Source organism: Nevskia sp., assembly GCF_051860985.1.
Classification (GTDB): domain Bacteria; phylum Pseudomonadota; class Gammaproteobacteria; order Nevskiales; family Nevskiaceae; genus Nevskia.
Genome location: NZ_JBIMKV010000004.1, coordinates 1 through 56,719 on the forward strand (window position 1 = coordinate 1; position 56,719 = coordinate 56,719).

At 69.2% G+C, this 56,719-nt stretch carries 49 protein-coding genes and 1 pseudogene (1 of these 50 cut by a window edge); 29 read left to right on the forward strand and 21 right to left on the reverse strand.

Annotated features, from left to right (window positions below; translation table 11 throughout):
• Positions 1–166 precede the first annotated feature (166 nt).
• Positions 167–1,168, forward strand: a pseudogene (locus ACTIGJ_RS04985) (FAD-dependent monooxygenase); the annotation flags it as partial.
• A gap of 142 nt (positions 1,169–1,310) precedes the next feature.
• The gene (locus tag ACTIGJ_RS04990) at positions 1,311–3,431 is read left to right on the forward strand and encodes a DUF1302 domain-containing protein (protein WP_439639184.1); all 2,121 of its coding nucleotides are present in this window, start codon (positions 1,311–1,313) and stop codon (positions 3,429–3,431) included.
• A 170-nt stretch (positions 3,432–3,601) separates the two neighbouring features.
• On the opposite strand, the gene ACTIGJ_RS04995 is transcribed toward ACTIGJ_RS04990, so the two are convergent.
• Positions 3,602–7,180 (reverse strand): choice-of-anchor D domain-containing protein, encoded by a 3,579-nt coding sequence (locus ACTIGJ_RS04995; RefSeq protein WP_439639185.1) that lies wholly within the window; start codon positions 7,178–7,180, stop codon positions 3,602–3,604.
• A gap of 424 nt (positions 7,181–7,604) precedes the next feature.
• Here ACTIGJ_RS04995 and ACTIGJ_RS05000 point away from each other — a divergent pair, with 424 nt between their 5' ends.
• On the forward strand, positions 7,605–8,123 hold the full coding sequence (locus tag ACTIGJ_RS05000; protein ID WP_439639186.1) for a M23 family metallopeptidase: 519 nt from the start codon (positions 7,605–7,607) through the stop codon (positions 8,121–8,123).
• 113 nt (positions 8,124–8,236) lie between these two features.
• Here ACTIGJ_RS05000 and ACTIGJ_RS05005 read toward each other — a convergent pair whose 3' ends face one another.
• The 8 genes from ACTIGJ_RS05005 to ACTIGJ_RS05040 form a co-directional block, all read right to left on the reverse strand.
• The gene (locus tag ACTIGJ_RS05005) at positions 8,237–9,058 is read right to left on the reverse strand and encodes an alpha/beta fold hydrolase (protein WP_439639187.1); all 822 of its coding nucleotides are present in this window, start codon (positions 9,056–9,058) and stop codon (positions 8,237–8,239) included.
• 103 nt (positions 9,059–9,161) lie between these two features.
• The gene (locus tag ACTIGJ_RS05010; protein WP_439639418.1) at positions 9,162–10,604 is read right to left on the reverse strand and encodes an alginate export family protein; all 1,443 of its coding nucleotides are present in this window, start codon (positions 10,602–10,604) and stop codon (positions 9,162–9,164) included.
• Between the two features lie 5 nt (positions 10,605–10,609).
• Positions 10,610–11,008, reverse strand: coding sequence for a DoxX family protein (locus ACTIGJ_RS05015; protein ID WP_439639188.1), 399 nt, complete (start codon positions 11,006–11,008; stop codon positions 10,610–10,612).
• Positions 11,005–11,712 (reverse strand): YoaK family protein, encoded by a 708-nt coding sequence (locus ACTIGJ_RS05020; protein ID WP_439639189.1) that lies wholly within the window; start codon positions 11,710–11,712, stop codon positions 11,005–11,007. The genes ACTIGJ_RS05015 and ACTIGJ_RS05020 overlap by 4 nt, the downstream gene beginning before the upstream one ends.
• A gap of 2 nt (positions 11,713–11,714) precedes the next feature.
• A complete protein-coding gene (locus tag ACTIGJ_RS05025) occupies positions 11,715–13,571 on the reverse strand; it encodes an amidohydrolase (protein ID WP_439639190.1) in 1,857 nt (618 codons plus the stop codon).
• A gap of 107 nt (positions 13,572–13,678) precedes the next feature.
• Complete coding sequence (locus ACTIGJ_RS05030; RefSeq protein ID WP_439639191.1) at positions 13,679–13,948, reverse strand: XapX domain-containing protein; 270 nt, start codon at positions 13,946–13,948, stop codon at positions 13,679–13,681.
• Between the two features lie 95 nt (positions 13,949–14,043).
• Positions 14,044–14,748, reverse strand: a complete 705-nt coding sequence (locus tag ACTIGJ_RS05035) for a hydrolase (RefSeq protein WP_439639192.1) — start codon at positions 14,746–14,748, stop codon at positions 14,044–14,046.
• Between the two features lie 76 nt (positions 14,749–14,824).
• Positions 14,825–15,547: a pirin family protein gene (locus tag ACTIGJ_RS05040; protein WP_439639193.1), complete on the reverse strand. Its 723-nt coding sequence runs from the start codon at positions 15,545–15,547 to the stop codon at positions 14,825–14,827.
• A gap of 103 nt (positions 15,548–15,650) precedes the next feature.
• Here ACTIGJ_RS05040 and ACTIGJ_RS05045 point away from each other — a divergent pair, with 103 nt between their 5' ends.
• Positions 15,651–16,547, forward strand: coding sequence for a LysR family transcriptional regulator (locus tag ACTIGJ_RS05045; protein ID WP_439639194.1), 897 nt, complete (start codon positions 15,651–15,653; stop codon positions 16,545–16,547).
• A gap of 24 nt (positions 16,548–16,571) precedes the next feature.
• On the opposite strand, the gene ACTIGJ_RS05050 is transcribed toward ACTIGJ_RS05045, so the two are convergent.
• Positions 16,572–17,483 (reverse strand): PaaX family transcriptional regulator, encoded by a 912-nt coding sequence (locus ACTIGJ_RS05050; protein ID WP_439639195.1) that lies wholly within the window; start codon positions 17,481–17,483, stop codon positions 16,572–16,574.
• 136 nt (positions 17,484–17,619) lie between these two features.
• On the opposite strand from ACTIGJ_RS05050, the gene paaA reads away from it, so the two are divergent.
• The 14 genes from paaA (at position 17,620) to pcaF (ending at position 31,486) form a co-directional block, all read left to right on the forward strand.
• A complete protein-coding gene (gene paaA, locus ACTIGJ_RS05055; protein ID WP_439639196.1) occupies positions 17,620–18,606 on the forward strand; it encodes a 1,2-phenylacetyl-CoA epoxidase subunit PaaA in 987 nt (328 codons plus the stop codon).
• A gap of 10 nt (positions 18,607–18,616) precedes the next feature.
• Positions 18,617–18,901 (forward strand): 1,2-phenylacetyl-CoA epoxidase subunit PaaB, encoded by a 285-nt coding sequence (gene paaB / locus ACTIGJ_RS05060; RefSeq protein ID WP_439639197.1) that lies wholly within the window; start codon positions 18,617–18,619, stop codon positions 18,899–18,901.
• A complete protein-coding gene (gene paaC / locus ACTIGJ_RS05065; protein WP_439639198.1) occupies positions 18,898–19,668 on the forward strand; it encodes a 1,2-phenylacetyl-CoA epoxidase subunit PaaC in 771 nt (256 codons plus the stop codon). The genes paaB and paaC overlap by 4 nt, the downstream gene beginning before the upstream one ends.
• A 13-nt stretch (positions 19,669–19,681) precedes the next feature.
• Positions 19,682–20,206, forward strand: coding sequence for a 1,2-phenylacetyl-CoA epoxidase subunit PaaD (gene paaD, locus ACTIGJ_RS05070; RefSeq protein WP_439639199.1), 525 nt, complete (start codon positions 19,682–19,684; stop codon positions 20,204–20,206).
• Between the two features lie 37 nt (positions 20,207–20,243).
• Positions 20,244–21,320, forward strand: coding sequence for a 1,2-phenylacetyl-CoA epoxidase subunit PaaE (gene paaE, locus ACTIGJ_RS05075; RefSeq protein WP_439639200.1), 1,077 nt, complete (start codon positions 20,244–20,246; stop codon positions 21,318–21,320).
• Between the two features lie 4 nt (positions 21,321–21,324).
• Positions 21,325–22,116, forward strand: coding sequence for an enoyl-CoA hydratase-related protein (locus ACTIGJ_RS05080; RefSeq protein ID WP_439639201.1), 792 nt, complete (start codon positions 21,325–21,327; stop codon positions 22,114–22,116).
• 40 nt (positions 22,117–22,156) lie between these two features.
• Positions 22,157–24,193: a phenylacetic acid degradation bifunctional protein PaaZ gene (paaZ, locus tag ACTIGJ_RS05085; protein WP_439639202.1), complete on the forward strand. Its 2,037-nt coding sequence runs from the start codon at positions 22,157–22,159 to the stop codon at positions 24,191–24,193.
• Positions 24,194–24,240: 47 nt separating this feature from the next.
• Positions 24,241–25,032, forward strand: a complete 792-nt coding sequence (paaG, locus tag ACTIGJ_RS05090; protein ID WP_439639203.1) for a 2-(1,2-epoxy-1,2-dihydrophenyl)acetyl-CoA isomerase PaaG — start codon at positions 24,241–24,243, stop codon at positions 25,030–25,032.
• Between the two features lie 5 nt (positions 25,033–25,037).
• Entirely contained in the window at positions 25,038–26,273 is a 1,236-nt protein-coding gene (locus ACTIGJ_RS05095) for an acyl-CoA dehydrogenase family protein (RefSeq protein ID WP_439639204.1), read from the forward strand.
• Positions 26,270–27,808, forward strand: a complete 1,539-nt coding sequence (locus ACTIGJ_RS05100) for a 3-hydroxyacyl-CoA dehydrogenase (RefSeq protein WP_439639205.1) — start codon at positions 26,270–26,272, stop codon at positions 27,806–27,808. The genes ACTIGJ_RS05095 and ACTIGJ_RS05100 overlap by 4 nt, the downstream gene beginning before the upstream one ends.
• Before the next feature lie 13 nt (positions 27,809–27,821).
• Positions 27,822–28,289 (forward strand): acyl-CoA thioesterase, encoded by a 468-nt coding sequence (locus tag ACTIGJ_RS05105; RefSeq protein ID WP_439639206.1) that lies wholly within the window; start codon positions 27,822–27,824, stop codon positions 28,287–28,289.
• Positions 28,290–28,296: 7 nt separating this feature from the next.
• Positions 28,297–28,749 carry a hydroxyphenylacetyl-CoA thioesterase PaaI gene (paaI, locus tag ACTIGJ_RS05110; RefSeq protein ID WP_439639207.1) on the forward strand — a complete coding sequence of 151 codons (453 nt, stop codon included), beginning with the start codon at positions 28,297–28,299 and terminating at the stop codon, positions 28,747–28,749.
• Between the two features lie 151 nt (positions 28,750–28,900).
• Entirely contained in the window at positions 28,901–30,235 is a 1,335-nt protein-coding gene (gene paaK / locus ACTIGJ_RS05115; protein WP_439639208.1) for a phenylacetate--CoA ligase PaaK, read from the forward strand.
• Positions 30,236–30,280: 45 nt separating this feature from the next.
• Positions 30,281–31,486 carry a 3-oxoadipyl-CoA thiolase gene (gene pcaF / locus ACTIGJ_RS05120; RefSeq protein WP_439639209.1) on the forward strand — a complete coding sequence of 402 codons (1,206 nt, stop codon included), beginning with the start codon at positions 30,281–30,283 and terminating at the stop codon, positions 31,484–31,486.
• 7 nt (positions 31,487–31,493) lie between these two features.
• On the opposite strand, the gene ACTIGJ_RS05125 is transcribed toward pcaF, so the two are convergent.
• On the reverse strand, positions 31,494–34,259 hold the full coding sequence (locus ACTIGJ_RS05125; RefSeq protein ID WP_439639210.1) for a LuxR C-terminal-related transcriptional regulator: 2,766 nt from the start codon (positions 34,257–34,259) through the stop codon (positions 31,494–31,496).
• Positions 34,260–34,456: 197 nt separating this feature from the next.
• Between ACTIGJ_RS05125 and ACTIGJ_RS05130 the strand changes: the two genes are divergently transcribed.
• Positions 34,457–35,641, forward strand: coding sequence for an alkane 1-monooxygenase (locus ACTIGJ_RS05130; RefSeq protein WP_439639211.1), 1,185 nt, complete (start codon positions 34,457–34,459; stop codon positions 35,639–35,641).
• A gap of 2 nt (positions 35,642–35,643) precedes the next feature.
• Positions 35,644–35,823 (forward strand): rubredoxin, encoded by a 180-nt coding sequence (locus tag ACTIGJ_RS05135; protein ID WP_439639212.1) that lies wholly within the window; start codon positions 35,644–35,646, stop codon positions 35,821–35,823.
• Positions 35,824–35,835: 12 nt separating this feature from the next.
• Here ACTIGJ_RS05135 and ACTIGJ_RS05140 read toward each other — a convergent pair whose 3' ends face one another.
• Together ACTIGJ_RS05140 and ACTIGJ_RS05145 are read right to left on the reverse strand one after the other, a co-directional pair.
• Entirely contained in the window at positions 35,836–36,717 is an 882-nt protein-coding gene (locus ACTIGJ_RS05140) for a LysR family transcriptional regulator (protein ID WP_439639213.1), read from the reverse strand.
• Positions 36,718–36,732: 15 nt separating this feature from the next.
• Positions 36,733–38,115: a DUF1329 domain-containing protein gene (locus tag ACTIGJ_RS05145; RefSeq protein ID WP_439639214.1), complete on the reverse strand. Its 1,383-nt coding sequence runs from the start codon at positions 38,113–38,115 to the stop codon at positions 36,733–36,735.
• Positions 38,116–38,390: 275 nt separating this feature from the next.
• Here ACTIGJ_RS05145 and styA point away from each other — a divergent pair, with 275 nt between their 5' ends.
• The 5 genes from styA (at position 38,391) to ACTIGJ_RS05170 (ending at position 43,515) form a co-directional block, all read left to right on the forward strand.
• On the forward strand, positions 38,391–39,656 hold the full coding sequence (gene styA / locus ACTIGJ_RS05150; protein WP_439639215.1) for a styrene monooxygenase subunit StyA: 1,266 nt from the start codon (positions 38,391–38,393) through the stop codon (positions 39,654–39,656).
• Positions 39,653–40,183, forward strand: coding sequence for a styrene monooxygenase NADH-dependent flavin reductase subunit StyB (gene styB, locus ACTIGJ_RS05155; RefSeq protein ID WP_439639216.1), 531 nt, complete (start codon positions 39,653–39,655; stop codon positions 40,181–40,183). Before styA ends, styB begins: the two co-directional genes overlap by 4 nt.
• A 143-nt stretch (positions 40,184–40,326) precedes the next feature.
• Positions 40,327–40,800 (forward strand): styrene-oxide isomerase StyC, encoded by a 474-nt coding sequence (styC, locus tag ACTIGJ_RS05160; protein ID WP_439639217.1) that lies wholly within the window; start codon positions 40,327–40,329, stop codon positions 40,798–40,800.
• A 148-nt stretch (positions 40,801–40,948) separates the two neighbouring features.
• Complete coding sequence (locus ACTIGJ_RS05165; protein ID WP_439639218.1) at positions 40,949–41,956, forward strand: helix-turn-helix domain-containing protein; 1,008 nt, start codon at positions 40,949–40,951, stop codon at positions 41,954–41,956.
• Between the two features lie 164 nt (positions 41,957–42,120).
• Positions 42,121–43,515: an NAD(P)/FAD-dependent oxidoreductase gene (locus ACTIGJ_RS05170; protein ID WP_439639219.1), complete on the forward strand. Its 1,395-nt coding sequence runs from the start codon at positions 42,121–42,123 to the stop codon at positions 43,513–43,515.
• Positions 43,516–43,567: 52 nt separating this feature from the next.
• Here the strand turns inward: ACTIGJ_RS05170 and ACTIGJ_RS05175 are convergent, their stop codons facing one another.
• Positions 43,568–44,500, reverse strand: a complete 933-nt coding sequence (locus ACTIGJ_RS05175; RefSeq protein WP_439639220.1) for a phospholipase A — start codon at positions 44,498–44,500, stop codon at positions 43,568–43,570.
• Positions 44,501–44,580: 80 nt separating this feature from the next.
• On the opposite strand from ACTIGJ_RS05175, the gene ACTIGJ_RS05180 reads away from it, so the two are divergent.
• Positions 44,581–46,395 (forward strand): monovalent cation:proton antiporter-2 (CPA2) family protein, encoded by a 1,815-nt coding sequence (locus ACTIGJ_RS05180; protein WP_439639221.1) that lies wholly within the window; start codon positions 44,581–44,583, stop codon positions 46,393–46,395.
• Positions 46,396–46,447: 52 nt separating this feature from the next.
• Here the strand turns inward: ACTIGJ_RS05180 and ACTIGJ_RS05185 are convergent, their stop codons facing one another.
• On the reverse strand, positions 46,448–47,518 hold the full coding sequence (locus tag ACTIGJ_RS05185; RefSeq protein WP_439639222.1) for a diguanylate cyclase domain-containing protein: 1,071 nt from the start codon (positions 47,516–47,518) through the stop codon (positions 46,448–46,450).
• Between the two features lie 168 nt (positions 47,519–47,686).
• Here ACTIGJ_RS05185 and ACTIGJ_RS05190 point away from each other — a divergent pair, with 168 nt between their 5' ends.
• Positions 47,687–48,991, forward strand: coding sequence for an adenylate/guanylate cyclase domain-containing protein (locus tag ACTIGJ_RS05190; protein ID WP_439639223.1), 1,305 nt, complete (start codon positions 47,687–47,689; stop codon positions 48,989–48,991).
• A gap of 6 nt (positions 48,992–48,997) precedes the next feature.
• Here ACTIGJ_RS05190 and ACTIGJ_RS05195 read toward each other — a convergent pair whose 3' ends face one another.
• From ACTIGJ_RS05195 to ACTIGJ_RS05220, 6 genes are read right to left on the reverse strand one after another with little or no spacing between them, the layout of a single operon-like run.
• The gene (locus ACTIGJ_RS05195) at positions 48,998–49,963 is read right to left on the reverse strand and encodes an isoaspartyl peptidase/L-asparaginase family protein (protein ID WP_439639224.1); all 966 of its coding nucleotides are present in this window, start codon (positions 49,961–49,963) and stop codon (positions 48,998–49,000) included.
• Positions 49,960–50,373 (reverse strand): DUF1428 domain-containing protein, encoded by a 414-nt coding sequence (locus ACTIGJ_RS05200; protein ID WP_439639225.1) that lies wholly within the window; start codon positions 50,371–50,373, stop codon positions 49,960–49,962. Before ACTIGJ_RS05200 ends, ACTIGJ_RS05195 begins: the two co-directional genes overlap by 4 nt.
• Positions 50,374–50,376: 3 nt before the next feature.
• A complete protein-coding gene (locus ACTIGJ_RS05205) occupies positions 50,377–50,910 on the reverse strand; it encodes an MOSC domain-containing protein (protein WP_439639226.1) in 534 nt (177 codons plus the stop codon).
• Between the two features lie 10 nt (positions 50,911–50,920).
• A complete protein-coding gene (locus ACTIGJ_RS05210; protein ID WP_439639227.1) occupies positions 50,921–52,318 on the reverse strand; it encodes an FAD-binding oxidoreductase in 1,398 nt (465 codons plus the stop codon).
• Positions 52,308–52,646 carry a YraN family protein gene (locus tag ACTIGJ_RS05215; RefSeq protein ID WP_439639419.1) on the reverse strand — a complete coding sequence of 113 codons (339 nt, stop codon included), beginning with the start codon at positions 52,644–52,646 and terminating at the stop codon, positions 52,308–52,310. The genes ACTIGJ_RS05210 and ACTIGJ_RS05215 overlap by 11 nt, the downstream gene beginning before the upstream one ends.
• A gap of 5 nt (positions 52,647–52,651) precedes the next feature.
• The gene (locus ACTIGJ_RS05220; protein WP_439639228.1) at positions 52,652–54,649 is read right to left on the reverse strand and encodes a penicillin-binding protein activator; all 1,998 of its coding nucleotides are present in this window, start codon (positions 54,647–54,649) and stop codon (positions 52,652–52,654) included.
• 51 nt (positions 54,650–54,700) lie between these two features.
• Between ACTIGJ_RS05220 and rsmI the strand changes: the two genes are divergently transcribed.
• Both rsmI and ACTIGJ_RS05230 read left to right on the forward strand, forming a co-directional pair.
• Positions 54,701–55,588 carry a 16S rRNA (cytidine(1402)-2'-O)-methyltransferase gene (gene rsmI / locus ACTIGJ_RS05225; RefSeq protein ID WP_439639229.1) on the forward strand — a complete coding sequence of 296 codons (888 nt, stop codon included), beginning with the start codon at positions 54,701–54,703 and terminating at the stop codon, positions 55,586–55,588.
• 5 nt (positions 55,589–55,593) lie between these two features.
• On the forward strand, positions 55,594–56,719 hold the 5' portion of the coding sequence (locus ACTIGJ_RS05230) for an MFS transporter (protein ID WP_439639230.1). 155 nt of this gene lie beyond the right edge of the window; the window shows 1,126 of its 1,281 coding nt (coding positions 1–1,126); the start codon lies at positions 55,594–55,596; its stop codon lies off the right edge, out of view.

Genomic DNA, 56,719 nt, shown 5'->3' on the forward strand with positions numbered 1-56,719 from the left:
CTATTCACAAACCCAAGAGCTCGCCATCGCGGCGTGACTCAATCGAAATGGCCTCCGGGAAAACCGGGGCGGTTCAGGCCTTCAAGGCCAGCAGGCTAGGTCGAACACCCTGGTCAATTTTCGGTCGGCGAAACCCTCGTTAACTGGTCAACTTTCAGTCGGCGGCAACATCCCCGGTCATTTCGATCACATCGAATTCATCTGCGACTCACGCCGGCCGACGCCGCATATGGTCGCGCCCGGTGGGCGCATCCGCTGGGAGTTCATGCTGCAGCCGGGCGAGACCCGCGAGCAGATGGAAAAGGACGAGACCATCGCCACGCTGCTGGCGCCCTGGGCCCGAGCTGGCGAGCTGAAGATCGAGCGCAAGGCGGTGTACCGCTTCCATGCGCGCTCGTGCGAACGCTACAGCGTCGGCCGGGTATTCCTCGTTGGCGATGCCGCGCATATCACGCCGCCCTTCGTCGGACAGGGCCTCGTTGCCGGCCTGCGCGATGCCGCCAATCTCGCCTGGAAGCTGGCGGCGGTGACGCAGCAGCAGGCCGCCCCGGAGATTCTCGACTCCTACGATCGCGAGCGTCGGCCACACGCCACGAAGATGATCCGCCTCGCCAAGCTGATGGGGCATCTGGTGATGCCGCGCAACCGGGCGGCGGCCATCCTCATTCACGGGACCATGGCGCTGTTGCGCAAGCTGCCGATGGTTCGCGCCTTCCTCGATGAACTCGGCGTCAAGCCGAAGAACGAATTCCCACGAGGCTTGTTCGTGGAGGGTCGGGTGCAGATGCGCCGTGGCGCCCAACTCCCGCAGGGGCTGGTCCGCGGGCCGTCCGGCGACATCGTGCTCAGTGACGACGCACTCGGTGACGGGCTGTGTCTGGTCGGTTTCGGGCGGGACCCGCACGCGATGCTGTCGCCGGAGATCCTCGCTGCCTGGTCGGAGCGCCACGGCAAGGTCGTCCACTTCTGCCCGCGCGGGGACCGGCTGCACCGCGAGCAGGGCGCGTTCGAGGATCTCGACAATCGACTCGTGCCGGGTGCTGCCCCCTACGGATGGTGTGCCGTCGTACGGCCTGATCGGACCGTTCTGCATGACGGCCCTGTCGTTGAAGCAGATCGCGTCGTCCGCGAGTCGCTGGCGCTGATCGCCAGAGCCCGCAGGCAATGAATCATCTCATCGCGCTGCACGGCGAGCTTCGGCCCGAGCTGCGGCGTGGCGGGCGTGCTGGCCCGGTTGTCGGCGGTCGCTGAGGCCATTCACCTGAGCCCGCGCGGGGCCTGAAGCCGCGTCATCGCTGGAGGAGATCTCAATGTCGATCAAGGCAGGGGCGCGGCTGCGCCCGGGGAAACGGCTGCTTCGCACTTCGACGGTGCTCACGGCACTGCTGACCGTTGCAGTGCCCGCGCATGCGGTGGAGTTCGAATGGAGCGAGTTGAAAGGCAGCGTGAAGACCACGGTTACGGCGGCGACCGGCGTTCGCGTCGAAGGCCAGGACGCATCGCTGCTTGGCAAGCTCAACGTGCCCGGTCAGCAGACGCTGTGCCAGGCCGACGATTGCCTGTCGCTGTCGGGTGATCCGGCACCGAACCAGCGGCTGATCGATGCCCGCGGCGCCTATTCCGGCCACGCCTTCGACGACGGCAACATGAACTACCGGCGCGGGGACCCGATCTACGGCCTGACCAAGTTCAATACCGCGCTGACCGCGAACTGGAATGACTGGCTGGTCAAGGTGAGCTACATCGGCTTTTTCGATGCGGTCAACGACCACTTTCAGGAAACCCACAACAGCACGCTGCTGCAGCCTGCGCGCACCCGGCGCAGCGATGAGATCAACGACCGGGTCGGCCTGCGTGGCGAGTTCCGGGAAGCCTTCATCCAGTATCGAAGCGAGCTGCTCGAACATGGGGTATCGGTGTCGATCGGCGCCCAGCGTCTGCGCTGGGGCGAGTCGAACCTGCATCCGCTGAACACGCTGGATGTCATCAATCCGCAGGACGCCGTACTCGGACGCCAGCCGGGTCTCGCGGTCAACGAACTGGCCGTGCCGACGAATCTCGCGCTGGTCTCCGTCGATCTGATCGAAAACCTCAGCGCGACCGCGTTCTACCAGCTGCGCTGGAATCGCACCCGGCCCGAGCCTCAGGGCACCTATTTCTCGTCGAATGACGTGATCGGCGGCAGCTACATCGAGGCCGCCCCGGGCCAGTTCGCGGAAGATCCGGACGGTCTTTACGAGGCGCCGTTTCCGGTATCACTGCTGACCTCGTCGACACGGCGCGTGCCTGTCAGCGAGCAGTCGGGCCGCCATCACGGCCAGTTCGGCGTCCAGCTGAACGGCTTCGCGGAGGACCTGCTGGGCGGGACGCAGTACGGTCTCTACTTCGCCCGCTACAACAGCCGGCTGCCGTACTTTTCGGTGATCGAATCGCAGCAGTCGTGCATGCGGCGCGCGGCGGTGCCGGGCAATTTCGCAGCGGCGACGCTGGCCTGCAGCAATGCGACAGGCATCTTCAACGGCCGGCTTCAAGCTGCGCCCGGCCTGAGCACCGAGCCGATCCCGGTCGATACCGAACGCGCCGTGCTCGACTATCCCAGCCATATCGTGATGATCGGCGCCAGCTTCAACGCGACGGTCGGCGGTTGGGCGCTGTCGGGCGAATACGCATTTCGGCCCAACCTGCCAGCCCAGCTGGCGGTCAGCGACGTGCTGTTTGCCGGTGCCCAGCAGGCCTTTCCGATCCAGGACACACCGGTACTGGCCAGTGCCTTGCCGGGGCTCCTCGGCACCACGATTCCCGGCGCCCGCACCTTCATCCCGGATTACATCTCGACGCATCGGGGACGAACCCTCGCCAACGGCAACGAGTTCCAGCCTGGCGAATTCGTGCGCGGCTGGGAACGGCTCAAGGTCGGTCAGCTGGTGGTCAATGCGCTGAAGACCCTGCCTGGACAACTGGGGGCCGATGAAATCACCTTCCTCGTCGAGGCGGGATTCACGCATGTGATCGGCATGCCGAAAGACCTCTACTTCCAGGGCACCGCCGAAGGCACACATCCCGGGCCGGGCGCCGATGGGACGGGACCCGGACCGCAGACCACGCTGCGTCTGAACCCGACGCAGCAGACACGCGGATTTGCCGGCAGCTTTGCCTGGGGCCTGCGTGGCTTCGCGCAGATGACCTACAACAATGTCTTCGACGCCGGGGTGATCGTGAAGCCGACGGTGATCTGGTTCGAGGACATCCAGGGCATCGCGCCGTTTCCGATGCAGAACTATGTTGCCGGCAACCGGATGGCGCAGATTGGCGCGCAGATCTTCTTCACGCAGAACATCGAAGGCACGCTGTTCTATCAGTACTTCGACGGCGCGGATAACGCGTTGCGCGACCGTGACAACGTCCAAGTCAGCATCGCCTACTCGTTCTGATACGGACGCTTGAACCGCTGTCTCCTCACTCGATGCCGATGTGCGTCGGCCTGGTGGCTGCGGTAGCGGCCGGCGGTTCGGCATCGACCAGCAAAAAGCCCCCGGCATCACAAGACGCCGGGGGCTTTGAAGTTTTCGGCAGCCGTGCCGCGCTGCCGTGATCGAGTGGCTTAGAAGCCGGTACCGGTGAGGGACACCTCGGTGGCGGTGTTGCTGACACTGGTCAGGATCGACACGCTGCCGGGGCGGGTGCCGGTGGCTTTCGGCTTGAAGCTGCCGGTGACCTGGCAGGACTTGCCGGCATCGAGGAAACGCGGGCAGTTGTGGCTGCCGCTGTAATCACCGCTGACCCGGATGCTGCGGATCTCCAGCGGGCCGGAGCCGGTGCTGGTGATCACCAGCGTCTGCTCGCGGCTCGCGGCACCCACCTTGACCCGGCCGAAGTCGAAGCGGCTGACATTGGTCTTCATCGCCGGCTTCAGCCCCTTGCCGGTGCCGGACAGGCTGATGCGGTCCGGGCTGGTGACGGCATTGCTGACGATCCGGGTTTCGCCGGTGCGGGTGCCGACGGCCTTCGGCGAGAACACGATCGAGATCGTGCAGCGTGACCCCGGTGCCACCGTGCTGCCGCAAGTGGTGGTGTGGCGGAAATCGCCGGTGGTGACGATGCTGCTGATGGAAAGCGGCGCGGTGCCGGTGTTGGACAGCGTCACCACTTCCGGCTCGCTGGTGGTTTCGACCCCGATGTCGCGGAAGCGCAGCAGGTAGCCGGTGCCGAAGTCCAGATCGTTCATGTCCAGCGACAGCGTCGGACCGCCTTCGACCACGGCAGCTTCGACAGCCAAGGTCAGCGACACGGTTTCGGCGGCGTCGAAGCGGTCACTGCCAGCCTGGCTGGCGGTGACCGTGCAGCTGCCGACGGCGTTGGCCGTCACCGTGCTGCCGGCCACTGTGCAGACACTCGGCGTGGTGCTGGCAAACGTCACCGCATTGCCGGACGCACCGCCGGAAGCCGACAGGTTGCCGCTCTGGCCGACCTTCAGGCTCGACGGCGTCACCGCAAAGCCGCTGATCAGCTGGGCCGCCTTGGCCACCGGCACGGTCAGCGACACCTCGTCCGCAGCATCGAAATCGCTGTTGCCAGCCTGGCTGGCGATCAGCGCACAGTTGCCGGCCGACAGCCCGGTGACGATTGCCCCGCTGACCGAGCAGACATCGCCGGTGGTAGTGCGGAAGCTCACCGCATTGCCCGACGCACCGCCGGAGGCCGACAGGGTGGTCATGCCGCCGACCTTGATCGACGCCGGATTGGCCGAGAAGCCGCTGATCAGCTGGGCGGCCTTGTTGATGGTGATGCGCAGCGTCTTGGCCGTGGCCGCCTCATAGCTGTCATTGCCGACCTGATTGGCCTGTACGGCGCAGCTGCCGGCCGCCAGCGCGGTGACCATGTTGCCGCTGACGAAGCAGTTTTCGGCGTCGATCACCTGGAACTCCACCGCGTTGCCCGACGGCCCGCCGGTGGCCGACAGCGTGGTCATTTCCCCGACCTTCAGCGGCGACTTCGCCGCCGCGAACGCGGTGATGGTCTGCGCGCCCTTGGCGACCGTGATGCTGACGGATTCGTCGGCGGCGGCCAGATACCGGAACTCGCCGGTATCCCCGGTGCCGGCCAGCGTCGCCTTGACCGTGCAGGTACCGCCCTTCAGGCCGGTGGCGGTCACCGTCGTGGCCATCGGCGCGCCGGCCGTCGGGCTCACCGAGCAGACGTCGGTCGAGGTGCTGGTCAGCTCCGGCTTCACGCCGGAGGTGCTGGAACCGGTCACGGTGCTGCCATCGCCACCGACGGTGATCGTCGTGGGGCTGGCGGTCAGCGTGATCGTCTGGCCCGCGTACGGCGCCGAGCAGGTCGCGGGGCTGCTGCTGCCGCTGTCGCTGCTGCTGGCCGTGCCGGTGCAGCTCCAGCCCCAGGCACCATCGCTGCCGGTGACGGCGCTGGCGGTGCCTGTTTCGCACAGCGAACAGCTCGTCGGCGCCGTGGCGGTGGCCTCGCCATCGGCGGTGCCGCAAGCGCCTTCGACCGGCGGTACGACCACGCCGCCCTCATAGGCGCCGAGGTCGATGGTGCTGGCCTGAACGCGGTCGCGCCCGTCGAGATCCTTGGGCTGGGTCGTGGCGGTGTTGTCGCCGACGTCGAGCGCAGGGCTGCCGGTTTGCAGGCGGTAGTTGCCCACAACGTTGGGGACCGCGGTGCAGAGCGGGGCATCGACAAACTGGGGGTCGGCATCGGTCAGGTTGTTGCTGCCATCCACGCCGCACGCCGAGTTCCAGGTGTCGCCGAGTTTGCAGCCCTGGATCAGCGAGTGGGCGAAGCTGGGGTTGGGCAGCACGCTGGTGTCCGACGACACCTTCACGTCGTCGCCGGTGTTGCCCCAGATGATGGTGTTGCGGTAGGTGCCACAGCTTTCGCCCGTGCCGGTGCAACTCAGGCCGCCGACGGCCGTGTTGGCCTTGCCGTTGCTGGCGATCGTGAGATTGGTGGCGGTGGGATTGCCGCCTTCCACCACCAGGCCGGTGCCGCCGTTGCCGTGAATGAGCACGTTGCTGAGGCTGGACGTGCCGTCCAAAAGGTGCAGCCCGGTGCCGGCATTGCCACGGATCACCAGGTTGCGCAGCGTGGGTGAGCCGTACGGGGGGGCGCTGCCCACCACCTTCACCGCCGATTCGGTGGCGCCTTCGATGTGGAAGCCATCAAACACCGAGTACTGACCGTGCGACGTGAACGTGAGCACCGAGGCGGCATCCCCGGCATCGACGACGCCGTTGTCGTTCAAATCGCCGCTCAGCACGGTGACGTTGTTCTTCAGGTCGCGGGCGGCGAGCGTGACGGGGAGCAATTGGTCAGTTTGGCCACCCACGCCCGCAAAGTCGGCCGGAAAGCCGCCATAGAACAGTGCAAGTCCAAAGTTACCAAGGAAGCTGGCGGCTACCTTGTAGGTGCCGGCTGCCACAAGATATGCATTTGCAGTATTGGCCCTGCCAACAGGCCCATGAGTTCTGCTACCGCTCTGCCCGAGTACGGATTGCAAAGTGCAGGGATTCGTAGGAGGGCAATTTGTTCCCGAGGTATTGGTCGCGGTTGCAGATACAAATTGAAACTTCAAGTTAGAGGTGCCGCCCTGCGCCATCGCCGACGACGAGGCCGCCAGCAGCACCGCCGCCGTGATCAGGCGCAGCAAGGGATTGGTTTTGAGATTCATGGATTCGCTCGCGGGTTCGTCAACGGCGGGTTCAAAGGCAGACGGTTGGGCGGATGGCCAGTGGGAGCGCCACCGGACCCACGCAAAGCCCGGATGCCATCTGCGCTTCTGGTACTTCTCGGCTCCCCACCAAGCAGCGGCCGCAGCTTTCGACGGTCGATGGGCATGGCGGCGCAGATGTGCCGTCACGCTCGCAGCTGGCGTCCGTGTCACGGGCCCGGCGGCAGCTTCGGGGACGGTATCGGCGCCGCCCCGCGCGCGGGTATCCGTGGCGGTGATGCGGGTGCTGCTGCTCCAGTGTCGGGTGTTCCGTGTCATGGCCCGTGTCTCTTCCTCTCGGTGGCCCTGATCGCCAATGCCTGTGGGTCGTCCGCACGGTCTGCCGGCCGTTGCGGGCCTGTCGCGATGTGCCGTGTTCCCTATCAAGACGGGATTCGCCGCCGAAATCGGCCACGCCCCATCAAAAAGTTTGCGGAGCGTACGGATGTTCACGGCGATTGCCGCGTGGTTAGGGGGTCCTAGTTCCGCATGCGCAAGCCCGCGCCGGAAGCGGCATTTCGGCCGTCCGGGCGGGTTCGGGAAAAGCAGGAAGCCAGCGGCGCATGGGCCGCTGGCCGGGTGGGGCAGGCCGGGTATCAGCGTCCTGGTGCGTCCGGCAGGCGACCCGGCGCGATGTCAGCGACCGGCTTTCGTTCGGCAGGTGCTGAGGAGACAGCCTTGTGCGAGCGCAATCCAGAAGCTTTGAGCAGGTCTGCCTGACGGCGCGGCGCGCGGTGTCGTGGCGCCTTGCGATTGGTGTGCTGCTGATCGCCGCCTGTCAGGCATCGGCGGCCGTCAGCAGCCTGCGCCAGTCCGCGACGCCAACGGCGGAGACCGTGGTCACCGCCAAGCGGCGACCCTGCCTCGGCGCAGGGCCGTGCTGTTCGCAGTGCCGCCGGCTCCGAAGCCGGTGCAGTCGCTGGTGGTCGAGAGGCCGCGCGAACGGCCGATGACAGCGCTGGAGTACGTCGCCTCGCTGCGCTCGCCGTTGAGCCAGCTGCACATCAGCTCGCGATTTGGCACCCGCATGCATCCGGTCAAGAAGAAGGAAGGCTTCCATTACGGCGTCGACTACGTGGCGGCCATCGGCACGCCGGTGCGGGCGGCGCAGGATGGCGTGGTCACTGCGCTCGGCAATCGCCCGTTCTATGGCAACCAGGTACGCATCGATCACGGCCACGGCGTGCAGGCGGTGTATGGCCATCTGCTGAAGTTCATGCCCGGGCTCAAGGCAGGCTCGATCGTCCGGGCCGGCACCCTGATCGGCTTCGTCGGCGCCACCGGCCGCGCCACCGGCGCGCACCTGCATTTCGAAGTGCTGGCCAACGGCAAGCCGGTCGACCCGCTGCGGCTCACCATGGCCTTCGCGCCCGACTACCTGCTGACCATGCGCTGATCGCGCGGCCACTGGCGGCGAACGGGTAGCCGCGCCACCGCGTCTTGCGGAGCGCGCCGCACCGGGCGCCGGCGTGACCTCGGCCACGTCAGCGCCCGGCCGCGTTTGCGGACTCAGCCCCGGATGAACGCCAGCAGGTCGGCGTTCAGGCGGTCGGCGTGGGTGGTGGCCAGGCCGTGCGATGCGCCTTCGTAGACCTTCAGCGTGGCCTTGGGCACCAGCCTGGCGGCCATCAGGGCCGAGGTGGCGATCGGCACGATCTGGTCGTCATCGCCGTGGATGATCAGCGTCGGCACGTCAATCTTCTTCAGGTCCTCGGTGTAGTCCACTTCCGAAAACTCCCGGATGCAGTCGTACTGGCCCTTGATGCCGCCCTGCATGCCCTGCAGCCAGAACGCGTCGCGCACCGCTTCCGACACCTTCGCGCCCGGCCGGTTGTAGCCGTAGAACGGCATCGTCAGGTCCTTGAAGAACTGCGCGCGGTTGTCGACCACGCCCTTGCGGATGTCGTCGAACACCTGCATCGGCACGCCGTCGGGATTGCCGGCGGTCTTCAGCATCAGCGGCGGCACCGCGCCGATCAGCACAGCCTTGGCGATCCGGCGGCTGCCGTGCCGGCCAATGGTGTGCGCCACTTCGCCGCCGCCGGTGGAATGGCCGACCAGCACCGCCTGCTGCAGGTCCAGCGTGTCGAGCAGGGTCGCTAGATCGTCGGCATAGGTGTCCATGTCGTTGCCCTGCCAGGTCTGGTCGGAGCGGCCATGGCTGCGCCGGTCATGGGCGATCACCCGGTAGCCGTGCTGGCCGAGGAACAGCATCTGCGCGTCCCAGGCGTCGCCGCTCAGCGGCCAGCCGTGGCTGAACACGATGGGCTGGCCGCTGCCCCAGTCCTTGTAAAAGATCTGGGTACCGTCTCGGGTCTTGATGAAGCTCATGGGGTATCTCCTGGGCATTGCGCTGTGGGTCGGATCAGGTGGCTGCGGGCTGCGGCCGGAACTTCGGGGACAACGACGGAATCGGGTCGGGCATCGCGGCGGCTCACCAGGTGAAGCTGGCCCAGCTGCCGAGGAAATCAACGTCTCGTCCGCCGGCGGCCTGCACGGCGTCGCTGGCGAACAGGTGCACGTAGGACAGCGTCCACACCCAGTGGCGGCCGGCCTTCCAGTTCAGCGCCGCCTCGGCGCTGGTGCCGATCTGCCGCGAGCCGCTGCGGGCGGCCGGCAGCAGCAGATCGCCGGCCGGCCCGTAGACACCGTCCCGGGTGGTGGCGCGCCACAGCAGGTCGACGGCCAAGGTCGCGGTCAGCGCCGTCGTCGGTGCCAGCTGCAGCGACGGATGCAGATCGGCGATGTTGGTCGGGCGGATCAGCGCGGCATCGTTGAAATAGCCGGCCTTGAAGTACAGCGGGTTGAAGCTGCCGAGCCGCCCGCCCGGGCCGCGCCGGTCGCCGCTGGCGTAGTCGGCCTTGAGGCCGAGGCGGGGCTGCCACGGCAGGCGGGCGAAGCGGTAGCCGGTGTCGGTGGCCAGGGTCCAGGCCAGGATGTCCTGATCGCCGAAACGGCCGAACTGCAGGATCGGCTCCCAGTCGTACTGCCAGCCGCCGTGGCTGCCGGACAGCCGCGCGCCAAGGCTGTGGCGCTGCTCGGCCGCGCGGCCTCGGGCGTAGCGGCGCTGCTCGTCGTCCGTGCCGAGGTAGTAGAGATCCAGCGTCGCCGGCAGCCGCCAGCCGGTCGGGAACGATGCATACAGGCCCCAGAGATTGCGGCCGTCGTTCTGGCCGTCGAGCGCGCGCCGCGACTCCTGCGCCGGCCGCAGCAGGAAGCCGTACAGGCGGGCGCTGGCGTCGGCGGCGATCAGCTGCAGGCCATCAAACTTGTACGGCACGTTCGGCGCGGCACGGGTCGCCACCAGCCGGCCGGCACCGAGGTTGAGGCCGAAGCGGCCGGCTCGGGCGATCAGCCAGCGGCCTTCCGGCGCGGTATCGCCGGCCCGGTAGTCGACGAAGGCCTGCTGCAGGTCCAGCGGGTTCTGGTTGATCGGCGAGGCCTCGTCGCGATCGCCGAACTGCAACGCCGACAGCGCCTGCGCAAACAGCCGCAGCCGGTCGAGGTGCAGATCGGCGTGCACGGCGATGCGCTGCAGCAGGTAGGCCGGATCGGGCCGGCCGTCACCGGTGCCGAAATCGGCGTTGTCGAAGCGCTCGTAGCGCAGCCGCAGCTCGCCGCCGAAGCTCAAGTAGCGCGCCGGATCGGCCGCATCCAGCGCGATGTACTTGGCCGGGTCAGCCCAGTCGCGGCGCTGTGCCGGATCGGCCAGCTGGTCGTAGCGCTCGTTGAAGCGCAGCAGCGTGTACGGCGGCGGATGCGGGTCCGGCGCGGCGGCATTGGTGTATTCCGACAGCACCGAGGTCGCCGGATCAACCGCCGCCGCGTCGCCAGCGGCGCCAGCCAGGACCAGCAGGGCGGCAAGCCGGCGGCGCATGGCCTTCACGCCCGGCCGTGGCCGGCGCGCGCCGGTGCGGCCAGCAGCGCCACGATCAGGAGGCCGCCCACCAGCCCGGTGTGTTCGAGAAAGGCGTTGAGGTTGTGGAAGCGCTCGCTGCCGGTCATCGCCCAGAACGGGTGGCCGATCAGCGTCGCCAGCACCGTGAAGCCGGCCAGCAGCAGCGCACCGAGCGTCCGCCAGCGGCCGTGGCCGAACAGCACCAGCACCGAGCCGCCGAGCTGCACGGCGATGGTTGCGGCGGCGAACAGGGCCGGCGGGTTCAGGCCGAAGTGCTGCTGCTCGGCGATGGCGGCGGGGAAGTCCAGCAGCTTGGCGATACCGCTGTAGACGTAGGCCAGGCACAGTCCGGCGCGGGCGACGGCGTAGGCGGCGCGGTTCATGGCGCCGCTCCGGCCGGCCGTGCCAGGCGCGACACCAATGCCAGCGCCAGCATCGGCAGCAGCAGGCCGGTGATGCCGAGCCGGCCGTAGATCACCGCGCCGGCGGCCGCGCCGATCGCGAACGCCAGCACCGGTGGCCACATCTTGCCGATCCGGGCGCGGCTGCTGGCCCGGCTATCGGTGCTGCCGCCACGCAGCAGGTCGACGCTGTCGATCACCACCTGGGTGACGTTGCCGGTCATCACCGTGGTCGGCGACAGGCTGGTGAACACCAGCCGCGAAGCGGCGTTCTGCACGCCCATCGCTGCCACGCCGAGCAGGCCGGCGAACACCGCGCCCGGCGCATTGGCCGCATCGAGCGGCGCGGCCAGCAGCGCCACGCCGACGAAGCCGCCGAGCAGCGCGATCTGCGCCCACAGCACCGGCGACAGCGTCGGCCGCTGCCGGCGTTCGCGATGGCGGACGAAGGCGGTGGTCAGCGCCACGGCGACGATGAACACCGGCAGCGCCAGCAGCTTGGCGATCACGCCGCCGTCGGCGCCGTGCACGAACGAGGCGCCGATCAGCACGAAGTTGCCGGTGACGTGGGCCGTGAACAGGCCGAACAGGGCGATGAAGCCGACGGTGTCGACATAGCCGGCGACGAAGCTCAGCAGCGGTGCGACGGCGCTGGCCCGGGCGATCGGGGAGGAAGGGTCGGTCATGATCAGAATGCCCAGCAGGAGCAGCCGAGCGCGCCCCAGAAGCCGTTCTGGTCGTCGGTCGCAGTGGTATGGGCACGGCCATGGGCATGGCCGTGGACGCCACAGCTCGACGCGCAGCCGCAGCTCGCCTGTGCCAGCGCATGCGTGGCCTGCCGATCGGGCTTGTAGTAGCGGCTGCCGAAGTTGACCGGCGACCAGTCCGGCATCGCCGGCGGCAGGTCCGGCGCCAGCGGCCGGAACTCGTCATCGGCATGGACCGGCTTGCCGCCGACCACGGTCAGCACCGACACCAGGTTGCGGATCTCGCCTTCCGGCACGCTGAAGTAGTCGGCCGACAGCAGCGCTAAATCTGCCAGCTGGCCGACCTTGATCTGGCCCTTGGCACCGTCCTCGCTGGAGAACCAGGCATTGGCCTGGGTGTACAGCCGCAGCGCCGTTTCGCGATCGAGGAGGTTGGCCGGCGGATACATCCGCGTGCCGCCGACCGTCTTGCCGGTGGTCAGCCACCACAGCACGTTCCAGGGATCGTAGCTGGCGACGCGGGTGGCATCGGTGCCGGCGCCGACCTGGACGCCCATCTCCAGCATCCGCTTGAACGGCGGCGTGCGTTCGACGGCCTTGGCGCCGTAGCGCTCGATGAAATATTCGCCCTGGTACGACATCCGGTGCTGGATCGCCACGCCGCCACCGAGCCGGGCGATGCGATCCAGGTTGCGGTCGCTGACCGTTTCGGCGTGGTCGAAGAACCAGTGCAGGCCGTTGAACGGGATGTCGGCGTTGACCTTCTCGAACACGTCCAATGCGCGGCCAATCGATTCGTCATAAGTGGCATGCAGGCGGAACGGCCAACGGTTGCCGACCAGCACGCGGACCACCGCTTCGAGATCGTTCTCCATGCCGGCCGGCAGCTCCGGGCGCGGCTGGCGGAAGTCCTCGAAATCGGCCGCCGAGAACACCAGCATCTCGCCGGCACCGTTGTGGCGGTACATCGCATCGCCCTGACCGGGCTTGACCAGCGTCGCCCACTTCTTGAAGTCGGCGACTTCCTCCTTCGGCTTCTGGGTGAACAGGTTGTAGGCGATGCGCAGGGTCAGCTCGCCGGAGGCGTGCAGGTCTTCGATGACCTGGTAATCGTCCGGATAATTCTGGAAGCCGCCGCCGGCATCGACGACGCTGGTGACGCCCAGCCGGTTCAGCTCGCGCATGAAGTGGCGCGTCGAATTCTTCTGGTATTCGGGCGGCAGCTTCGGGCCCTTGGCGAGCGCCGAATACAGCAGCAGCGCGTTCGGCTCGGCCAGCAGCAGGCCGGTCGGCTCGCCGCGATGATCCTTGACGATCCAGCCACCCGGCGGGTTCGGCGTGTCGCGGCTGTAGCCGGCGGCGCGCAGCGCGGCGGCGTTGAGCAGCGCCCGGTCGTAGAGATGCAGGATGAACACCGGCGTGTCGGGCGCGGCGGCGTTCAGCTCATCGAGCGTCGGCAGGCGGCGCTCGGCGAACTGCCATTCGCTGAAGCCGCCGACCACCCGGATCCACTGCGGTGCCGGCGTGCGCGCCACCTGCTCGCGCAGCATCCGCATCGCATCGGCCAGCGACGGCACGCCGTCCCAGCGCAGTTCCAGGTTGTAGTTCAGGCCGCCGCGGATGACGTGGATGTGCGAATCGATCAGGCCGGGAATCAGCCGGCGCTTGCCGGCGTCGATGACCTGGGTGCCGGCGCCAGCCAGCTTCATCACTTCATCGTTGCTGCCGACGGCGACGAAGCGGCCATCGGCCACCGCCAGCGCCGCAGCCTGCGGATTCTGGCGGTCCAGGGTGGTGATCCGGGCGTTGCGGATGATCAGGCTGGGGCTGTCTTTCATGCGGGATTCTCCGGGCTTCGACTGTGCGGTGGCGGTGCCGAGCCAGGTGCTGGCCGCCCATCCGGCGACCCCCTGCAGGGCACGGCGGCGATCGTGATCGGTGGGGTTCATGTCGGCCGCCGGGAGGCGGCATCGGCTTTCGGCGCCGCCGGCAGTTCGCCGAAGACATGATCCCGGCATTGCTTGCGGACCCAGCTCACCGTCACCGGCTCGCGGGCCAGCACCTGCTTGACCAGCGGCACCGCCTGCTCGCCGAGCAGGATGCCCATCAGGCCGATCAGGGCGATCACCGGCGGCGCCGGCGAGCGGACGTTCATCAGGCCGTAGATCGCGCCGACCAGCAGGCCAGCGCCCAGCGACAGCAGATACATCTTCATGGCGGCATCTCCGGACAGCGGTGTTCGAAACCTCGTCGGTGTTGCCGAACGGCGGCGCCGCAGGCGGCGGCGCGACCGTTCGGCGGCAGGCCGTGTCAGTCGTGGGCGGCCGGCGCCGGCACCTGGTACGGCGCCAGCACGGTCGGCGGCACGCCATGCACCATCGTGTAGGCGTATTCGACGCCGACGCCATAGGCGCCGCTATGGGTCTTCACGATGTCCATCACGGCGTCGTAGGTGTCGCGCTGCGCCCAGTCGCGCTGCCATTCGAGCAGGGTCGACAGCGCCGTCACCGGCTTGGCGCCGGCCTGGTAGACGCGCTTCATCGCGTTGTCGTGCGCCAGCAGGCTGACGTCGCCGCAGCAGTCTTCGGCGACATAGACCTCGTAGCCGTCGTGGATCGCCTGGATGGTTGGCAGCGCGACGCAGGTTTCGGTCCACAGGCCGGTCAGCACGATCTTCTTGCGGCCGGTCTTCTCGATGGCGGCGACGAAGCCGTCGTCATCCCAGGAATTCATCGACGTGCGTTCGATCGGCTCGACGCCGGGCAGCGCCGCCAGCAGCTGCGGCCAGGTGTTGCCGCTGAACGCCTTGCTTTCGACGGTCGACAGCACCACCGGAATGCCGAACACCTGCGCGGCCTTGGCCAGCAGCACGTTGTTGTTGATGATCGTCTGGCGATCGTGGCTGGATACGCCGAACAGCATCTGCGGCTGCAGATCGATCATGGCGAGGACGCAGTTGTCCGGGGTCAGCAGACCTTTTTCCGAACGCTTGGCGAGAGGGCTTTTGCGGGACATGGCAGGGCTCCGATGAAGTGGGTGATGACGGCGACAGGGCGGTACAGCGGGTGGGGCAACGGTGCGGCGTAAGAGCTCAGTTCGGGCGGGACGGCGCGTCGCCGGGCAGGTCGAAGACCAGCACTTCGGCGTCGCGGCCGTGGTCGAGGCGCAGTTCGCCGGTCGCGGCGAGCTTCAGCGCATCGCCGGTGCCGAGCGCCACGCCGTTGACCTGCAGCGCACCGCGCGCCACATGCACATAGGCGCGGCGGCCGGTGGCCAGTGCCAGCCGTACGCTTTCAGCGCCGTCCAGCAGGCCGGCGTACAGGCGGGCGTCCTGGTGGATCAGCACCGAGCCGTCGGCGGCGTCGGGCGAGGCGATCAGGCGCAGGCGGCCGCGCTTGTCAGCGTCGTCGAAGCGCTTTTCCTCGTAGCTCGGCGCGATGCCGGTCTCGCTCGGCTGGATCCAGATCTGCAGGAAATGCACCGGCTCGGTCTGCGAGGGGTTGAACTCGCTGTGGCGCACACCCGTGCCGGCGCTCATCCGCTGCACGTCGCCGGGGCGGATCACCGAACCGTTGCCCAGCGAATCGCGGTGCGCCAGCTCGCCGGCCAGCACGTAGCTGATGATTTCCATGTCGCGGTGGCCGTGCGTGCCGAAGCCGTTGCCGGGCTGCACGCGGTCTTCGTTGATGACCCGCAGCGGGCCGTATTCGATGTGCTCCGGATCGAAGTAGCTGCCGAACGAAAAGCTGTGATGGGAATCGAGCCAGCCGTGGTTGGCATGGCCGCGGTCGCTGCTGAGGCGGATCTGGTTCATGGCGCGTCTCCAGTGGGTGTGAGGGCACTGTAGGCGTCGTGATTCTGATAAAAAAGCTCGATTATCCGATCCAATCAATCCGCTTAATTGATGAGTCTGCGATATGGCCACGCTCCGAACCTCGCTGGACCAATGGGCCGTGCTGGCCGCCGTGATCGACCAGGGCGGCTACGCGCAGGCGGCCGCCCTGCTCAACAAGAGCCAGCCAGCGGTCAGCTACGCGCTGGCCCGGCTGCAGGAAGCGCTCGACGTGCCGCTGCTGGTCGTCGAAGGCCGCAAGGCGGTGCTGACCGAACACGGCCGGGTGCTGCTGCAGCGTGCCCGACCGCTGTTGCGCGATCTTGAAACCCTGGAACGGCTGGCCGGCAAGCTCAAGCAGGGCTGGGAGCCGGAGCTGCGGCTGGTGGTCGACGTGGCGTTTCCGCGCAGCCTGCTGCTGGCCATCGTCGCCGAGCTGCAGCAGCTGTGTCCGAGCACCCAGATGCAGCTGTCCGACGCCGTGCTGTCCGGCGCCGAGCAGGCCATCGAGGACGCCGCCGCCGACGTGGTGGTCACCAGCCGGGTGCCGCCGGGCTTTCTCGGCAGCTTCCTGATGGACATCCGCTTCATCGCCGTCGCCGCGCCTCGCCATCCGCTGTTCGAGGTCGAAGTGCCGCTGACCACCAGCCACCTGGCCCGCCACGTCCAGGTGGTGGTCCGCGATTCCGGCCAGAAGCGGCCGCGCAACGAAGGCTGGCTGGGGGCCGACCGGCGCTGCACGGTCAGCAGCATCGAGGCCTCGCTGGCGACCGTGAAGGCCGGCCTCGGCTATGCCTGGCTGCCCGAACACCTGTTGGCCGATGCGCTGCGCGAGGGCAGCGCGCAGCCCTTGCCGCTGGCGGTCGGCGGCGAACGCAACATGGAGCTGTACCTGGTCACCGTACGCCCGGAACTGGCCGGGCCGGCGGCGCAGGCGGCGGTGGAGTGCTTCCACCGCCATGTGCCGGTGGCGCGCAAGTAGCGGCGGCCGGCGGCGACCGCCGGGTCAGCGGAAGCGGGCGCCGATGCGCTGGGCGGCGGCGGCCACGTCGACATCGATCTCGCGCCAGCGGCAGACCTCCGACAGGTAGTCGAGCGCCAGCGGGCTGGTGATCGCATACAGGCGCTGGCACAGCTCGAACGCGGCCCGTCCGGGCCAGTCGCCGGGCAGCAGCGCGGCCGGCAGCCGCGGATCGTGCAGCGTGGTGCGGCGGAACGCGTGGATCAGCAGCGTCTGGATCTGGTAGGCCTGCTGCGGGCGCAGCGCCGTGCGGCCGAGCTGCTGGTGCAGCGCGCGGAAGCGGTCGAGGAACCGGCGGTATCGGTCGCGAACCTCGTCCAATGTCCAGAACTGGATCATCGCCGCCGGATCGACGCTGCCGGCCAGCGCCAACGGCCCGGCGGCGCGCAGCACCAGCACCCGGTCGGCGAGGCCGAGGTCGCCAAGCAGCTGCTGCAGCACTTCGGTCTTCGGGTCCGGATGGATCATCACGCCGGCGGTCAGCGGCGCGAAGCCTTCCCATTCCAGCTCGCGGCGCAGGTCGAGGCGGTTCGGCACGCTGTCGGCGCTGCGCGGGATGACCACCAGCGTCCACTGGCCGTCCCAGCCGCTTGCAGCTGGCGTGTAGATGCGCGGGTAGGCCAGCTCGATGCGCCGGCGGCCAAGCGGCGTCAGCGAGTAATGGCTGCGGCGGCCTTCGCGGCGGGTGCTCAGCCAGCCTTCCTCGGTCAGCCGGAAGCAACTGGTGCGGACCAGCCGCTCGCTGAGCCCGAACGGCGCCATCAGCGCGATCAGCTCGCTGAGCCAGACGCCGGTGGTGCCCGGCAGCACGGTGTCGCCAAGCACGGTGACGATCAGCGATTTCGATTTCGGCGCTTCGTCTTGAAGGTACTGCTCGAACCAGGCGTTGATGGTCATGCGGCATTCGGGAGCGGTGCGCCGGCGGTCGGCGTGCGCGGGCACTCTACGGGACCGTAAAAGCGATACAAAATCTTTGTTGACATAAAAATATTCGTATCAAATAATCGCTGCACATTCTCGCGGAAGCCCTGCCATGTACGCCCAGATGGTCGACACCGGTTCGCCCGACGCCCAAGCCCTCGATGCCCGTGAAGCGCGCTTCCAGCAGCGCATCGATGACGGCATCCGCATCGAGCCGCAGGACTGGATGCCGGAGCGCTACCGCAAGACGCTGATCCGCCAGATCAGCCAGCACGCGCATTCGGAAATCGTTGGCCAGCTGCCGGAAGGCAACTGGATCACCCGGGCGCCGAGCCTCAAGCGCAAGGCCATCCTGCTGGCCAAGGTGCAGGACGAGGCCGGCCACGGCCTGTACCTGTATTCGGCGGCGGAAACGCTGGGCATCAGCCGCGACCAGATGGTCGACGACCTGCATGCCGGCCGCGCCAAGTACTCGTCGATCTTCAACTACCCGACCCTGACCTGGGCGGATGTCGGCGCGATCGGCTGGCTGGTCGACGGCGCGGCGATCATGAATCAGATCCCGCTGTGCCGATGCAGCTACGGCCCGTACGCGCGGGCGATGATCCGGGTCTGCAAGGAAGAAGCCTTCCACATGCGCCAGGGCTACGACCTGATGCTGGCGCTGTGCCGCGGCACGCCGGCCCAGAAGGCGATGGCCCAGGACGCGCTCAATCGCTGGTGGTGGCCCTCCTTAATGATGTTCGGCCCGCCCGACGGCGACTCGGTGCACAGCGCCCAGTCGCAGGCCTGGAAGATCAAGCTGTTCACCAACGACGAGCTGCGCCAGAAGATGGTCGACCAGACCGTGCCGCAGGCCGAGCACCTCGGCCTGACGATTCCCGATGCCGATCTCAAGTGGAACGCCGAGCGCGGTCACTACGACTACGGCGCCATCGACTGGGACGAGTTCTATGCCGTGGTCAAGGGCAACGGCCCCTGCAACCGCGAGCGCCTGGAGACCCGCCGCCAGGCCTGGGACGACGGCGAATGGTTCCGCGAGGCGCTGGTCGCGCATGCGGACAAACAGGTGCAGCGCGCCGCCACCAAGGCCGCCTGAGGAACGCACGATGAAGAACGAGTGGCCGCTGTGGGAAGTATTCATCCGCAGCCAGCACGGGCTGGCGCACCGCCACGTCGGCAGCCTGCATGCGCCGGACGCGACGATGGCGATCAACAACGCCCGCGATGTCTACACGCGGCGCAACGAAGGCACCAGCATCTGGGTGGTGAAGTCGGTCGACATCACCGCCAGCAGCCCGGACGACAAGGGCGAGCTGTTTGATCCAGCCCAGAGCAAGGTCTACCGGCACCCGACCTTCTTCCCGATGCCCGACGAGGTCAAAGGCCTGTGACCGCGACCCGCACGGATGCAGCGCGCACCGACTACCTGCTGCGCTTCGGCGACAACGCGCTGATCCTCAGCCAGCGGCTCAGCGAATGGTGCGGCAAGGGCCCGGCGCTGGAAGAGGACATGGCGCTGACCAACACCGCGCTCGACCTGCTCGGCCAGGCGCGGCTGTGGCTGTCGCTCGCCGCCGAGGCGATCGGCGATGGCGCCGACGAGGACACGCTGGCCTACCTGCGCGACGACTGCGGGTTCCGCAACCTGCTGCTGGTCGAGCAGCCGAACGGCGCTTACGCCGACACGCTGGCCCGGCAGTTCCTGTTCGATGCCTGGTCGTCGCTGGCGCTGCGCCGGCTGCTGGCCTCCAGCGATGCCGCGATCGCCGCGATCGCCGAGAAGGCGATCAAGGAAGCCAGCTATCACCTGCGTCGCAGCAGCGATCTGGTGGTGCGTCTCGGCGACGGCACCGAGCGCAGCCATGCGCTGTTGCAGGCCGCGTTCGAGCGCCTCTGGCCCTACCACCACGAGCTGTTCATCGGCGATGCCGTCGACGCTGAAATGACGGCGGCCGGGATCGGCTTCGATCCCGCCAGCCTGCGCGACGAGTGGCTGGCCTATGTCCGCGAGGTGCTGGCTGAGGCGACGCTGCGCCTGCCGAAGGACAGCGGCTGGACGCCCAAGGGCGGCAAGCAGGGTCTGCACGGCGAGCACCTGAGCCGGCTGCTGGCCGAGATGCAGGTGCTGCCGCGCAGCCATCCCGGCGCGCGCTGGTAGGCGGCGGCGCGCGATGAGCACCGCCGTCGCCCTGCCGTCGCTGGCGCAGATCCGGGCCTGGCTGGCCGAGGTGCCGGACCCTGAGATTCCGGTGATCTCGATCACCGATCTCGGCATCGTCCGCGACACCCGCTACGACGGCGAGCAACTGGTGGTCACCGTGACGCCGACCTATTCCGGCTGCCCGGCGACCGAAGTGATCGCCGAGCAGATCCGCGCGGCGCTGGCCGCGCGCGGCCTCGCCGATGCGCGCATCGAAACCCGGCTGTCGCCAGCCTGGACCACCGACTGGCTCAGCGACGAAGGCCGGCGGAAGCTGCGCGACTACGGCATCGCGCCGCCGGTCGGGCGGGCGGCGAACGAACATGCCGTCGACCTGAGCCGGCTGCGCCGCGCGGCGCCGGCCCCGGTCGTCGCCTGTCCGCGCTGCGGCTCGACGCGCACCGAGGTGCTGAGCCCGTCCGGCTCCACGCCGTGCAAGAGCCTGTACCGCTGCACGGCCTGCCGCGAGCCGTTCGACTATTTCAAGTGCCATTGAGCGTGCACGCCACGGCACACCGCAGGAGAGAGGCGGCATGAGCAGGTTCCATCCGTTGAACGTGGCATCGGTGCGCGCGGAAACCCGCGACGCCGTGGTGGTCACCTTCGAGGTGCCACCGGAGCACCGCGCGGCCTACCGCTACGAGGCCGGCCAGCACCTGACCCTGCGCGCCGACATCGGCGGCGAGGAGGTGCGGCGTTCGTACTCGATCTGCTCGGCAGCGCAGGAGCAGACCCTGCGGGTGGCGATCAAGCGCGTCGACGACGGCCTGTTCTCGTCCTGGGCCTTCGAGCAGCTGAAGCCCGGCATCGTGCTCGACGTGATGGAGCCTGCCGGCCATTTCAACGTGCCGCTGGCGCCGCAGCGTGCCCGCCACCACGTCGCCTTCGCGGCCGGCAGCGGCATCACGCCGATCCTGTCGCTGATCAAGACCACGCTGCTGGCCGAGCCGCTGAGCCGCTTCACGCTGGTCTACGGCAACCGCGCGTCGTCAAGCGTGATCTTCAAGGACGAGCTGGCCGACCTGAAGGACCGCTACCTCAGCCGCTTCAACGTGGTGTTCATCCTGAGCCGCGAGCAGCAGGACATCGACCTGTTCAACGGCCGCATCGACGCCGGCAAGTGCGAGGCGCTGCTGCGCAGCTGGGTGAATCCGGCCGACATCGACATCGCCTACATCTGCGGCCCGCAGCTGATGATGGAACAGGTGCGCGACAGCCTGATCGCCAACGGCGTGGCGAAGGCCGACATCAAGCTGGAACTGTTCGGCACCGCGATGAACGGTGCTGCGCGACGCGACCGCCGGCCGGCGATCAAGGGCAGCGCCGGCTGCCAGATCACGGTGATCCACGACGGCCTGAGCCGTCAGTTCACGGCAGCGAAGAACGGCCCGTCGCTGCTCGACGCAGCGCTGGCCAGCGGCATCGAACTGCCGTACGCCTGCAAGGGCGGCGTCTGCGGCACTTGCCGCTGCAAGCGGCTGGATGGCGAGGTGGAACTCGACAACCAGTTCGCGCTGGAAGACTACGAACTGGCGCGCGGCTTCATCCTGAGCTGCCAGAGCTTCCCGGTCAGCGATGCGGTGACGCTCGACTTCGACCAGGAAACCTGAGGCCATGACCCAGCCTGCCGAAGCCGAGCCGCTGCTGCTGCGCGAACGCCACGGCCGCGTGGCGCTGCTGCGCCTGCACCGTCCGCAAGCGATGAACGCGCTGTCGCTGGAACTGCGCGAAGCCTTGCGCGAGGCGCTGGTCGAACTCGATGCCGATGCGCAGGTCGGCGCCATCGTCATCACCGGCAGCGACACCGTGTTCGCCGCCGGTGCGGATGTCCGCGCGCTGCAGCACTGGACGGCGGAGGACGCGCGCGACCATCCGCAGCTGCGTGGCGCCTGGACCCAGATCGGCGCAATGCACAAGCCGGTGATCGCCGCCGTTGCCGGGCTGGCGCTGGGCGCCGGCTGCGAGCTGGCGATGATGTGCGACTTCGCACTGGCCGCCGACAACGCCCAGTTCGGCCAGCCGGAGATCCGCCTCGGCCTGATCCCCGGCTCCGGCGGCACCCAGCGGCTGGTCCGCGCGATCGGCAAGGCCAAGGCGATGGAGATGGTGCTGACCGGACGCACGATCGACGCCGCCGAAGCCGAGCGCGCCGGCCTTGTCGCCCGCGTGCTGCCGCTGGCCGAACTGCTGCCGGAAGCGCTGAAGACCGCCGCGCGCATCGCCGGCTACTCGGCGCCGATCGTCGAGCTGGCGCGTGCCGCCGTGCATGCGGCGCATGAAAGCTTTCTCGACGAAGGGCTGCGCCGCGAGGCCGCGCTGTTCGAGGCCACCTTCGTCACCGAAGACCGGCGCGAGGGCATCGACGCCTTCCTGAGCAAGCGAAAACCCGAATTCAAGCACCGATAAGCCGGCGTCATCAGCGCCGCCGAACACGAGGAGAGACGCGATGAACAAGCTGGAAAGCTATGCCTGCGGCAAGTGGCAGGCCGGTGAGGGTGGTGAGGTGATGCTGAACGCACTGACCGGCGAGCCGGTCGCGCAGGTGTCGAGCCGGGGCGTCAATTTCGCCGCGATGCTGGCTCACGCCCGCAAGGTCGGCGGCCCGGCCTTGCGCAAGCTCACGTTCCACGAGCGGGCGATGAAGCTGAAGGCGCTGGCCAGTTACTTGAGCGAGCACAAGGATCGCTACTATGCGATCTCGGCGAAGACCGGCGCCTCGAAGGTCGACTCGATGATCGACATCGACGGCGGCTTCGGCACGCTGTTCAGCTACGCCAGCAAGGGCCGCCGCGAACTGCCGAACGCGCGCTTCATCGTCGACGGCAGCCCCGAGGTGATGGGCAAGACCGGCAGCTTCGTCGGCCAGCATGTGATGACGCCGCTGCAAGGCGCGGTGCTGCACATCAACGCCTTCAACTTCCCGGTCTGGGGCATGCTGGAAAAGCTCAGCCAGAACCTGCTGGCCGGCGTGCCGGCGATCGTCAAGCCGGCCTCGCAGACGGCCTACCTGACCGAAGCCGTGTTCCGCGACATGATCGCCTCCGGCATCTTTCCGGAAGGCGCGCTGCAGCTGATCTGCGGCTCGGTCGGTGACGCCTTCGAGCATCTGACCGGCCAGGATCTGGTGACCTTCACCGGCTCGGCCTCGACCGGGCAGAAGCTGAAATCGCATCCGGTGATCATCCGCAACAGCGTGCGCTTCACGATGGAAGCGGATTCGCTGAACTGCTCGATCCTCGGCCCGGATGCCGTGCCGGGCACGCCGGAATTCGATCTGTACGTGAAGGAAGTGGTGCGCGAGATGACCACCAAGTGCGGCCAGAAGTGCACGGCGATCCGCCGCGCCTTCGTGCCGCGCACGCAACTCGACGCCGTGGCCGAGGCGCTGAAGGCGCGGCTGGCCAAGGTCGTGGTCGGCGACCCTTCGGTCGACGGCGTGACCATGGGCGCGCTGGCCTCGCTGGCCCAGCGCGATGAAGTGCGCAAGGCGGTCGCGACGCTGCGCACGGTCGCCGAACTGGTAGCCGGCGATCCGGACACCGTCGCGGTCACTGGCGGCGACGCGGCCAAGGGCGCGTTCCTCGGCCCGATCCTGTTGCGCTGCCAGGACCCGCACGGCGCGGCCGTGGTCCACGAGGTCGAAGCCTTCGGCCCGGTGTCGACGCTGATGCCCTACGACGACGTCGACGATGTCATCGCCCTGGCGGCCAAAGGCGAGGGCAGCCTGGTCGGTTCGCTGTTCACCTACGACAACGCCTTCGCCCGCGAGCTGGTACTGGGGGCCGCCAGCCATCACGGGCGGCTGCTGATCGTCAACCGCGACTGCGCCAAGGAATCGACCGGCCACGGCTCGCCGATGCCGGTGCTGGTCCACGGCGGTCCCGGCCGCGCCGGCGGCGGCGAGGAAATGGGCGGCGTCCGCGGTGTCATGCACTACCTGCAGCGCACGGCGCTGCAGGGTTCGCCGGCAACGCTGGCCGCGATCACCGGCCAGTGGCTGCCTGGCAGCCCGCGCCAGGAAGGCGTGCACCCGTTCCGCAAGAACCTCGACGAGCTGCAGCTTGGCGACACCGTCAAGGCCGGCCCGCGCAAGGTCACGCTGGAGGAGATCGAGCACTTCGCCGCCTTCACCGGCGACACCTTCTACGCCCACATGGACGAGGTGGCGGCGGCCGCCAATCCGTTCTTCGGCGGCCGGGTCGCGCACGGCTACTACATCCTGTCGATGTCGGCCGGCCTGTTCGTGCAGCCGGATCCGGGCCCGGTGCTGGCCAACTACGGCCTCGACAACCTGCGCTTCGTCACGCCCGCCAAGCCCGGCGACGAGCTGAGCGTGACCCTGACCTGCAAGGGCAAGAATCCGCGCATCACCGAGCACTACGGCGAGGTGCGCTGGGATACGGTGGTGACCAACCAGGACGGCAAGGTCGTCGCGACCTACGACGTGCTGACCATGGTGGAAAAGGCGCCAGCGGCGGCCTGAGCCGCTGGCGCGACAACGACAACCAGAACACGCGGAGGAGCACGCCCATGCACTACGACCACATCCTGTACAGCCTCGATGCCGGCATCGCCCGGATCACGCTCAATCGTCCGGACCGCCTGAACAGCTTCACCGCCGCGATGCACGGCGAACTGCGCGATGCGATCAGCCGCGTCGCCGCCGATGACCGCGCGCGGGTGCTACTGCTGACCGGCGCCGGCCGCGGCTTCTGCGCCGGCCAGGATCTGTCCGATCGCGCGGTCAGCGCCGATGCCGCGCCGGTCGATCTCGGCCACACGGTGGAAACGCTGTGGGCGCCGCTGGTCTTGAGCCTGCGGCGGCTGCCGAAGCCGGTGGTGGTCGCCGTCAACGGCGTGGCCGCCGGCGCCGGCGCCAACATCGCGCTGGCTGGCGATATCGTCGTCGCGACGCGCTCGGCGAGCTTCATCCAGTCGTTCTGCAAGCTCGGCCTGATCCCGGACACCGGCGGCACCTGGGCGCTGCCGCGCCTGCTCGGCACCGCGCGGGCGATGGGGCTGGCGATGCTCGGCGACAAGCTGAGCGCGAGCCAGGCGGCCGACTGGGGGCTGATCTGGAAGGCGGTCGATGACGACGCCTTCAGCGCCGAGATCGAGGCGCTGCTGCTGCAGCTGTCGACGGCACCGACCTTCGGTCTGGCCAAGACCAAGGAGCTGATCCTCGGCAGCGGAACGCTGAGCCTGGCCGATGCGCTGGAGCGCGAAGCGCAGGCGATGCGCGCCTGCGGCTACAGCGCCGACTACCGGGAAGGCGTCGCCGCGTTCCTGCAGAAGCGCCCGGCCAGCTTCACCGGCCGCTGATCGCCATGGCTTTCGATCTCCGTTTCAGCGACGCGCAGCTGGCGCTGAAGGCGCAGGCGCGTGCCTTCGCGCGCGAGCAGCTGAGCACCGTGGCCGCCAGCAGCCTGTCGCTGCCGAGCCCGGAAGCGCGCTTCGCCGCCACCCGGCCGGTCTACGAAGCTGCGATTCGGGCCGGCTTCCTGCAGCGGCTGATTCCGCAGCCCTTCGGGGGTGGCGGCAGCGGCCTCGTCGACATGGCCATCGTCGCCGAGGAGTTCCATGCCGCCGACGTCAATGTCTCGCTGACGCTGTTCGCCGACCTGCTCGGCCTGATGCCGCTGTTCATCGCCGGCACGCCAGCGCAGCAGCAGCGCTGGATCGCGCCGTTTCTGGCGCGCGATGGCGCGCCGCTGGCCGCGCTGGCCAACAGCGAGCCGGGCGGCAGCGCGAACTACGCGGCGGCGGTTGCCGGTGGCGGCACCCGGACCGCGGCGGTGCGCGATGGCGAGCACTGGCTGATCCACGGCAGCAAGCAGTGGGTGTCGAGCGCCACCGGCTGGGATGGCCGGGGTGCCGATCTGCTCTGCGTCGTCTGCTGCACCGATCCGGCGGCGCCGCCCGAGCAGCGGCTCAGCGTGCTGCTGGTGCCGCGCGCGGCGCTGCAAGCCGGCACCGGGCTGGTCACCGAAAGCATTCCGGACACGGTCGGCCATCGCGCCCACCTGACGCCGCGCTTCCGCCTCGATGGCGTGCGGGTGCCGGCCGATCACGTGGTCGGCGGCGTCGGCGGCGGCAAGGCGCTGGTTGATGCCAGCTTCGCCGGCACGGCGGCGCTGGTCGGCATCATGGCGGTCGGCGTGATGCGCGCAGCCTGGGATTTCGCGCTGCAGTTCGCGCGCAGCGAAACCCGGGGCGGCGCGCTGCCGATCATCGAACACCAGGCGGTCGGCTATGCGCTGGCCGATGCCAAGACCGCGATCGAGGCGGCGCGCAGCCTTGGCTGGCGCGCCTGCGCGGCGGTCGATGCCCAGGCGCCGGATGCGTTGGAGCTGTCGCTGCACGCGAAGATTTTCGGTTCGGAAACGGCGGTGCGGGTGATCACCGAGCTGATGCGGGTGGTCGGCATCGACAGCTACGACCAGTCGCTGCCGCTGGCCGGCCTGCTGCAGGACGCGCTGGCGCTGCCGCTGTTTGACGGCGGCAACATGGGCGTGCGCCGCCGCCAGCTGCACGAACTGCTGCGCGCCGGGAGCGCGACATGAGCGAGGCCTGCGCCGCCCTGCCGGCCAGCGCTGCGGTGGCGGTGATCGGCGCCGGCGCGATGGGCGCCGGCATCGCCCAGGTGGCGGCTCTGGCCGGCCATCCGGTCTGGCTGCACGACCTGCGGCCGGGCGCGGCGGAGACAGCGATCGCCGGCATCCGCGCGCAGATCGACAAGCTGGCCGCCAAGGGCCGGCTGACGCCCGAACGCGCAGCGGCAGCCAGTGCCGCGCTGCGCGCGGCCGGCGCGCTGGACGAGCTGCGCGACGCCAAGCTGGTGGTCGAAGCGATCGTCGAAGACCTCGAGGTCAAGCGGGCGCTGTTCACCGAGCTGGAAGCGCGGCTGGCCGATGACGCGATCCTGGCGACCAATACCTCGTCGATCTCGATCACCGCGATCGGCGCGGCGCTGCAGCGGCCGGAGCGGCTGGTCGGCCTGCATTTCTTCAACCCGGCGCCGCTGATGCCGCTGGTCGAAGTGATCGCCGGCCGCGCCACCGACACGGCGGTGGCCGACACCGTGTTCGCCACCAGTGCCGCGTGGGGCAAGACGCCGGTGCGGGCGCGCTCCACTCCCGGTTTCATCGTCAACCGCGTCGCCCGGCCGTTCTATGCCGAAGGTCTGCGGCTGCTGCAGGAAGGGGTCTGCGATCCGGCGACGCTCGACGCCGTGATGCGCGACGCCGGCGGCTTCCGCATGGGCCCCTGCGAGCTGATGGACCTGATCGGCCACGACGTGAACTACGCGGTCACCCGCAGCGTGTTCGACGCCTACTACGGCGATCCGCGCTTTGCGCCGTCGTTCGTGCAGCTGGAACTGGTGCAGGCCGGCCATCTGGGCCGCAAGAGCGGACGCGGTTTCTACGACTACCGCGACGGCGCGCCGAAGGCCGAAGCCGCCACCGCCGGCCCGCAGCCGCGGCCGTGGCGGATCGCGCTGAATCTGGGCCATCCGGTCGGCGCGGCCTTGGCGAAGCGCATGTACGCCTCGGCGGCGCAGCCGCTGCAGACCTTGAGCAGCGTTGCCGATGGCCGCATCGCCACCCTCGACGAGCACACCGCCGTGTTCGCCAGCGATGGCCGCAGCGCCACCGCCATCGCCGCCGCCCTGGGCCTGCCGGCGGTGGTGACGATCGACCTGATGCTGGACCCGGCCACGGCCAGGCGGGTGGCGATCGGCGTGTCGGCGCACTGCACCGACGTGGCGCGCGATGCGGTGATCGGCATGCTGCAATCGGCCGGTCTTGCGGTGTCGGTGCTCGCCGATTCGCCCGGGCTGGCGGTGCTGCGCACGGTGGCGATGCTGGCCAACGAGGCCTTCGATGCCGTGCACCAGCAGGTCTGCAGCCTCGAGGCGGTCGACATCGCGATGCGCGGCGGCGTGAACTACCCGATCGGCCCGGTGGCATGGGCGCAGCGGATCGGGCTCGATCGGGTGCTGGCGGCGCTCGACCACCTGCACGCGCACTACGGCGAGCCGCGCTATCGCGCGTCGGCACGTTTGCGGCATGCGGTTCTGGCCTCCCCCAGGCCATGACCGGAACCCGCAGATGAGTGAATCGACCAAGCAGCTGGTGATGAACGTGCTGATGACCGCCGACAGCGCGAATTTCAGCGGCAATGTCCACGGCGGCCGCATCCTGTCGCTGCTCGACGGCGTGGCCTACGCCTGCGCGGCGCGCTACAGCCGCCGCTACGTGGTGACCCTGTCGGTCGACCAGATGTTCTTCAAGGAGCCAATCCACGTCGGCGATCTGGTGACCTTCAAGGCCGCGATCAACCACACCGGGCGCAGCTCGATGGAAGTCGGCATCCGCGTGGAGGCCGAGAACCTGCGCAGCGGCGAACGCCGTCACACCAACAGCTGCTATTTCACGATGGTCGCGCTCGACGACCACAAGAAGCCGGCGGCGGTGCCGCCGCTGGTGCTGGACACCGATGACGAACGCCGGCGCTGGACCGAGGCGGAACGCCGTCGCGACCAGCGCAAGGCCCAGGCCGCGAAGACCCATCCATGACCCACCCATGACCGCTCCGATTCCCGACGATCCTGCCAGCCTGGCCCGCGCCAGCGGCGCCGCGATGTACGCCCGCGACGAGGCCTCGAAAGCGATGGGCGCGGTGCTGGCCGACATCGGCCCCGGCTTCGCGACCATGACCATGACCGTGCGCCGCGACATGCTCAACGGCTACGGCACCTGCCACGGCGGCACCCTGTTCGCGCTAGCCGATTCGGCGTTCGCGTTCGCCTGCAACAGCCATAACGAGGCGGCGGTCGCGGCCGGCTGCTCGATCGAATTCCTGCGCGCCGGCCGCGAAGGCGACCGCCTGACCGCAACCGCCGTCGAGCGCGCCCGCAGCGGCAAGAGCGGCATCTACGACGTCACCGTCAGCAACGCGGCCGGCGAGGTGCTGGCGCTGTTCCGCGGCAAGTCGCTGAAGGTCGGCGGCAGCGTGATCGGCACCGAGCGGGTCTGAACCGGGCCGGACGCCGTCGCTGCGGCGCAGCGTGGTGACCGGCACCGGCAGCGAGGCGCCCGCGTCGTTGCGACGTCACGCTGGAAGCGAACCATCGCCACAGCCGGCACCGACCGGCGGCGAGCACCAACACGACTGGAGGAGCCAGACGATGTCCCCACGCCACAGCCCGCGCCAGGCGCCGCTCGATGCCATCGAGCGCGCCAGCCGCGACGAGATCGCTGCGTTGCAGCTCGAACGCCTGCGCGCCACCTTGCACCATGCCTACGCCAACGTCGGCCACTACCGGCAGGCCTTCGATGCCGCGGGCGTGCATCCGGACGACCTGCGCCAGCTTTCCGACCTCGCGAAGTTCCCGTTCACCACCAAATCGGTGCTGCGCGACCACTACCCGTTCGGCCTGTTCGCCGTGCCGCGCGAGCAGGTGGTGCGCATCCATGCCTCCAGCGGCACCACCGGCAAGCCGACCGTGGTCGGCTACACACGGCAGGACATCGACACCTGGGCGAACCTGGTGGCGCGCAGCATCCGCGCGGCCGGCGGCGGCCCCGGCGACATCGTCCACATCGCTTACGGCTATGGCCTGTTCACCGGCGGCATGGGCGCGCACTACGGCGCCGAACGGCTCGGCTGCACCGTGGTGCCGATGTCCGGCGGCCAGACCGAGAAGCAGATCCAGCTGATCACCGATTTCAAGCCGGACCTGATCATGGTGACGCCGAGCTACATGCTGAACCTGATCGAGGAATTCCAGCGCCAGGGCCTGGACCCTGCGGCCTCGTCCTTGCGCTGCGGCATCTTCGGCGCCGAGCCGTGGACCAACGCGATGCGCCGCGAGATCGAGACCCGCGCCGACATCGACGCCGTCGACATCTACGGCCTGTCGGAAGTGATGGGGCCGGGTGTGGCCAGCGAGTGCGTGGAGTCGAAGGATGGCCCGGTGATCTGGGAAGACCATTTCTATCCGGAGATCATCGACCCGCTGACCGGTGAGCCGGTGGCCGACGGCGAGCCCGGCGAGCTGGTGTTCACCAGTCTCACCAAGCAGGCGCTGCCGATCATCCGCTACCGCACCCGCGACCTGACCCGGCTGCTGCCGCCGACCGCGCGCAGCATGCGGCGCATGGACAAGATCACCGGAAGATCCGACGACATGCTGATCATCCGCGGCGTCAATGTCTTTCCGACCCAGATCGAGGAGCTGCTGCTGCAGATCCCGCAGCTGGCGCCGAACTACCTGATCGAAGTCAGCCGCGACGGCAACCTCGATGCGGTGGCCGTGCATGTCGAGCTGGCGGCCGACGCCGGCCATCTCGGCGAAGGTGATCGCGGCACGGTTGCCCGCGACCTGCAGCACCGGGTCAAGACCCATGTCGGCATCTCGATCAAGGTCCACCTCGGTGCGCCGGCAACACTGGAGCGCTCGGTCGGCAAGGCCAAGCGCGTCGTCGACCGGCGGCCGAAAGGCGAGCCGGCTGCCGCCTGAGCCCGCGCCGTTCCCATTTCCCGTTCCCGCTTCCCGGATTCGACCATGACCCAGGCTTACATCTGCGACGCCATCCGCACCCCGTTCGGCCGCTACGGCGGCGCCCTGGCCGCGATCCGCGCCGATAACCTGGCGGCGCTGCCGATCGCCGCGCTGATTCAGCGGAATCCGAACGTCGACTGGGCGGCGCTCGACGACGTGTTCTACGGCTGCGCCAACGGTGCCGGCGAGGACAACCGCAACGTTGCCCGCATGGCGGCGCTGCTGGCCGGGCTGCCGGAGACGGCGCCGGGCACGACCATCAACCGCCTGTGCGGGTCCAGCCTCGATGCGGTGGGGCTGGCGGCGCGCTCGATCAAGGCCGGCGAAGCCAGCCTGATGATCGCCGGCGGCGTCGAAAGCATGACCCGCGCGCCGTTCGTGATGGGCAAGGCCGACAGCGCGTTCTCGCGCAACGCGGCGATCGCTGATACCACCATCGGCTGGCGTTTCGTCAATCCGCGCATGAAGGCGCAGTACGGCATCGATTCGATGCCGGAGACGGCCGAGAACGTCGCCACCGATTTCGCCATCGGCCGTGCCGATCAGGACGCCTTCGCGCTGCGCAGCCAGCAGCGCTGGGCCGCCGCCCACGCGCAGGGCTATTTCGCGCGCGAACTGGTGCCGGTGTCGATTCCGTCGAAGAAGGGCGAGCCGACCGTGTTCGACACCGACGAGCATCCGCGCCCGGACACCACGGCAGCGATGCTGGCCAAGCTGAAAGGCGTGGTGCGCCCGGACGGTACGGTCACTGCCGGCAATGCCAGCGGCGTCAACGACGGCGCCTGCGCGCTGCTGCTGGCCTCCGAAGCCGGCGCGGTTCGTCACGGGCTGACGCCGCGCGCCCGGGTGCTGGCGATGGCAACGGTCGGACTGGCGCCACGGATCATGGGCTTCGGCCCGGCACCCGCCACCCGCAAGGTGCTTGCGATGGCCGGCCTGTCGCTGGCCCAGATGGACGTCATCGAGCTGAACGAAGCGTTCGCCGCCCAGGGGCTGGCGGTGACCCGCGATCTCGGTCTGCCGGATGATGCCGCGCACGTGAACCCGAACGGCGGCGCCATCGCCATCGGCCATCCGCTCGGTGCGTCGGGCGCGCGGTTGGTGACCACGGCGCTCAACCAGCTGGAGCGCATCGGCGGCCGCTACGCGCTGTGCACGATGTGCATCGGCGTCGGCCAGGGCATCGCGCTGGTCATCGAGCGGGTCTGAGCCGCGCTCAGACCAGCCCCAGCCGGATCGCGGCGGCGACGGCGGCGCCGCGGCTGCCGACGCCGAGCTTTTCGTAGACGTTGTGCAGATGCCATTTGATCGTCGACACCGACACCAGCAGGGTGTCGGCGAGCGTCTGGTTGCTCAGGCCGGCGTGCAGCAGGCGCAGCAGCTCGATCTCGCGGCTGGTCAGCGCTTCTAGGTTGCCGGCCGGGCTGGCCGGGTCGATGGCGACTTCCGCAGGGTCCTGACGGTTCGCGCCCTGCAGCCGGGCACGTAGCCAGCCCTGCAGGTCGAGCAGCGGACGCAGGTCCTGGGTCGCGGCGCAGCTGCGCCGGCCGTCGATCGCATCGAGGATCGGCAGCAGCGCGCGGCCGGCGGTGGCGATAGGGTAGGCGTGGAATTCGCTGGCGGCGGCGGTCAGCGCGCGATCCAGCTGCCGGGCGGCCTCCTGGTGCAGGCCCAGGGCCCAGAGTCCGACCGCGCGATGCGTGGTGACGCTCAAGGCGAAGCAGCCCCGGGCTTCCGCGCCCCGGGCCTGCTGCAAGCCGGTCAGCAGCCGCACCGCCGCGCGGCTGTCGCCGCAGGCCAGCCGGAAGCGGGCGTCGACCAGCTTCAGCGCATCGCGCTGGGCGCGCGGCAGGTCGTCGCCGGCGTCGAGCAGCCGGGTGCGCCGGGCGATCGCGGCGGCGGCGCCGATATCGCCGGCGGTTAGCTGTAGCGCGGTTTCCTCCAGCGCCAGTGCCAGATACAGGCGCCGATGCTGCTCGCGCAGCGCTGCATCCTGGCCTTCCTGCAGCAGCTGCGCGGCCAGATCGATGCGTTGTCGATCCGCCAGCAGCCGGGCTTCGCAGCGCAGCGCCACCAGCTGCGGTTCGACCGGACCGAAGATCTCCTTGAACGCCCGGCTGGCGTCGATGTGCAGCGCGGCCTGGTCGTAATCGCAGCGTTGCACGGCGATTTCGGCGTCGAGTAGGGCCGACAGCCCGGCGACATAGCTGCGCTGGCCGAGCCCCAGGCCTTGCGAATCGCGGTGCAGGTGCTGGCCGATGCGGCCGGCCGCCCGCAACTCGCCGCGTTCGACATCGATCAGGCCGTGGAGGAAATCGCCCCAGGCCGACAGATAGGCGGAATCGGCGCGCTGGCCATGCGCGTGGGCGGCCAGGGCGTGCTGATGGCTTCGATCGAAATCGCGGCGGGCGAAGTAGCCGTAGCTCAGGCAGTTGGACAGCGTGGCGATCAGGAACGGCTCGCTGGGCGGCACTTTCGGCAGCAGCGTCGTGGCACGCTCGACGCAGTCGTCGATGTCGTCGGAACAGGCCTTGGTGGCCGCCTGCACGGTCTGCGCCCAGAGCAGCCAGTGGGCACGTTCGTCGTCGTCGAGATGCCAGGGTGTCGGCGCTGCGCCGGACAGGATGTCGATGGCCTGCTGGGACACGGTCATCGCCCGCGCGGTGTCGCGCGAAAACGCCGACGCCCAGGCGTGGCTAAGCAGGATTTCCGGTCGCTGCGCGTGGAACTCGGTGGGCAGCATGCGCAGCCAGTCGAGCACCGTGTAGTGATCGCCGCGAAACAGCGAGGCGCGGATCGCATGGCTGGCGATCAGCTCGGCGGCCTGCTCGAAATGGCTGCCGTCGAGCGCGTAGCGGATCGCCTCGCCAGGCTGCTCGTGCGCCGCACACCAACTGGCGGCCTGCCGGCAGGCGATCCGGTAGCCGTCGGGATCGGTACTGCGGAATTCGTGCTGCAGGAATTCGGCGAACAGGTGGTGATAGCGGTGCCACTGGCCGTCGCGGTCGAGCGCGATCAGGAACAGGTTGGCGCGGCCGATGTCGTCGAGCATGCGGCGGCTGTCGGCGTGGCCGGTGGTGGCGGCACAGAGCGCGGCGTTCATCCGCCGCAGCGGCGAGCTGCGCAGCAGGAAATCGCGGACCTGCGCCGGCTGGGCGCGGATCACGCTTTCGACCAGGTAGCGGGTCAGGTCGCGATCGCGTCCGGAGAAGGTCTTCAGCAGGTCGGCCGCATCGCCCTGGTGCCGGCGCAGCGCCAGCGCGGCGAGCTGCACGCCGGTCGGCCAGCCTTCGGTGGAGTGCAGCAGCGTGTCGATGTCGGTCGCCGACAGTTCTAGCTGGTGATAGCGCCTGAGGAATTGATCGGTCTGGTCCCGATCGAAATTCAGCTCGTCCTGCCCGATCTCGATCAGCTGCCCGGCGACCAGCAGGCGGCCAAGCTGCAGCGGCAGGCAATGGCGACTGGCGATGATCAGCGACAGCTGGCGCGGCAGGTGCGCCAGCAGGCGATCGACGAAGCGCAGGATCGAAGGCGCGACCAGATGCTGGAAATCGTCGATGAAGATCGCGGCCGGCATCGTCAGTCCGCCGAGCCGGCTTCCGAGCCGGTCGAACAGGGAATCGAAGTCGCGCACCGGGTTGGCGCCGAGCGCGATTAGCTCGTCGTCGGCAAAGCCGGGACTCAGGCCCTGCACGGCGCTGATGAAGTAGCGCGCGAAGGTGGCAGGATCGTTTTCCTCGGCATCGAGCCCGAGCCAGGTGACGGCGATGCCGCGCTCGCCGACGGCGCCCAGCAGTTCGGTCATCAGGTTCGACTTGCCGGAGCCGGCCGGGGCGACGATGGCGATCAGGCGGCGGTCCGGCAAGCCGTCGACGGCGCGGCGGATGACCGCGCCATGCGAGATCGCCCGGGCGTCACGGACCGGAGGGCCGAGCTTGCTGGCGATCAGGCCCTCGAGCAGGGCAGGCGCCGGTCGGGTCATTCATGTTCTCCCTGTTCGGAGGGCGACAGCGGCGCAGCGGTCGCGCCCGGGACCGCATGATGACGATGCCTGCTGCGCCGTGTCCCGATCCAAGGATCGGGTTTCCGGCTGCAGCATTTCCCTAGCATCGTCCTCACTGCTCCGCCGGCATCGCCGCCGACGAGAGCAGCACGATAACGACAAGAGGAGAACCGACGATGAGCAGTGCCCCGATATCCGCCGCGCCGGCAGCGGCCTACCACGACGACAAGCGCCACTGGTGGTGGCTGCCGCTGTTCGTCGCGATCTCGCCGGTGCTCGGCATCGTGCTGACAGCGCGGACCGGGCAGGCCGCCTGGCTGTGGATCACGCCGCTGCTGTGGTACGTGGTGCTGCCGGTCGCCGACGGGCTGGTCGGCCGCGACAGTCGCAATCCGCCGGATGCGGCGGTGCCGACGCTGGAATCCGACCGCTATTACAAGTTCCTGGTCTACGCCTCGATTCCACTGTTCTACGTGACCTGGATCGGCGCTGCCTGGGCGATCGCCACCCAGCACTACGACTGGATCGGCTACCTCGGCGTCAGCCTCGCGGTGGCCCTGACCAACGGTCTGGCGCTGGTGGTCGGCCACGAGATCGGCCACAAGACCAACCGCTTCGAGAAGCGCCTCGCCCAGATCGTGCTCGCGGTGCCGGCCTACGGTCACTTTTCGGCCGAGCACAACCGCGGTCACCACAAGGATGTGGCGACCCCGAACGACCCGGCCTCGTCGCGCTTCGGCGAATCGCTGTACGCCTTCGTGCTGCGGGAGATTCCCGGCGCGATCGGCCGCGCCTGGCACGACGAGAAGCAGCGGCTGGCGCGCAGCGGCAAGGGTGCCTGGAGTCCGTTCAACGAGCTGCTGCAGTCGTTCGCGATCACCGCCGTGCTCTATGGCGGCGCGCTGGCGGTCTGGGGCGCGGTGCTGCTGCCGTTCCTGCTGATCTCGACGTTCTGGGGCTGGCAGTTCCTGTCGACCTCGAACTACATTGAGCACTACGGGCTGCTGCGCCAGCAGCTGCCGGATGGCCGCTACGAACGCTGCCGGCCCGAGCATTCCTGGAACGCCGATCACGTCATCTCGAACCTGATGCTCTACCACCTGCAGCGTCATTCGGACCATCACGCCCGGCCGACCCGCTGCTACCAGGCGCTGCGCAGCGACCGCGCGCCGGAGCTGCCGTCGGGCTATCCGCTGTGCTTCACGCTGGCCTACTTCCCGCCGCTGTGGCGCGCAGTGATGGACCAGCGGGTGCTCGCCGTCTACGGCGGCGACATCACCCGGGTCAACATCCAGCCGTCGAAGCGGGCGCAGATCCTGGCTCGCTACGGCGCCAGCAAGCCCAGCGCCGCAGGAGGCTGACCATGGGCCGTTATCGCTGTCCCGGCTGCGGTCATCTCTACGACGAGGCGCTCGGCAACCCGCATGAAGGTTTCCCGCCCGGCACCCGCTGGGCGCAGATTCCGGACGACTGGGCCTGCCCGGACTGCGCCGTGCGGGACAAGGCCGATTTCCTGCGCGACGACCAGCCGGACTTGCGCTAGGGCCGTACGGTTTCAGCCGCGCCGCATCTCGGCGACGAGGAAGTCGATCAGGCTGCGGGCGCGCTGGGTCAGGAAGCGGGTCTGCGGGTAGACGATGCTGACCGGCTTCGGGATCGGGTAGTAGTCCTCGAGCAGCGGCACCAGGCCGTGCGCGGCGAAATCGTGGCGGACGATCCAGTCCGGCACCTGGGCGATGCCGAGATCGGCCTGCACCGCCTGCAGGATGGCATCGGCATCGTTGATCCGCAGCGGGCCGGCGACATCGACGCTCTGCCGGCCATGCTCGGATTCGAAGTGCCAGCGGTTCTGTGCGCCGCTGACGATGCAGGCGTGGCTGGCGAGGTCGAGCGGCGACTCTGGCCGGTCGTGCTGCGCCAGATAGCGCGGGCTGGCCACCGTGGTGTATTCGACGATGCCCAGCGAGCGGGCGATCAGCGTGTTCGATGGCAGCGTGCCGATCCGCACACCCAGTTCCAGGCCTTCGCCGATCAGGTCGACGATGTCGTCCTTCATGACGATGTCGAGCTTGACCTTCGGATGGCGCTCGATGAATCGGGCCAGCAGCGGCATCAGCTGCCGCCGGCCGTAGGACTGCGGAATGGTCAGTCGCAGCATGCCGCTGACCTCGACCTGCTGCGCCTTCCGCGACGCCGAGGTCAGCGCGTCGACGGTATCGAGCAGCTGGCGGGCGTGTTCGTAAAGCTGCAGCGCCTCGTCGGTCGGATGCAGCTTGCGCGTGGTGCGGGTGAACAGCTGCACGCCGAGGCTGGTTTCCAGTGCCGCGACGATCTTGCTGATCGACGACTGCGTGGTGCCCAGCTCGCGGGCCACGGCCGAAAAGCTGCCGACCTCCACGGCGCGGACAAAGACCTGGTAGGCCTTCGTGCTGTCCATGGGGCCGGCGAGGGCTCAGGAAGCGCCGAGGTGCGACAGCGCCGCCTGGGTCAGGTAGCGGTCGTACATCTTCGGATCGTTGGCGCCACTGAGGTGGACGCTTTCGACCGCGCGCACCTGCTGCAGCCGGGTGACGCTGTTGGTCTGGATGTCCGAGGCAGTGACCTGGCACCAGCTCCAGTACGGATGCTTGCCGTCCATGAATTTCTTGCTGCCGTTGTCGTAGACCGAGTAGGCGCCGTCGAACGAGCGGTAGGCCTTGCCATTGCGATCATAGGTGACCATGCCGATCACCACCTGGTTGCGGGCGTCGAACCAGACGCGCTTCTTGGAGATCGGCGCGCGCGGGAATTTCAGCGGTTCGGCTTCGACGATGATCGCTTCCGGCACCAGCTGCACGGTGGTGTCCCAGAAGGTCTTGCCCTTCGGGCCGCCGTGGGTGGCGTGTTCCCAGTTCGGATGGTCGGCCGCCCAGTTGTCGTCGAGGCCGGCCAGGAACGGGCCGCGGCCGACGATCTTGTAGTTGCCCCAGGAGTACAGCGGATCACCGGCCGCCCAGGCATCGGACAGGAACAGCGTCAGACCCGGCACCAGCGGTTCGAAGCGCTGGTCGGTCGGGAACTGGCGCACGCGGCGGAACTCCGGCACGTAGCCGTACAGCGACGGCAAGGTGCTGTGGTCGTAGTCCCAGATGTTCAGGAACGAGGTGCCGCGGAACTGCTTGGGTTCGTTGAAGAACACCGACTGGAAGCGCAGCTTGTCCTTGTGCTCCGGCCAGTACGGCTTCGGTTCCATACTGACCCGGGCGATCGGTGACATCTCGGCCCAGCCGCCGGAGTACTTAAAGCGATCGGCGCCGTCGCTGTTGATGTTGGCCAGCTGCATCGCATAGAACGAGGCGTCTTGGCGACCCCAGTTCAGCGTCTGCGCGGCGAACAGCTGGATCGCATCCTTCGGATCGGGGAACGGGTTGCCGCCGATCCACGGCCCGCCCGTCGCCTTGTCGATGACATTGCCCTTGGCGTCGAAGCCGGCCTTGCCGGTGTTGCGCAGCGTCGCCTCGATGTACTCCCACGGCGACAGCCGCATGACATCGGTGGTGGTCTTGCCCAGCTTGAGCTTGCGGCCCTGCGTGAGGATCTGCTCGTAGCGCACCGGCTCCAGCAGGTCCTTGACCAGCTCGACGTTCTTCGCCTCGATGGTGTCGCCGGTCTTGAGCTTGCCCTTGGTATAGCCCTCGATCGACAGCAGTTCCTCGGGATAGGCCTTGTTGATCTCGCCGGTGGCGGCGATCGCCTCGGCCAGCGGCATCAGCACGCCGGTCGACAGCACGCCTTTCGAGGCATCGGCGAGGAACTTGCGCCGCGAGTAGCCGCGGTCATAGCGCAGACGTTTCATGTGTCGCTCCTGGTGCACGTGGGGCGGTCTGCTGCTGAGCCGGTGGGACCGTGCGCGCGCAGACTCTGGTGGTGGGGTGCAACGGTGTGGCGGGTCCACCCGATGTCGGCGCCTCAGGTGTCGGACGGCATTTGATCGCGTTCGACGGCAGCCCTGATTCAGTCCAACAAAGAATAGGTATTAGTCGATTATCGTGCTTTCGGACCGATTTCTCGCCGCGCAGAATCCGATACACGTTATTCACCAGACCAATAAAAAGTGAGGAGAAAGGCCGGATGAGCAAGCACATCGGAATCGTCGGGGCCGGGACGGCGGGACTGCATCTGGGCCTGTACCTGCGCCAGCACGACGTCGAGGTGACGATCTACACCGACCGCGAGCCGGAGGCTTATCGCGGCATGCGGCTGCTCAACACCGTGGCCCACCACGCGGTGACGCTGGCACGCGAGACCGCGCTCGGCGTCAACCACTGGCCGGGCCAGAAATTCGGCTACCACGGCCACTACTACTACATCGGCGCGCAGCCCAAGGCGCTGGAGTTCTACGGCGATCTGCACGCGCCGAGCCGGGCGATCGACTACCGGATCTACCAGCCTCGGCTGATGGAAGACTTCCTCGATCGCGGCGGCCGCATCGAATACCGCGACATCCGCGCCGACGAGGTGTCGGCGATCAGCGCCCGCCACGACGCCACCGTGGTCTGCACCGGCAAGGGGCCGTTCGGGCAGATGTTCGCCCACGAGCCGGCCCATTCGCCGTTCGACCGTCCGCAGCGCGCGCTGTGCGTCGGCCTGTTCAAGGGCATCGGCGAACGCCCGATCCGGGCCGTGACGATGAATTTCGCGCCCGGCGCCGGCGAGATGATTGAAATCCCGACCTGGACCTTCAACGGTCTGGCGACCGCGCTGGTGATCGAGAACATTCCCGGCGGTGACATGGAAGTGCTGGCCAAGACCAAGTACGACGACGATCCCAAGGCCTTCATGAAGCTGCTGCTCGACAAGCTGCGCAAGCATTACCCGGCCTGCGCGGAGCGGATCGACGCCCGCGAGTTCGACCTGGCCAACAGCCCGCTGGACCTGCTGCAGGGCGGCGTCACGCCGACGGTGCGCAAGTCGCATGCGGTGCTCGACAACGGCCGCGTGGCGATTGCGCTGGGCGATGTGCAGGCGGTGGTCGATCCGGTGCTCGGCCAGGGCGCCAACATGGCCTCGCATGCGGCCTGGATTCTCGGCGAGGAACTGGTGCGCCACGAGGTCTACGACGAGCGCTTCGTCGAGCACGTCAACCTGCGCCGGCAGGATCGCGTGCTCGGTGCCACGCGCTGGACCAACTTCATGCTCGACAACCTCAAGGCGATGCCGGTCGAGTTCCAGCAGTTCATCGGCGCGGTCAGCCAGAACCGGGCGCTGGCCGACGAATTCACCGACAACTTCAACTACCCGGAACGGCAGTGGGACTGCTTCGCCAGCCGCGAACGGATGGCGGCCTGGGTCCGCAGCCGGCTCGCCCGCCAGCAGCCGGTGGCCTGCGCCGCATGAGCCGCGCCAGCGCCCTGCCGGACAGCCGGATGTCGCTGCCGCTGGCATTGGCCGGTGCTGTGGATCCCGATGAATTCCGCCGCTCGGTGTCGCTGTTCGCCACCGGCATCGTGGTGCTCAGCTGCAGCGACGAAGAAGGGCAGGTGCATGGCATCACCGTCAACAGTTTCACGTCGGTCAGCCTTGATCCGCCGACCGTGCTGGTATCGCTGCGGGCCGGCAAGTCGCATCGGCTGATCTCGCGCCACGGCCACTACGGCGCCAGCATCCTGCATGCCGGCCAGCAGCCTTTTTCGGCCCACTTCAGCGGCCGGCCGCAGGAAGCGCTGCAGCCGGATTTCACCGTCCGCCATCGCCTGCCGACCCTGCGCAACTGCCTGGCCTGGTTCGAGTGCGAAACCGTGGAGAAGGTGCAGATCCACGACCACACGCTGTTCGTCGCCCAGGTCATGGCCTGCGGCAGCGAAGGCGGCGCGCCGCTGATGTACTACGGCAGCCGCTATCACCAGGCGGCGATCGCGGCCTGATGAAGGTCTGACGGCGGCCTGCAACTGCACCGGGACAATCAAACCGCGTCCGAAGGCCGGCAACGGCCGGCGGACGCCTACAAGCAGCGGCCGGCGGCAGCGCCGATCGGCCGCGTCACACCTGCGAACGGAGAACGAAGACGATGGGCAACAGCTTGCAGCGGCGCATGGCCGGACACGGCATCCTGATGATCTTTTCGACGCTGCTGTTCGGCGTCTTCCTGTGGATGAACCTGGTCGGCGGCTTCGAGATCGTGCCCGGCTACATCGTCCACTTCAACGTGCCGGGCACCCCGGAAGGCTGGGCCAAGGCGCACACCGGCCCGGCACTGAACGGCGTGATGGTGATCGCCGTCGCCTTCGTGCTGCCGCTGCTCGATTTCACGGCCCGCACGGCCTCGCGGCTTGGCTGGATCATCGTGCTCGATGGCTGGGCGAACGTCGGCTTCTACTTCTTCGGCAACTTCTCCGGCAACCGCGGCCTGAGCTTCGGTGACAGCCGCCTGGGACCGGGCGACATCTTCAGCGCGCTGGCGCTGGGCCCGGCTTACCTGTTCGGCGCGCTGGCGATGATCGCGCTGCTGATCATCGGCCGGCAGGCCTTGAAGCAGGCCTGATTCGCGGCCGCCGGCGACGGCGGCCCTCGTGGACCGGGACGCCTCGCCATCGAGCGAGGTGCCCGCAAGGAGCCGCATGAGCTCCGCAGCGGCAAGCCCGGCCGATCCGGCCCGGGCTGCCGTTCCGCCGTGGATGGAGGCAGACACCATGACGGCCCGTGTCGTTTCGACAGCGGCAGCGGCAGCGGCGCGCTGGCCGCCGGCGTTCCGCGACGGCAGCTTCCAGGCGCGCGAAGTGAAGGACTTCCGCGAATGGACCGATGTCGTCAACAGCCACTTCCCGTGGCTGGAGCATCGCAACCATTGCGGCAGCGCCTTCACCGCCAGCCTCCGCACGCTGCGCTTCGGCAACAGCCATTTCGCGATGATCACGGCCGGCAGCAGCGAAGTGCGGCGCACGCGTCAGCTGGCGGCGGCCGCCGAATCGGGCCACATCAAGCTGATCTGGCAACTGGCCGGCAGCCTCGACATCGAACAGGAGCGATGCGGCGCGGTGATCCGGCGCGGCCAGTCGACCGTCATCGATACCAGCCGCAGCTACCGCTGCCGGCTGTCCGAGGGCGCGCAGTTCGCCGTGCTGACCTTGCCGCACGAAGCCTGTCCGGGCTGGCTGCGCATCAGCCGCAGCCTGTGCGGCACGGTGCTGGCCGCACCGAGCGCGCTGCGGGCCGCGCTCGGCGCGGTGATGGCGCTGACCGATCCGGCGCTTGGGGATTGCGACGAAGGGGGCGACAGCGTGCTGCGTGCCGTGCAGTCGCTGGTCACCACCTCGCTGCATCAATCGGCTGAGGGACCCGAGCAGGCGGGGCATAACGGCTCGCGCCTGCGCCTTGCCCAGCAGCACATTCTGTCGCGCATCGGCGATCCCGATCTCGATCCGGACGAGCTTGCGTCCGCGCTGTGCATGTCGCGGCGCTCGCTGTACATGCTGTTCAAGCAGCACCGGACGACGCCGTCGAAGATGATCCACGACCTGCGGCTGCAGTGTTGCCGCCAGGTGCTCGACGAGCCGGCCCACCTCGGCCGCAAGATCACCGACATCGCCTTCGATCACGGCTTCAGCGATTACGCGACTTTCAGCCGACTCTTCAAGCAGCAGTTCGGCGTGACGCCAAGCGAATTCCGCCTGCACGGCCGCGGCGCGCCGCTGTCCTGAAGCGCGCCTGCGGCGCAGGCCGGCCTGCACGCGGCGCCCAGCAGCTTGCACGGTTCGCCATGCGCGGTGGGGGCGGGCAGCGAAGACTCCATGGCATCGCGACGCCCCGGCAGGGCCGGAGGTCGCCGCGTCATCTCCCCGATTCCACTTCGCGAGCACTCCACATGACAGACATCATCGACAGCGACTATCTGGTGATCGGCGCCGGCGGCATGGGCATGGCCTTCGTCGACGAGCTGATCACCCAGACGACGGCGACCGTCACCATCGTCGATCGCAACCATCGTCCCGGCGGCCACTGGAACGACGCCTATCCGTTCGTGCGCCTGCACCAGACTTCCACCTGCTACGGCGTCAATTCGACGCCGCTCGGCAACGCCACCATCGACCAGGTGGGCTGGAACAAGGGCTGCTACGAACTGGCCAGCGGCAGCGAGGTGGTGGCCTATTTCGATCAGGTGATGCGCCAGCGCTTCCTGCCGTCCGGCCGCGTGCGCTATCTGCCGATGTGCGACTACCGCGACGATGGCCGCGTGGTGTCGCGGCTCGGCGGCGCCGAGTACGCCGTGCGGGCCGGCAAGATCGTCGATGCCACCTACATCAACGTCACCGTGCCGAGCCAGCGGCCGCCGAAGTTCCAGGTGCTCGACGGTGCCGTCTGCGTGCCGCCGAACGCGGTGCCGAAGCTGGCACCGGACTACAGCCGCTTCACGGTGGTCGGCTCCGGCAAGACCGGTATCGACACCTGTCTGTTCCTGCTGGAAATGGGTGTCGCGCCGGCCGACATCACTTGGGTGATGCCGAATGACGCTTGGCTGTTCGACCGGTTCACGGTCAATCCCGGCCGGCGGTTCACCGACATCATCACGGCCGGCCGGATCGAGGTGCTGAAGGCAGCGATCGCGGCGGATTCGGTCGACGATTTCTTCCGGCGCGTGTTGGCCTGCGACCAGCTGTTCCAGTTCGATCCCAAGGTCAAGCCGACCAACTGGCGCTGCGCCACCGTGACCCGGCTGGAACTCGAGCAGCTGCGCCGGATTCCGAACGTCGTCCGCCTGGGTCATGTGCAGGCGGTGACGCCGACCGAGATGCGGCTCGACCAGGGCACCCGGAAGACGGCCGCGCACACGCTGTACATCGACTGCGCCGCCGACGGCCTGAAGCACCGGCCGGTCAGGAAGGTGTTCGACGGCAACCGCATCACCTTGCAGACGGTGCGCATGTGCCAGCAGGTCTACAGCGCCGGCTTCATCGGCAATGTCGAGGCCAACCTGAGCGACGAGGCGCGCAAGAACGCGCTGTGCCGGCCGGTGCCGCTGCCGCACGCCGCCGACGATTACCTGCGCTGCGCGATCCAGGACAGCGAGAACATGCTGGTCTGGCTGACCGAGCCGAAGGTGGTGTCGTGGATCAACGCATCGCGCATTGATCTGTTCAGCCCGATCTTCAAGTTCGACTGCCCGGTCGTCGGTCCGCAGATCGAGGCGATGGGCGCGTTGCTTCAGCAGGCGATTCCGAAGATGCAGGCCCTGCTCGATCAGGAGACGGCCCGGGCCTGATGGCCGCCGGCGGTCACCGCCCGAGGCATCGGGCCGGCGCCGCGCGGCGCGCTCAGCGGGCCACCGAAATGCCGAGCCCGACGCGGGTCACCGAGCGGTTGTAGTCGAGCAGGCTTTCGCCGTAGCCGTTGAATGCATAGAAAGTCCAGAAGAAGCCGTCGCCGGGGCCGGGCACCGTGTACAGCAGCCCGGCGCTGCCGCGCCCGGTGGTCGGGTTCAGGCGAAAGGTCGTCGAGATCTGGTGGTGGTCGAACAGCTGCCGCTGGATCTTGAGTTCCGAGTAGCCGAGGTAGTCCTGGATGTCCGGATTGTCGTCGCGCTTCGGATCGGTGGCCGGGCGTTTCTGGTCTTCCGGAATCCGCCACCACCATTTCCACCAGACCAGCGTCCGGCCGGTCTGCCAGTACGGCGTCAGGTAGATGCGATTCCAGCTGCGCGAATCGGGCAGCGAGCGGCCGTTGGATTCATGCTCGATGCCGACATCGGCCGCCAGGTTGAACCACTTCTCCGGCTTCTTGGGCTTCAGCCGGAAGAACACTTCCGGGTTGAAGTTGTTGTCGCGGAACGGCTTGGAATCGGAGCCGTTGAAGGCCTGGAAATAGGACTTCTGCGAGTAGCCGAAGTACAGCGGCAGCGTGCGGTAGACCCGGAATTTCAGCGAGATCGAGAACAGCACCTCGCTGTCCTCGCCAGGGTAGCGGCCGGAGTAGGTCGCCGGCAGCAGGTACATCGGCTTGTGCAGCGACAGGCCGCGGGCGTCGGCGGTCAGCGAGAAGCTTTCAAGATCGGTGGCGATGCTCCACGGCGCGTCCTTGGGCGGCGGCTCGGTCTGGATGACCGGTTCGGCGGCCGGCTCTCCGGCGTGTTCGGCGGCGGCTGCGGTGACCGCCGCCGGGACGGCGACGCCAGCAGCGCCGGCGTCGGCAAGCGCGGCGGGCGCGCAGGCTATGATGAACCACGAAATCCAGCCGCCGCGAAGCTGCATCGCGCGTCCTTGTCGTTCAGGGTGAAACCTGACGATAGCCGAAATCCGCCCCGTTCCGCAGGGCCACCGCAGATCGCCAGATGCTGACCGAAACCGTGCTGTTCCTCGCCTCGGCGGTTGTCGCCGTGCCCCTGTTCAAGCGTTTCGGTCTCGGTGCCGTGCTCGGCTACCTGTTCGCCGGCATGCTGATCGGCCCCAGCGGACTGGGCCTGATCGACGACGTCGAGCGGGTGCTGCACGCCTCAGAATTCGGCGTCGTGCTGCTGATGTTCGTGATCGGCCTGGAACTGCAGATTTCCCGGCTCTGGCTGCTGCGCAGCCATGTCTTCGGCCTCGGCGGCGCGCAGGTGATGCTGAGCACCGCCGCGCTGTCCGGCATCGCGCTGGCGGCCGGGCTGCCGCCGGTCGCGGCGCTGGTCGCCGGCTTCGCGCTGGCGATGTCGTCGACCGCGTTCGTGCTGCAGATGCTGGCCGAGCGCAAGGAACTGGCGGACCACCACGGCCGGGCGGCGTTCGCGATCCTGCTGTTCCAGGATCTGGCGGTGATTCCGTTCCTGGCGCTGCTGCCGTTCCTCGGTGCGCCGACGCCGGGGCACGAGGGCGATGGCGGCTGGGTCGGGCCGGCCAAGGCGGTGGTTGCGCTGGTGCTGGTGGTGCTCGGCGGTCGCTATCTGCTGCGGCCGGTGTTCCGGCGGCTGGCGTCGATCGACATGCCGGAGCTGTTCACCGCAGCGGCGCTGCTGACGGTGGCCGGCACCGCGCTGGCGATGGAAGCGGTGGGCCTGTCGATGTCGCTCGGCGCCTTCCTGGCCGGCGTGCTGCTGGCCGATTCCGAATACCGCCACGAGCTGCAGGCCGACATCGAGCCGTTCAAGGGTCTGCTGCTCGGACTGTTCTTCATCGCCGTCGGCATGTCGGCGAAGCTGGCGCTGGCGATCGAGCAGCCGCTGCAGATCGCCGTTGCGGTGGCCGTGCTGATCGGCGTCAAGGCGCTGATCCTGTACCTGATCGGCCGCGTCTCCGGCCTGCCGGCGGAGTCGTCCCGCTCACTGGCCTTCGCACTGCCGCAGGGCGGTGAATTCGCCTTCGTGCTGCTCGGCATCGCGGCGGCCGGCGGCATCATGGCGGCCGAGATGAAGGATCTGCTGATCGTCATCGTCACCGCCTCGATGATCGCCACGCCGCCGCTGTACGCGCTGGTCGCGCGCTTCCGCCGCGCGCACCGCGAGGCCCCGGCCTATGACGCCATCGACGTGCCGGAGCACGACGTGATCCTGGCCGGTTTCGGGCCGTTCGGGCAGATCGTCGGCCGCATGCTGCGGGTCAAGAAGATTCCGTACACGGTGCTGGAGCGCGATGCCAAGCAGGTCGACTTCGTGCGCCAGTTCGGCAACACCATCTTCTACAGCGACGCCGGCCGGGTCGAAGTGCTGCGCGCGGCGAAGGCCGACAAGGCGCGCTTCTTCGTGCTGGCGATCGCCGACGTCGAGCAGAGCCTGCGGGTGGCCGAGGTGGTGCGCCGGCACTTCCCGAACCTGCGCATCTTCGCCTGCGCCCGCGACCGCAACCACGCGATGCGGCTGATGGATCTCGGCATCACCGACATCGTCCGCCGCGCCTATGCCTCCAGCCTGGAGATCACCGGTGATCTGCTGCGCGCGCTCGGCGAGCCGGACGAACAGATCGCCCGCGAGCTCGATCGCTTCCGCCGCTTCGACCAGGACACGCTGATGAAGCAGCACGCGATCTATCGCGACGAGAAGGCGCTGATCCAGACCGCCAAGGATTTCTCCCGGGAGCTCGAACAGCTGTTCGAGGCCGATGCCGAGGCGGCCGACAAGGCGGAGCGGCAGGCGGAAAGCGGCGGGCCAAAAAAGAGGCCGCGAGAGGTTTAGCTCGTCGCGGCCCAAGGCTCAGGGTCAGGGAGAAACACAGGACAACGGAAAATCAGGACGCCAGCGCCAGCCTCGGGCGGGTGGAGGAGGCCAGCGCTGGCGCTTCGGTGCCGATCTGGCGCTGCACGGCGGTGGCCGCGCGGATCAGCGCCTGGGTCGACTGGCCGTGTTCGGGGTAACGGCTGTGGCCGATGCCCCAGGTGAAGCGGAAGCTGTCGCCGGATTCGAGGATCGGCGTGCTCAGCAGCGCGCACAGCCGGGACACGGCGGCGGCGGTGTCGCGGTCGCCCTGTTCGCGGACGAACAGGATCAGGCCGTCGCTGGACAGTCGCGCCAGCAGGTCGCCAGGGGCCACATCGGCGCCCAGCCGGTCGGTCAGCGCCCGCAGCACGGCGTGCATGCGCTCGTCGCCGAAACGTTGCAGCAGCTGGCGGTAGTCGCGCAGTTCGGCGTAGATCAGCCCGAACGGCGCGGTGTCGCGGCTGCCGGCGTCGACCAGCTGGCGCAGCAGCTTTTCGGTGAACAGGCTGCGGTTCGGCAGGCCGGTGACGTCGTCGTAATAGGCCAGGCGATGGATGCGCTGCACCTCACGGCGTTCGCGTTCGCGGGCTGCCCGCACGGCGGTCCACTGGCGGTCGGCCAGCAGGGTGCCGAGCGTGGCCAGCATCAGCGCCGCTCCGAGGGCGGCGCCGAACACGCCGTTGTCGGCATTCGGGCCGACCGGCGCAGCGTCGCTGGCGGCGATGCCGGCCTGCTGCAGCGTGGTCAGCAGCGCGCCGACCGGCAGCGCGATGCCGACCGTCGGCAGCCAGGTCAGGCGCAGGCCGCTGCGGACGATCATGTGCAGCGCCAGCAGCGCCACCGCGACGGTCGCCAGCCACGACATCAGGGCCATCGCCGGTGCGGCATCGACGGCGCTGTGCAGGCCGGCGGCGCGGCTGCCGACGTGGTGCAGCGTCCACAGCCCGGTGCCCAGCGCCAGCGCCGACAGGCCGTAGCCGAGTGGCCGGCGCGGGCCTTCGAGCGCGCCGGTCAGCTTGGCCAGACCGAGCGCACTGCCGGTCGTCACCACTGCCGAGCAGTAGGTGGCGAAAACCAGTGAAGTGTCGATCGATCCGTTCATGGCGTCCCGTAGTGATGGACGCGATTCTGGTCAGCCGCCGGCCGGCCGCCGCGTTGCGCCGATGACCGGCGCCGGTCCCGGAACAAGCGGGCAGGGCGGCGGCAAACGCCGATTCCAGCGGTATCGCCAGCCCGATGAGCGGCGCGGGCGCGCTTTATCATCCCGGCCATGGATGCTCTGATCCCCCAGGTACTGGTGTCGCTGGTCGCGCTCGGCATGGCGCTGGCGTTCATCTCCGCCGACCGGGATTCGCCGACCTCGCGGGCGCTGTCGGCCACGCTGGCGATGATCGGCGTGGCGATCTTCGTCAACGGCAGCTACCGCGTGCTCGGTTCGGCCGATGCCGCGTTCAGCGGCTGGCTGGCGGTGCCGGAAGCGATGGCGACGATCCTGGTGCTCGAATGGCTGCTGCGGGTGCGGCGCACCGTCCCGGCCGGCACGCTCGACACCCGCGGTGGCGACTGGATGCTGCGCCTCGGCCAGCTGTCTGGCGCGCTGTATGCGGTGTTCGCGATCGCCGCGCCGGAGCTGCGGGTCCGCGAATTCCAGTTCGCCGTCAGCACCTTCGATTCGCTGACCCGGTTCGGCTTCTGGCTGTTCGCCGCGCCGATCCTGTTTTCCGGGCTGACCGGCCTGCTGTCGATCCTGCTGCTGCTGCGCCGCCAGCCGGACCGGCCGGAGCGCGTGCGGGTGGTGGGCGTGGCGGCGTCGATGCCGTTCTTCATGACCAGCTTCGTGGTGCCGGAATCGGTGGCGGCGGTCACCGTGCTGGTCGGCGAGATGATCCTGCTGATCGGCGCCACCCAGTACCACGTGCTGCAGGGCCAGCGCGGCCAGTTCATGTCGCGTTTCCTGTCGTCGCAGGTCGCCGAACTGGTCCGGCGGCGCGGCATGAAGCAGGCGATGGAACAGAACTTCCTCGAGATCACCGTCGTCGTCTGCGATCTGCGCGGCTTCACCGCCTACGCCGAAGGCCACCCCAGCTCGCGGGTCATCGAGGTGCTGCGCGACTACTACGACGCGGTTGGCCAGGTGGTCGCCGAGTTCGGCGGCACCATCAAGGACTACGCCGGCGACGGCATCCTGATCCTGGTCGGCGCGCCGCTGCCGGCGCCCGACCATGCGGCCGTCGGCCTGCGCATCGCCCACGGTCTGCGCGATGCCGCCGGCGCGGTCACCCGCCGCTGGAGCCATCCCGGCCATGCGCTGGGCATCGGCGTCGGCGTGGCCAGCGGCTTCGTCACCGTCGGCATCATCGGCAGCGCCACCCGGCTCGAATACACGGCCGTCGGGCCGGCCGTGAACTTGGCCTCACGGCTCTGCGAGCAGGCCCACGACGGCGAGATCCTGATCGCCGCACGCACCGCCGAACTGGCCGGCGACGCCCGCCTGCAGAGCCGCGCGCCGCTGCCGATCAAGGGTTTCGCCGAGCCGGTCAGCCTGTTCCTGCTGCCGGCCGCCGGCAGCGCCTGAGCCGGCCTAGGCGGCTGAGCGATCGCGCCAGACGGCGGTCTGCACGGCCGTCTCGCCGCCGGTCCACCAGGCGCGGAACAGCACGCCGGCATTGAACGGCAGGCACAGCCGGCCGTCGCGATCGATGGCGATGCAGCCGCCGACGCCGCCGAGCCGGCGCACGTCGTCGAGCGCGGCGGCGCAGGCGGCCTCCAGCGACAGCCCGCCCCAGACCATCCGGCCGTGCACGGCCTGGCCGAAGGCGGCGCGGATGAACGATTCGCCGGTGCCGGTGCAGGAGATCGCGCAGCTGCCGTCATCGGCGAAGGTGCCGGCACCGAACAGCGCGGTGTCGCCGATCCGGCCGGGCCGCTTGTTGGTCAGCCCGCCGGTCGAGGTGGCGGCGGCCAGATGACCGTGACGGTCGCGGGCGACGGCGCCGACGGTGCCGAAGGCGGCATCGGGCGCGGCGCGGTCGTCGACGTGATCGAGCGCGATGCTGCCGCTGCGCCGGGCCGCCGCCAGCTGCGCCTGGCGCAGCGGAATCACGAACGATTCCGGTGCCACCATCGGCAGCCCCAGCTCGCGCGCCAGCTGCTCGGCGCCGTCGGCGGCCAGCAGCACGTGCGGGCTCTGCTCCATCACCGCGCGGGCCAGCCGGATCGGGCTGGCCACCCGCGACACGCCGGCCACCGCGCCGGTGCCGCGATCCTCGCCCCGGGCGATCGCGGCATCGAGTTCGGGCTGGCCGTCGCGGTTCAGCACCGCGCCGATGCCGGCATTGAACAGCGGGCATTGCTCCAGCTGCTCGACCGCCAAGGTCACCGCGTCCAGCGCGCTGCCGCCGGCCCGGAGCAGCGCCACCGCCGCGCGGGCGATGGCATCCAGCGCGGCGCGCTGCTCGGTCTGCGGGCCGGCGTCGTCCGGCAGTTCGCCGGCGCCGCCGTGCAGCGCGAAGCGCAGCCGGTCGGAAGGGGCGTCGCGGTCGCTCATGCCGGCTCGGCTGTGTCCGGAGGGGTGTCCGGGCCGGCCGCCGGCGTGGCGCGCAGCTCGACGATCGGCTTGAAGCCGCCCCAGAACATGCGCTTGCCGTCGAACGGATGGTTCGCCGGGTCGGCCATGCTGGCCAGCCTCGGGTCGTTCATCACCTTGGCGTTGATGCTGTCGCGCTGCTTGCGCGACGGGTAGACGATCCACGCGAAGATCACCGTCTCGTCAGCCTTCAGCTTCACGCTCTGCGGAAACGAGGTCAGCTTGCCGGGCTTGATGTCATCGGCGACGCATTCGGTATAGGCCAGCGCGCCGTGCTCGATCCAGATCTTGCCCGCCTTGCGCGCCAGCTTGCGGTAGTCCGCCAGTTTCGCCACCGGCACCGGTAGCACGAAGCCATCGACATACGCCATCGTTCATTCCTCGTCGGGATAGGTCAGCAGCGCCAGCGACGGCTGCTGCGGAAGGTCCAGCACCACCACCGCGTCACCGACCCGGATGGTGCCCGGCCGCAGCACCCGGGTGATGATGCCGCCGTGGCCGCGCATCGCCTGGAAGCCGCCGGGGCCGAGGTTTTCGTCCATCCGCCCGCAGGGCGCGCAGGGACCGGTGTAGGCGAACAGCGCCTCGCCGATGGTGAATGTGCGGCCTTTCAGGGCCAGCAGGTTGAGGCCGGAAATCACCAGGTTGCGGCGGGTCATGAACGGTGTGACGGCCGGCCGGCCGAGGATGCCGGCAACCGCCACCAGATGTTCGGCCTGGATCATCGACACCATCCGCTTGGCATCGGCCGGGCCGGTGAAGTGATCGCCGACCAGGCCGCCGCCGATCTCCACGCGCGCCTCGTCGACCGCCTTCAGCGTTTCGCGGCGCGCCGGGCGCAGGCCGATCCAGTCGAGCCGGCCGGGGCGCATCGGCGCGTTCATCAGCTCTTTCAGACTCATCGTCATCGCAGCGTTCTCAGGTCGGGGCGGCCGGCAGCGCCTTGCCGGGATTGAGGATGCCGGCCGGGTCGAAGCTGCGCTTGACCGCCTGCATCATCGAAAGCGTCTGCGCATCGATTTCCCAGGCCACGAAGGCGCGCTTGTCGATGCCGACGCCATGCTCGCCGGACAGCGTGCCGTCGAGGCTCAGCACCAGCCGGAACACCGCGTGCAGGCAGGGTTCGATGACCGCCATCTGCGCCGGATCATCCGGATCGGCCAGCAGGTTGACGTGGATGTTGCCATTGCCGGCATGGCCGAAGCAGACGATGCGGATGCCGTGCTGGCGCGACAGCGCGCCGACGCCGTGGATCAGCTCCGGCAGCCGGGTGACCGGCACCGCGACATCCTCGTTGACCTTCTTCGGCGCCAGCTTGCGCAGCGCCGGTGACAGCGCCTTGCGGGCCGCCCAGAGGTCTTCGGCCTCGGCTTCCGAGCGGGCGGCGCGCAGGTCGATCAGGCCCTCGCCGGCGGCGGCCGCGCTGACCGCCGCGACCACCGCCGCGATGCCGGCATGGCTGCCATCGCAGTCGATCAGCAGCAGCGCGCCGCAGTCCGGTGGCAGGCCGCAGTCGCGATGCGCCTGCGCCAGCTGCACGGCATCGGCATCGAGAAATTCCAGGCTGGCCGGCGTTTCCGGCTGCGCCATCAGCCGCGCCACCGCCGCTGCCGCTGCCTCGACGTCGCGATAGGCGGCGCGAAGGGTGCGCGTGGTTTCAGGCGCCGGCAGCAGCTTGAGCGCGGCCTGGGTGATCACCGCCAGCGTGCCTTCGGAACCGATCAGCAGCCGGGTCAGGTCGTAGCCGACCACGCCCTTGGTGGTGTAGCAGCCGGTCCGGATCGCGGTACCCGTGCCGGCGATCGCGCGCAGGCCAAGAACGTTGTCGCGCGCGGTGCCGTACTTCACCGCGCGCGGCCCGCCGGCACCGCAGGCGAGATTGCCGCCGACCGTCGAGTACGCCGCGCTGGTCGGGTCCGGCGCCCAGAACAGGCCATGCCGGGCAGCCTCGCGCTGCACGTCGCCGTTGAGCGCGCCGGCTTCGCATTCGAGCAGCCGGTCGCCCGGCGATACCCGCAGCACGCGGCTCATGCGCTCCAGCGACAGCACCAGCCCGCCGTGAATCGGCACCGTTGCCCCGGTGGTGTTGGTGCCGCGCCCGCGGGCGACCAGCGGCAGGCCGTGCGTGCGGCAGAGGTCGACGGCCAGCTGCACCTCGGCCACCGATTCGGCCAGCACCACGGCATCGGGCATCGCCACCCGGCGGCTGTTGTCGTAGCCGTAGGCCAGGCGTTCGCCGGGATCGAGCAGCAGCCGCTCGGGTGGCAGCGCCTCCTTCAGCCGGCGCAGCGCGACGGTGGCCGCTTCAGCCGCCATCGAAGGCCGCCTTCAGCCATTGCAGCTCGGTGCCTTCGACGGTCACCACGTCGAAGCGCACCTCGCGCTGGGCGTGTTCCGGATGGGCGACCAGGAACAGCTGCGTGGCGTGCACCAGCCGGCTGCGCTTGCGGGCATCGACCGATTCCAGCGCACTGCCGTAGTCGCTGCGCGCGCGGCTGCGGACTTCGATCACCGCCAGCGTGCTGCCGTCGTCCATCAGCAGGTCCAGCTCGCCGCCCTTGCAGCGCCAGTTGCGGGCGATCAGGCGCAGGCCGCGTCCTTCGAGGAAGCGCTGCGCCCGCGTTTCCGCATCGACGCCGCGCAGCCAGCTCACGGCGTGATCGGCACGCGGCTGGCGTCGGGTGGCGGCAGCAGCGCCGGATCGCCGCCGTTGGTCATCTGCGCGCAAGCGAGCTTGCGGCGCACCGCGCCACTGGTGTCGACGCCAAGCGCGCCGGTGACGCCGGGCACCAGTTCGCCACCGTGCAGCTGGTTGCGGGCGATGCGGCCGGCCAGTGCCTGGGCATCGACGCCGAACGCGAAGAAGCGCGCCGCCTCGCGGCTGCGGCCGTTCAGCGCCTCGTCGCGCACCGTCTGCCGCTGGCCGCCGGATTCGACCAGCCACGGCGCGTCGCAGAAGCGGATGCCAGCCAGATCGCCGTCGCCGACCGATTCGTTGACGGCCGAGGTCGCGTACACCGGCGTGCGGTCGGCGTGGTAGTAGCGGAACAGCGGCCACAGCACGCGCGCCTGGGAGGCGCGGCCGGCCAGGAACACGAAGTCGAAATCGTTGCGCCGCTGCGGGTCGACATCCGGCCCGGCCTTGGCGCGGGCTTCGGCGGCCGCCTTCTTGTCGTTGATCGCGACATAGCGCAGCAGCCGCTTGACCGGATCGGACCAGGCCTGCGGCTCGCCGGAGTAGCGGCCGGATTCGACGACCGTGCCGCCGAGTTCGCGGAAGCGGGCCGCGAAGGCCACCTGCACGCGGTTGCCCCAGTCGGTGGCCGGCACCATGGTCAGCGCGCGCGACAGGCCGCGGGCGAAGGCGTCTTCGGCGGCGGCGCGGGCCTCGTCTTCCGGCGCCAGGCCGAACTGGTACAGGCCGGCCGGCGCCACGCGGTTGCCGTCGAGGTAGTTCAGGCCCAGCACCGGCACCGCCAGCGACGGCGCGGCCGCGACGGCGGTCAGCGCGTCCTTCGGCAGCGGGCCAACGATCACGCCGGCGCCATCGGCCAGCGCCTGCGCGTAGCCGCTGGTGTCGTACAGGCGCGGCGCCGGCTCGCCGGCCGTGCGCGCGGCGCTTTCGTAGCCGGCCCGCAGCGCATCGGCAAGGCTGGCCAGCGGCCCGCTCTGCGGCAGCAGCAGCGCGACGCTGCCGGCGCCGGCCAGCGGCACCGCAGCTGACCCGGCCCCCTGAATCGGCACCGGTACCGCGCCGACGCCGGGCAGCGCCGGATCGGCAAACGAAGTCGACGTGTCGGTGACGAGCAGTGCCGCCAGCCGTTCCTCGCCGGGATGGCGCGGATAGCGCTTGCGCCAGCCGTCCAGCTCGCCGGGCGGCGCGCGGCGGCGGGCCAGCGTCGCCAGTTCCACCCAGCCCCGGGTGATCGGCGTGGCGGCCAGCGCCCGGTTGATCGTGGCGGTATCCAGCGTGGCGCCCTGCAGCAGGTTCCACAGCAGCTCGCGGTTGTCGCCGAGCGCGACGATGCCGCTCAGATAGCGCTCGCGGTTGACCAGCGTGGCGACGGCCGACACCGGATCGTTGCTGCGCGCCAGCGCCTGGGCGCGGACCAGCAGCGTCTGCTCGGCCGTCTGCGGGTCGCCACCGAGATCGCCCTGCGGCAGCAGCCGCAGCGCGCGCTGCGGATCGTTGCGGGCCAGCGCCGTCTGGGCGCGCAGCAGCCGGTAGCGGCCTTGCTGCGCGGCCTGACCGGGCTGATCGCCGAACGGCGCGGGAATCTGGTCGAGCAGCAGGTCGGCGCGCGCCGGGTCGCCGGCGGCGAGGGCGGCGGCGGCGGCGCGCAACCGGAAATCGTTGGCCTCGTGGCCGCTGGCGGCCACCGCTGCGGCCATGAACATCCGCGAGGCGCCGGCCGGGTCGCCCCGGCTCAGCAGCGCCTCGGCCTGGCTGGCCAGCGCGGTGTCGCTGGCGGCCGGTGCAGCGGCGCTCGAATGACCGCTGCCGCCGCCGGGGTAACGGCTGACGATCGGCGTGCCGGTCGATGAACAGGCGATCAGGAACAGGGCGGACGACAGCGCGAGCGTGGCGTGGCGAGTCGACGGAAGGCGTCGCTGGCGCGCGGCGCGGACGTGGCGATTGGAGGTCATCAAGTAAAGTATGGCACGGCCTTTCTGCCGCTGACCCCCGTGTTTCCGTCCGTGACCCTCCCTGTCGAAGGCAGCCTCGAAGCTGGCGCGCTTTACGTAGTAGCCACCCCGATCGGCAACCTTGGCGACCTGTCGGCCCGCGCGCAGGCGGTGCTGGCCGGCGTCCAGCGGATCGCCGCCGAGGACACCCGCAACACCGCCGCGCTGCTCGGTCATTTCGGCATCCGCACGCCGCCGGGCGGGCTGGTGGCGCTGCACGACCACAACGAATCGAAGCTGGCGGATGGCCTGGTCGCCGAACTGGCCGCCGGGGGCACGCTGGCGCTGGTGTCGGACGCCGGCACGCCGCTGATTTCCGATCCCGGCTACGCGCTGGTGCGGGCGGCGCGGCTGGCGGGCCAGCCGGTCTACACGGTGCCGGGGCCGTGCGCGGCAATCGCCGCGCTGTCGATTTCCGGGCTGGCCACCGATCGCTTCCTGTTCGCCGGCTTCCTGCCGGCCAAGTCGGCGGCCCGGCGGGCCGCGTTCGCGCAGCTGAAGGACGAGCCGCGCACCGCGATCTTCTACGAGTCGACCCACCGCATCGAGGACAGCCTCGACGACCTGCTGGCCGAACTGGGCCCGGCGCGCCGGGTCTGCATCGCCCGCGAGCTGACCAAGCGCTTCGAGCAGAGCATCACCCTGCCGGCCGGCGAGCTGCGCGACTGGCAGCGCGGCGATCCCAACCGCGGCCGCGGCGAGTTCGTGCTGGTCATCGAAGGTGCGCCGGATCAGGCCGACAGCCGCGAGGCCGAACGGGTGCTGCGCCTGCTGCTCGCCGAACTGCCGGCCTCGCGCGCGGCGCGGCTGGCGGCGGAGATCACCGGCGCGCCGAAGAAGCCGCTGTACCAGCTGGCGCTGACGCTCGGCGGCGACGCCGCCGCAACCGCAGCCGAATAAGCTCCGTGTCGGCATCCGCTCCTGAAACGCCGGCCTCCGGCGATGCCTTCGCGGCGTTGCGCCATGCCGAATACCGCCACCTGATCTTTGGCAACTTCCTATTCACGATCGCGATCACGATCCAGGAAATCGCCATTGCCTACGAGCTGTACCTGATCACCCGCGATCCGCTGGTGCTCGGTCTGCTCGGGCTGGCCGAAGCGCTGCCGTTCATCGCCGTGGCGCTCTATGGCGGCCATGTCGCCGATCGTCGCGACAAGCGCCGGATCATCCTGCTGGCGCTGGGCTTCATCCTCACCGGCTCGCTGTTCCTGACCTGGCTGACCCTGCCTGCTGTGCGCGCCGGGCTGTCGCAGACCGCGCTGCTGGCCGGCTGCTACGGCGTGGTCGCGGCGTTCGGGCTGGCGCGCGGTTTCCAGGCCCCGGCGGTCAGCGCGCTGCGCGGCTTCCTGGTGCCGCGCGAGCTGTACGCCAACGCCAGCGCCTGGAGCAGCAGCGCCGGCCAGGCCGGTTCGATCCTCGGCCCGGTGATCGGCGGCTTCCTCTATGCCGGTGCCGGATTGACGCGCAGCCTGGTCGTGGTCTGCGCGCTGCTGCTGCTGCAATCGCTGATGGTCCTGCGGATCAGGCCGCGCCCGCCGGTCGCGGTGGCGCACGGCGAATCGGTCTGGCAGAGCCTGAGCGAAGGCCTGCGCTTCGTCTGGCGCTCGAAGATCATCCTGTACTCGATCTCGCTGGACCTGTTCTCCGTGCTGTTCGGCGGCGTGGTGGCGGTGCTGCCGGTGTTCGCCGAGGACGTGCTGCAGATCGGCGCCGGCGGTCTCGGCATCCTGCGTGCCGCGCCGGCGATCGGGGCGCTGGTCACCGTGCTGCTGCTGACCCGTTACCCGCCGATGCGCCATGCCTGGCGCAACCTGCTGATCGCGGTTGCCGGCTTCGGGCTGTCGATCCTGGTGTTCGGCCTGTCGCGCACGCTGTGGCTGTCGGCCCTGGCCCTGTGCGCCAGCGGCGCCTTCGATTCGATCAGCGTGGTGATCCGCAGCACCATCCTGCAGATGATGCCGCCGGATCACCTGCGCGGCCGCGTGCTGTCGGTCAACAGCATCTTCATCAGTACGTCCAACGAGCTCG

Coding starts and splice junctions, on each gene's coding strand:
- ACTIGJ_RS05195 (WP_439639224.1), bottom strand. CDS start 49,963: ATGAGCGACCGCGACGCCCCTTCCGACCGGCTGCGCTTCGCGCTGCAC.
- paaD (WP_439639199.1), top strand. CDS start 19,682: ATGAGCACCGCCGTCGCCCTGCCGTCGCTGGCGCAGATCCGGGCCTGG.
- ACTIGJ_RS05125 (WP_439639210.1), bottom strand. CDS start 34,259: ATGACCCGACCGGCGCCTGCCCTGCTCGAGGGCCTGATCGCCAGCAAG.
- paaI (WP_439639207.1), top strand. CDS start 28,297: ATGACCGCTCCGATTCCCGACGATCCTGCCAGCCTGGCCCGCGCCAGC.
- ACTIGJ_RS05185 (WP_439639222.1), bottom strand. CDS start 47,518: ATGAACGGATCGATCGACACTTCACTGGTTTTCGCCACCTACTGCTCG.
- paaG (WP_439639203.1), top strand. CDS start 24,241: ATGCACTACGACCACATCCTGTACAGCCTCGATGCCGGCATCGCCCGG.
- ACTIGJ_RS05100 (WP_439639205.1), top strand. CDS start 26,270: ATGAGCGAGGCCTGCGCCGCCCTGCCGGCCAGCGCTGCGGTGGCGGTG.
- ACTIGJ_RS05040 (WP_439639193.1), bottom strand. CDS start 15,547: ATGAACCAGATCCGCCTCAGCAGCGACCGCGGCCATGCCAACCACGGC.
- ACTIGJ_RS05135 (WP_439639212.1), top strand. CDS start 35,644: ATGGGCCGTTATCGCTGTCCCGGCTGCGGTCATCTCTACGACGAGGCG.
- ACTIGJ_RS05205 (WP_439639226.1), bottom strand. CDS start 50,910: ATGACGATGAGTCTGAAAGAGCTGATGAACGCGCCGATGCGCCCCGGC.
- styC (WP_439639217.1), top strand. CDS start 40,327: ATGGGCAACAGCTTGCAGCGGCGCATGGCCGGACACGGCATCCTGATG.
- ACTIGJ_RS05035 (WP_439639192.1), bottom strand. CDS start 14,748: ATGTCCCGCAAAAGCCCTCTCGCCAAGCGTTCGGAAAAAGGTCTGCTG.
- paaA (WP_439639196.1), top strand. CDS start 17,620: ATGTACGCCCAGATGGTCGACACCGGTTCGCCCGACGCCCAAGCCCTC.
- ACTIGJ_RS05030 (WP_439639191.1), bottom strand. CDS start 13,948: ATGAAGATGTATCTGCTGTCGCTGGGCGCTGGCCTGCTGGTCGGCGCG.
- ACTIGJ_RS05095 (WP_439639204.1), top strand. CDS start 25,038: ATGGCTTTCGATCTCCGTTTCAGCGACGCGCAGCTGGCGCTGAAGGCG.
- styA (WP_439639215.1), top strand. CDS start 38,391: ATGAGCAAGCACATCGGAATCGTCGGGGCCGGGACGGCGGGACTGCAT.
- ACTIGJ_RS05165 (WP_439639218.1), top strand. CDS start 40,949: ATGACGGCCCGTGTCGTTTCGACAGCGGCAGCGGCAGCGGCGCGCTGG.
- ACTIGJ_RS05045 (WP_439639194.1), top strand. CDS start 15,651: ATGGCCACGCTCCGAACCTCGCTGGACCAATGGGCCGTGCTGGCCGCC.
- ACTIGJ_RS05180 (WP_439639221.1), top strand. CDS start 44,581: ATGCTGACCGAAACCGTGCTGTTCCTCGCCTCGGCGGTTGTCGCCGTG.
- ACTIGJ_RS05220 (WP_439639228.1), bottom strand. CDS start 54,649: ATGACCTCCAATCGCCACGTCCGCGCCGCGCGCCAGCGACGCCTTCCG.
- pcaF (WP_439639209.1), top strand. CDS start 30,281: ATGACCCAGGCTTACATCTGCGACGCCATCCGCACCCCGTTCGGCCGC.
- ACTIGJ_RS05140 (WP_439639213.1), bottom strand. CDS start 36,717: ATGGACAGCACGAAGGCCTACCAGGTCTTTGTCCGCGCCGTGGAGGTC.
- ACTIGJ_RS05005 (WP_439639187.1), bottom strand. CDS start 9,058: ATGAGCTTCATCAAGACCCGAGACGGTACCCAGATCTTTTACAAGGAC.
- ACTIGJ_RS05130 (WP_439639211.1), top strand. CDS start 34,457: ATGAGCAGTGCCCCGATATCCGCCGCGCCGGCAGCGGCCTACCACGAC.
- paaK (WP_439639208.1), top strand. CDS start 28,901: ATGTCCCCACGCCACAGCCCGCGCCAGGCGCCGCTCGATGCCATCGAG.
- ACTIGJ_RS05145 (WP_439639214.1), bottom strand. CDS start 38,115: ATGAAACGTCTGCGCTATGACCGCGGCTACTCGCGGCGCAAGTTCCTC.
- ACTIGJ_RS05015 (WP_439639188.1), bottom strand. CDS start 11,008: ATGAACCGCGCCGCCTACGCCGTCGCCCGCGCCGGACTGTGCCTGGCC.
- ACTIGJ_RS04990 (WP_439639184.1), top strand. CDS start 1,311: ATGTCGATCAAGGCAGGGGCGCGGCTGCGCCCGGGGAAACGGCTGCTT.
- paaE (WP_439639200.1), top strand. CDS start 20,244: ATGAGCAGGTTCCATCCGTTGAACGTGGCATCGGTGCGCGCGGAAACC.
- ACTIGJ_RS05105 (WP_439639206.1), top strand. CDS start 27,822: ATGAGTGAATCGACCAAGCAGCTGGTGATGAACGTGCTGATGACCGCC.
- ACTIGJ_RS05190 (WP_439639223.1), top strand. CDS start 47,687: ATGGATGCTCTGATCCCCCAGGTACTGGTGTCGCTGGTCGCGCTCGGC.
- ACTIGJ_RS05200 (WP_439639225.1), bottom strand. CDS start 50,373: ATGGCGTATGTCGATGGCTTCGTGCTACCGGTGCCGGTGGCGAAACTG.
- ACTIGJ_RS05020 (WP_439639189.1), bottom strand. CDS start 11,712: ATGACCGACCCTTCCTCCCCGATCGCCCGGGCCAGCGCCGTCGCACCG.
- paaZ (WP_439639202.1), top strand. CDS start 22,157: ATGAACAAGCTGGAAAGCTATGCCTGCGGCAAGTGGCAGGCCGGTGAG.
- ACTIGJ_RS05010 (WP_439639418.1), bottom strand. CDS start 10,604: ATGCGCCGCCGGCTTGCCGCCCTGCTGGTCCTGGCTGGCGCCGCTGGC.
- ACTIGJ_RS05050 (WP_439639195.1), bottom strand. CDS start 17,483: ATGACCATCAACGCCTGGTTCGAGCAGTACCTTCAAGACGAAGCGCCG.
- paaB (WP_439639197.1), top strand. CDS start 18,617: ATGAAGAACGAGTGGCCGCTGTGGGAAGTATTCATCCGCAGCCAGCAC.
- ACTIGJ_RS05210 (WP_439639227.1), bottom strand. CDS start 52,318: ATGGCGGCTGAAGCGGCCACCGTCGCGCTGCGCCGGCTGAAGGAGGCG.
- ACTIGJ_RS05080 (WP_439639201.1), top strand. CDS start 21,325: ATGACCCAGCCTGCCGAAGCCGAGCCGCTGCTGCTGCGCGAACGCCAC.
- ACTIGJ_RS05025 (WP_439639190.1), bottom strand. CDS start 13,571: ATGAAAGACAGCCCCAGCCTGATCATCCGCAACGCCCGGATCACCACC.
- ACTIGJ_RS05175 (WP_439639220.1), bottom strand. CDS start 44,500: ATGCAGCTTCGCGGCGGCTGGATTTCGTGGTTCATCATAGCCTGCGCG.
- ACTIGJ_RS05170 (WP_439639219.1), top strand. CDS start 42,121: ATGACAGACATCATCGACAGCGACTATCTGGTGATCGGCGCCGGCGGC.
- styB (WP_439639216.1), top strand. CDS start 39,653: ATGAGCCGCGCCAGCGCCCTGCCGGACAGCCGGATGTCGCTGCCGCTG.